The organism is Enterococcus sp. AZ167, assembly GCF_051714025.1.
Lineage (GTDB): Bacteria > Bacillota > Bacilli > Lactobacillales > Enterococcaceae > Enterococcus_D > Enterococcus_D casseliflavus.
In genome coordinates this window covers 1-40,669 of sequence record NZ_JBIORB010000004.1, presented here as the reverse complement: position 1 = coordinate 40,669, position 40,669 = coordinate 1, and the positions used below count along the sequence as shown (strand labels likewise).

Sequence of the window (40,669 nt, the reverse complement as noted above, 5' to 3'; positions counted from 1 at the left end):
GGAACCTTAGTAAAGATTATTATGAGTTAAAATCTCGACTTTTTACCTTAGATAGTATGGAATCACACGAAAATTCAAACAAAAATAAAGATTTTGCTAGGAAATCATCAGCGACCATCTCTAAAGAGGCACAACATCAACTATATATTAGTGAACGAACCAATAAGAATAAACAATCGATTGCATACTCGACTATCAGTTTAACCATTGCTTCAATTTTAAAGGGTGCCGGCCGCCCACTATCAAATAAAGAAATCTTCAAAATTTTAACTAATGATCATGGATTAAGCATTTCCTACGAAAACTTAACTCATAATATTCTTCCCAGAATAAACATTGATAGTAGCATCAATGTAGAAAGAGCTTATAGAGGTTATTGGCAGTATAGATTGCATTAGCTTCTTTCACGCTTTCTGTTCCTTCTCCTTTTAAATTTTATTGGAAGAAGTGAGTAGGATGTCAGAAAATGATGAACGCGTGAATGCCCAACTTATTCGTTTTTTTGAAAAGGTCATTGAGAATACTGCAAATTCCTATTTTAAAAAGCAGAAAAAAATAAGTGACCACGAACAATTCGATCAATTCCCTCAACATTTCTTTACTGAAAATAAAATCAAAATCAAGCAACCTGTTACCATTTTAAATGTAACTTTTCTAGTTGAAGATGCTCAATTAGCTGAGATTATTCCTTTATTAAAAGAAAAAGAACAGATATTTCTTGTTGAAAAATTTATTTTTGAGAAGACAGATAAAGAGATTGGAGAATCTTTAGGTATTACAAGACAAGGGACTACTAACCTAAAGCACCGTCTTTATAAAAAATTCCAAGAATTGCTTATTTAAAACTTACTCGATTTCACTTTTAATACGACCACCTCCCATAAATAATATTTAAATTTATGGAAAGGAAGATGGTCTATGAATACACTGAAAGAAGATTTTATTTTAGCAAAAGCTGGAAATGAAGAAGCCATTGAAGCCATTCTTAAAAGATTCAGCTCGTTGATGCACAAAAAATCGTGGAGAAACGGAAAATACGATCAAGATTGTTATCAAGAATGTATGATTGCAGTCTATCTAGCAATTTCAAAATTTGAAATCAAGGAATAAGCTCATTTTGGGGAGATGCATTTTGCTTCTCCCTTTCTTCTTATCTACCTCACCTTATCCATTAAATTTTTCAATTCAGTTACATTTGTTAACTCGATTATATTAGGAATTGGCTGCTTTATTAGATTATTCCTAGTGAGTTTTGTTAAATATCTACTAAGTGTTTCTGGAGTCATCCCTAAATAAGAAGCAAGTTCTTTTTTCGTAGTTTCCAATTTTATCTGCTCTGTATTTTGCTTTATATTTTCTTCTAACAAATACTGAATTAAGCGTGTTTCTGCTCTTTCAGTCATGATTCCTGCAGTTAATCGTTCTGTATTATCAAGACGTCTCGCCATTTCTGATAAAAGTTCTAGAGCTATTTGGGGATGCGATAGTAAAATCCGCTTAAAGTTGTCCTTTTGAATGGTACATACTTTAGTTGGTGATATTGCTTCTATAAAGCATCCATAATGTTGTTCTTCAAATAATGCCAGCTCGCCCACAAAATCACCCTGTTCTAAAATACGAATCACCTGTTCTTTACCTGAAGAACCTAAGCGATAAACTTTTACTTTTCCTTCTTGAATAAGATAAAGAGATTCAAGTATATCTTCTGCTTGATAGATAAACTGTCCTGCAGAAAAAGCTTGTTCTGTAATATCACTTTGGATAAATTGAATTTCAGTGAGGGACAATCCCTGAAATAAAGGCATTGTACTTATACAATGATCATATTTTGTGAAATCAATCATGTTCTTACTACTCCTCTTTTTGTGGTTAGTATAGCATAAAAAAACGTTCACTCATGTAATATCATCAGTGAACGATTTTCTATACTTATTTTTCTTTATCTGCATCATAAAGAACAGCGCGTACTGAAACTTCAATGGAATCCTTTACTGCTTTAGAATATGGACAAACTTTATGCGCTTCTTCAGCAATTTTTTGAACTTCTTCTAAATCTAAATCTTGAATTGCAACTTGAATCTCAGCACTTAATTTAAAGTCCACATCGTCTGGCTTTTTGTATAATTTTACTGTATGTGTAACTTGTGAAGATTGATGAATTTTACGTTGACCCTTAACAATTTCTAATGCCCCGTGAAAACAAGCACTGTATCCTAAAGCAAATAATTGTTCTGGGTTTACTCCACTCCCAGATCCTCCCATTTCTTTAGGTGTAGAAATCTTCACTTCAAATGATCCATCATTTAAATAGCTCACTCCATCACGGCCACCGGTATTAGTCGCTGTTGTTTCGTAAATTTTTTTGTAATCTGACATATTGAAGTCACTCCTTTTCACTTTTATGGTCCTATTTTAGGAAATAAAGTTGGTGTTGGCATTGATCTAAATCAAGAATCATAAAGTTAAGAATAACTTTATGAAAAAATATCGTTGGATGCAGTATATCTCTTTACTTGAACTTTATTAGCTATGTTTATTGGTCTTTTTGTTAAGGTAAATAAATATTAACAAAGCTATTATTGCGCCTCCAAAAGAACCACCTATCGCAATAAACACATCCACTGTTCCTTGAATTCGAATGATATTTGATTTAGTTATAAAATGGATGAACTATGATATAATTTTTTGCTTTAGGTTTCCTTCAGATTCCATCAGCTACAAAGTTGCTACCCGTGCAGGGTACATCAAAAAAGGAAATGCCAAAGCATTTCCTAAAGTGTGATTTGGTCAAAACAACACCATTTGACAAAGCACTGAAGAAACTAGAATGACTTTTCATCAATAAACCCTATTGTTCGTTCAGATTTTCCATTTACTCCAACACAAAGGAGTTTTTGAAAACAAATTCACTCCTCCCTCCTAAATCTTCTTAAAAACCATTATTCTCCGCCAATGTCTTAAACCATTCCCCAGATTTCTTAATCGTCTTAATCTGAGTGTGAATATCATTAGCGATTAAGCCGTAGCGGTTACGGTAGGCATTGCTCCAGGACCAGCAATCGATAGGAGTCCATAGATGGTAGCCAAAGCAGTTGGAACCTTCTTCAATCCCTTTATGCAACCATTGGAGATGCTCTTTGATAAATTCTATGCGGTAATCGTCTAGAATTTGCCCTTTTTCATCCATAAAGCGTTCTTCCCGAGAAACCCCCATGCCATTTTCAGAAACAAACCAAGGTAGATTGCCATAATTATCGCGAATATTGATGGCAATGTCATACACTGCTTTGGGATAGATTTCCCAACCTTTGTCAATATTCATGCGACGGCCAGGCATTTGATATGCATCATAATAACGATCAGGCATCCAGGCACCCACTGAATTTGGAGCAATGTCAGGTGTCTTGACCCGGTTTGGATGATAGAAATTCACTCCGATAAAATCAACAGTATTTTCCTTAATCAAAGCCAACTCATCAGCAGTTGACTGCCACAATACCCCATCCTTAGTCAGCAATTCTAGCAATTCCACAGGAAATTCCCCTTTGATGGCTGGGTCGAGAAACATTTTATTGTTCCACAGTTCGGCAATTCGGGCTGCCTCTTGATCTGCTTCAGCATCTGAAGCTGCGTAAGTTGGCGTCAAGTTTAACACGGTACCAATCCGGCCACCAGCTTGTGGTTGACCCATTTCGCGAAACTTCGCCATGACCTTAGCGGAAGCGAGATTTAAATTGTATGCCACTTGTACTGCTTTCTTGCCATCCACCAATTTTGGATAATGAAATTGGAACAAGTACTCCCCATCTACTACCACCATCGGCTCATTGTGGGTCACCCAGTCTTTCACACGGTCACCAAACAAAGCAAAACATTGTTCAGCAAATCCCACAAACAAATCGACAACTTTCTTCGATTCCCAACCGCCATATTTATGGTAAAGCTCCACTGGCAAATCAAAATGATGGAGGTTAAAAATCGGTCGGATACCTTGAGAGAGGAACTCATCAATCACATTATTGTAAAAAGCAACACCCACTGGATCCACTTCATTGGTTTCCAAATCCTTGATGAGACGGGTCCATTGAATCGAGGTGCGAAGGGAATTCAATCCCGTTTGCTTCATCAATGCGATATCTTCTCGGTAGCTATTGTAAAAGTTCGAAGCCATATCTGGCCCCACTCGGTCATAAAAAACTTCAGGTTCAATATCGTACCAATGATCAAACATATTGGCATGTTTCTTTTGAAAACGGCCTTCTGATTGGGGACCAGATGTGGCTGCACCCCACCAGAAATCTTTTGGAAATGTCAACATAGCATTCTACTCCTTTTCTCTCAAAACGTCGGCTAAACACTGCCGCATATGATCGCCAAATTTTGGCAAGTATTCATGGCCATACTCTGGATAAAATAGCATTTCTTTGTCAGCTGCGCTACTTAGCTGATTGTACACAGCAAACTGGGTTTTCGGTGGACAGACTGTATCTGCAAGGCCAATTGCCCAATGCACCTTCCCTTTGATCCAAGGAGCAAAGTATTGCAAATCAATGTAATCCAATGTTTCAAAGAAAGCTTCTTCTCGTTGGTGCAAGGGGTCTTTAAAGCGAAACCAATAAGCCAACTCTTCATAGGCGGAGTTTTCTACATCTAAGCGATAAGCTTCGCGATAATCACTTAGGAACGGATAACAAACAAAAGATTCCTTGATTTCCGGAGCAACAGCCGCACAAATCAACGCCAAAGCTCCTCCTTGTGACGCACCATAGGTATACAGTTGGCTGGTATCCACTTGGGGTTCTGCTACCATTAGCCGAGTCAACTGGTAAATATCGAGAAACACACTTCGATAAAATAAATCATTTGGTCCAGACTCCACTCCCCGGATTATATGCCCTTTCAGACTGGTTTTCGTGGTCAATCCCACATCTTCTGACAAACCACCTTGTCCTCTAACATCGAGTGCCACTACCCAAAAGCCTTCAGCAGCCATAGCGACCTTGTCTGACCAATCCCCAGCATCTGAGTGATACCCATGAAATTGAAGCAAGAGGGGAGACTTTTTTTGCAGACGTTTAGGCCGAATGAGTTGACAATGGACGGTGGCTCCTTGAACACCTGTAAAAGTTAAATCAAATGCTTCTGCTACTGAAGAATTCAAGGGATGAGGCTCTAAATGATAGTCTGTCCCCAAATCATCTACCTCTTGAAACCCTGCCTGCCAAAAAGCTTCAAAATCAGCAGGCTTTCGCTGACTCCCTTGATAGTTTTGCCACCTTTTTTTTGCATCTATTGCATACATTAAACTTGCTCCTTTCGTAAGTGATAGTTTGCCACTGCTCCTATCAGATTAGCATCTTGTTGAAACTGACAAATCTTCACAGTAATTCGTTGGTCCTCTGAATGATGATGTTGTTGTAACAAACATAATTGGGCTTTTACCGGAGCCAATAGATCTTTGCGCATTGATATGCCACCACCGATACAGACTACTTCAGGATCGATGACCAAGCAAACATTATAAATACCAATCGCCAAGGCTCGGAACAATTGTTGAACTTCTTGTTGAGCCAATTGATCTCCAGTGTCAGCAATATCAAATAGTTCTCGACCTGTAATACCTGATACCAAACCTTTCTGTTCGCAATAGCGCTTTGCAGCATGAACAGGGCTGGCTAACTCACTTAACGTTTGTCCATTTTCCGCCAACATGTAGCCAAATTCGCCTCCAAATAAGTTATGCCCCTTGACTAGTTTCCGCTCCAACACCACGGCTCCACCGATTCCCGATCCAATGATGAAAGAAACTGAACTTTTGGCATCTTTGGCAGCACCATAAAAGGCTTCTGCTAACCCTGCACAATTGGCATCATTTTCCACAAAGACAGGTTTTTCCAATAACTCCTCTAATTCTGCAACAAAATGAATTTTATGAATATAGGGGATCGCACTGTAGCCCCCGATAATCCCCTGATCACTGTCCACTGCTCCGGGTACACTGATCGACACCGCTTCAATCGGTGTCTGACTACAACTGGTTAAATTATGCAAAGTGGCTTTTAGGTCCATCTTCATTTGCTCCCAAGTCACGGGTGTCACAAAGGAACCTTTTTCGGTCAAGGCTTCTGCTGCCCACAGAGCATATTTGATACTCGTACCCCCAATATCAATTGCTAAAATACTCAAGAATTCCCCCTACTTTCTCAGTCTACTTACCTACACTAATTTTCATTGTAAGTAGTTATTTATTTTTAGGTATATACTTTTAAAATTTGAAAATCAAAATAAAAAGCGGAAAGAGGATTTTTCCGCTTACTTATTCTCTCGTTAAGACAAACTCCACCGAAAAACTATCATAACGATGAACTGAAATGGAGTACTCAAAAGCGATGCCTGTATCAAAATAAGCAATTTGCTCTGCCACTGCCACCGGATCTCCCGAATCCAATTCTAGATACTGTTGTTCGATTTCAGTCGCCTTTCGGACACTGACGCGTCGATGCCCACTTTGGATTTTCAAACCGAGATCTTCTTCAATATATTCATAAATGGACCCTTCAATATTGGCTTTTTTCAAACCAGGAATCAAATCGATAGGCATGTACATTTTTTCCATAACCAACGGCTTGCCATCAATGTGACGCACCCGATAAATATCATACACGAAAGTATCTTCCTGCATATTTAATTTATTTTTTACCAAGTTATCCGCTTCTATTACCTTAAACTCCAAAACTTTACTTTTAACTTCTTTTCCTGGATTGAGAGCAGTCGTCCCACGAAACTGATTAGCCACCGCAATTCGTTCTATTTCATCGGTCGCCAAATCCTTGACAAAAGTACCGGATCCACGACGTTTGATAATCAATCCCTCTGACACTAACATATCTAAGGCCTTTTTCACCGTCATCTTACTAGCGTCATATTCCACACAAAGATCTTTTTCGAAGGGAATTTGTTGATTTGCTTGATATACACCTTCCAGTATCTTCTTACGGATATCACTGGAAATAAGGATATATTTTTTCATCGTCATGTTACCTCCACTTATGGCTTATCCTAATATCTTATCCTATCTGCTACCGAATGGAAATAGCCAGCCACTGTCCTTTTGAAATTATTTATCTACTCGTCGTAAATGATACAGTTGAGACGCATAATCCCCCGGCAATTGACGGGACCAATAGTCTTTTGCTCGACCGACATAGTTACCACCCATAATCAAGCCAATGCTAGAAAGATCCTTACCGGAACGTAATTGTGGCAGTTGATTGATTTGATAATTAGCTTCCAAATCTAAACCGGCCAATAATAAACGACGATAAGCCGGATTCGGTTTACCCAACACTTGATAATCCGCCACCAAAGCTTCACTCAAATCTTTTGAAACTACCATCCAACTACACTGGGTATTATCAAAAGGACTATTGAGACGATAAAAACGCCCCTCGTGGATCAATTCTCGGTATTCTTTAAAGGTGGCAATCGCTGCTTTTACCTGTTGTAGCTCTACATCTGACATCCTCGTAATATCCAACTCCAAACCATAAGTACCAAACATCGCTACCTGATTACGAAAAGTCAGTCCTGGCGAACGCCCTACTTGATGATTGGGAATCTGTGACAAATGACTACCGATACTAGCTAATGGGTAAACCATCGAAGCCCCGTATTGAATTTTCAAGCGTTCGACCCCATCAGTATCATCACTGGCCCAAGTCTGGGGTGCATAGTAGAGTAACCCAGGATCAAAACGGCCACCGCCACCAGCGCAGGATTCAATCAACAAATCGGGGTATTTTGCTAAGATTTTTTCATACAGGTCATAAACACCTAAAATGTAGCGATGGAACAACTCTCCTTGATTACCATCGGCGAGGTAATTGGAAAATGGTTCTGAAATATAACGATTCATATCCCATTTCAGGTATGTAATTTTGCCACAAGCAAGAACGCAATCGATTTGCTGGAAAATTGTCTCCACCACTTCTGGGTTGCTAAAATCCAAGACAAACTGATTCCGTCCATGAGAGATTTGCTTCTCAGAATTACCAATTACCCACTCAGGGTGCATCTCATACAAGGGTGTATCCGTAGAAATCATTTCGGGTTCAAACCACAGCCCAAATTCCAAACCTAATTGATTGATTTTCGTCGCAAAGGCAGAGATCCCCTCTGGTATTTTGGCTAGCTGCACCTGCCAATTACCTAAAGAGCCGTTATCACTATTCCGAGTACCAAACCAGCCGTCATCCAACACAAACAGATCCACACCGATTGCTGCTGCTTTTTCAGCGATTTGTAATAATTTCTCACTGTCAAAATCAAAATAAGTGGCTTCCCAATTGTTGATTAAAACAGGTCGTTGCTTATGAGACCAGCGAGGTGATATCAAGTGCTCTTGGAAAAAATGATGGAAGCTTTGACTCATACCATTAAAACCGGCCTCACTATACACCAGTACTGCTTCCGGTGTCAAAAATGTGCTTTTTGGAGTTAATTGCCAAGCAAATTCAAAAGGATTGATACCCATTTGAATTCGCAAAATGTCATAAGTATCCAGCTGCAAACGTGCCACAAAATTGCCACTATAAATTAAGCTAAAGCCATAGACCTTTCCTTGTTCTTCCGTCGCATTGGACTCACAAACAGCCATAAAAGGATTGTGGACATGACTGCTGGCTCCACGAGTACTGGCGACTTCTTGCACACCATAAGCAATGGAATTTCTACTAATCTGGGTTTCTCTCGCCCAAGCTCCATCCAAGTGTAGCCAATCATAGTGCTGATTTGGAAGATCCAGATTAAAACTCAGACAGTCCAATAACTCAAAGGTCGTCTCACTAGGATTGATGATCTTCATTTGTCTGGTCACTACAGATTCTTCACCAAACAAGGTATAGTAAAGCTCGACTTGCAAAGGTGAATAACGATCTTGCAAGGTGATAATTAAAGTCTCCCCCGCTTCACCAAAACTGCCAGGCAAGCCAGAAAGTGCCTGTTTTCCTAATTCAATCCGATAGTGTTGATAGGTAAAGTGACTAATACGATCTCCTTTTGGATAGCGTACCCGTAGCATGGGATAGCGAAAATCAGTGGTACCATAGAGGCCCACTTCTTGTTTGATATGTTCCAACGAAGTAGTGTAGTTTTGCTTGATTTGGTTGTTAGCGGGACGTATTTCTCTTTCAATCAAAAAATCATATTGATCATAAATAGGAATACTACTTCCAAAATAGAGTTGTTCCAAGACGTCTAACTCTTCCATTACCCGAAAAATATAACTAATGTTCTGATTTTTTAGGTGAAACTCTCTTCTTTCAGGATTGACACTAATCATGATTTATTCCTTCCATTTCACGAAATTTTTGCGAGCCTTTTTTCAGTAAATAGGCCACTCCGCCAGGAGCCACCAAGAAAAACAGCAAGGGACTGACCAGCAATAATAGGATCCAAAAGGCATAGGTCCCCAAGATGAAGCCATTTAGCAAACTGGGTCGTAATGTCTGAAGTAATAGCTGATACCCAATAGCAACAGGAGCTTCCTTCATTTCGTCATACGTCGCTGTTCCCAAGACCCAGTGTGCATTATAGAGTAAGAAAAGAAGCAAAGATAATCCCCCAGTAACTTTAAAAAACAAGCCTAGTGAAGTGCTACCGAGCCACGCACCAGATAAAAAGATCGCCAAGGACAAAAATACGCCCACAGATAGCACTTTTTCGCACAGTTTCGTAGGTGGTAGCTTCTTGGTTAGTCGACAGAGCTTTTCTTGTAAGGCTTCTGGATGGTCGACACAAAAAACTAACTTTTTATGGCTACTAACCCAGCCATAAATAAAGCCACCAGTGACTAACCAGCCCCAAAAATGCAAGGAACACTTTACTAGGACATAGAGTAATTCCACTGCAACTACTAATTTACTGGACTTCTCGGTCACCAGTAACCCTCCTTTTCCGGTAAGCTTATTTCACAGAACCAGCAACACCATTGTAAATGTATTTTTGCAAAGCCAAGAAGACAACCAAAATCGGTAAAATAACAATAATTACCCCGGCTAAGATCACTGGCCAGTTGGTTCCATAAGGGCCTTTGAATGCAAAGAGTGCCGTGGAGATCACTTTTAGTTTACGATCGGGCATATACAAGAATGGATTATAGAAATCATTGTAAACACCCACACCGCTGATGATTAGCATAGTGACAATAGGTGCCTTTAAGTTCGGTAAAATAATCCGCCAAAAGATACCAAAATAGTTGGCCCCGTCCAAATAGGCCGATTCGTCTAGAGAGACTGGGATTTCATCTAAGTATTGCAAAAAAACATAGATGGAAATCACATCTGTTCCCAAATTTAGTAAAATAACTGACCAAATCGTGTTGAACAAGCCAATTCCTTCAATGATTTGGAACGTCGCTACTTGACTAGTAATGCCAGGAATCAACATTGCCATCATAAACAAAGCCATAATCGGCTTTTTCAGTTTAAAATCAAAACGGCTCATAACATAGGCAAACATCGAGCCTAACAAAAGCTTACCTACCATACTAATTGAAAAAATAAGCAACGTATTTTTAAAACCTGTCAACATCTGACCATTGATAAACGCAGTTTTGTAATTACTAAAGTCCAATGACTTTGGTAGCGACAAGACACTGGTAGACAAAAATTCATTATTGGATTTGAAAGAGCCAATAAAAACTACCAGGATTGGTAGTACGGCAACCACTGCCCCGATAATCAAAATCAAATATTGAAGTATACGTCCGATAGAAAATTGTCTTTTCATCTTCTATGCCTCCTTCTCGCTAATAAATTTCCGTTGAATCAACGTCACCACTAAGACAATCACGAGTAAAATAACTGCCATCGCTGAAGCTAAACCAACTTTATTATACTTAAAGGCAGTATCGATGGTTTGGATTACAAAGGTCATGGTGCCGTTGGATCCTCCAGTCATAATATATGGAATATCAAAGACACTCAAGGAGCCGCTTATGCCCAAAATCAGATTTAGGAAGATGATTTTGCGAATACTCGGTACGATGATATAACGAAACTCATCCCAACGATTAGCCCCATCTATTTCGGCTGCTTCATAAACTTCTGGATTGACCGACTGGATTGCTCCTAAAAAAATCAAAAAGTTAAAGCCGGTATAACGCCACAAGGAAGTAAAGGCCAAAGAAATATTATTGATGGAGCGATCTCCTAACCATAGCCGAATTTGACTCTCCAAACCTAGCGCCGATAGCACTGTATCCAAAGTTCCATCACCTTTAAAGAAGTACAAGAAAATAAATCCAATTGCTACCCCATTTAGTAAATAAGGGAAAAACAAAATCCCCTTCCAAAAATTAGCAAATTTGACCTTAAAGGACAAAATCGTTGCAAACAATAAAGCGACACCCAATTGCAAAAAAGTTGCAAAGAAGTAATACAAGCTGGTTTTAAAAACGGTAAAGTATTTTGGATTGGTTAAGACTGTCTTGTAGTTATCTAGTCCGACAAATTTACTGTCTGGGGAATAACCATTCCACTCTGTCAAACTGTACTGGAACATCTTCACTAAAGGATAATAAGATAACATTAATAATAAAAATACCGGAATAATGGTAAAAGTAAAGATCAAGATTCTTTTTTCAGTTTTTTGGCTAAAACGGGATTTTTTCACCGTCTTATTCATGGTAAACTCTCCCTGTTTATTCATGTTGGCTCCTCCTTATTCTAAAACCCCTCATATCGACCACGGTCCGCAATCGCTATGTACTCCTGCAAAAGAAGTTACTACCAAGATAAGTTTTCTTTACGACACTGTGCTTTTGCCTGGCACAAGTTGCCAGACAAAAGTTAGTGCCTACAATCAAAACTTTATTTGCTATCAATCAAAAGTCTTTTCCTAACTGCTAGGGTGACTTCTAAAAAAATTTTACTCTCCCACTTCTGCTATCGCATCTGACCAGCGTGTATTGAAGTCTTTCATAATAGCTTCGAAGCTTTCGTTAGAGTTACCAACTGCTGCATCGATGATTCGTTGCTTTTCAGCATCTGTCGTACCCAAACCTAGTTCAGATTGGTCATTGATTGAACTAAACAATGATTCTTTTCCGGCTGGTGCTGGATTTTCTTCAATTAACTCAACCCCAGCATCTTGTGCAGCCTTCAATGATTCTGGATAATCTGCTCCAATTTTTGCTGACAAGCCCCCGTTTTCTTCCGCGTAGTCTGATTCATTGACTAACCAGTCGATCAACTTGCGCGCCGCTTCTTTGTGCTTACTATGAACGTTGATCCCATAGTTATAATCTGCTCCAATTGGCAAATATTGTTTACCATCCTCGGCAGTCATTGGAAATGGTTGGAAGATAATGTCCTCAGCAGTATCAGCATTGATGTCTTTGATTTGTGGTACCGCCCAACTTCCCAAAACCATGATCCCAATCTTACCATTAGCCATATCTACTTTTGATTGTTCCCAATCAGATGTAGTTGGGTCAGCCTCAATCAACCCTTGATTGCTAACATCGTATAGGGTTTTATAAATCGTATTCATCACTTTACCCGCTGCAAATGGCTCTTTGTCTGAAGTCATCTTATTGGTAAAGTCTTTATCACCAGAAGCACCACTGCGAACAAAGTCCCAGTTTGATAATGTCCAACCAGCCGCATAGTTAGTATATAGCGGCATCACATCAGTATTTTTTTCTTTGATTGTTTTTAATGCTGCTACAAAATCTTCTGGTGTTTGTGGAAATTCGTCAATACCAGCATCTTTGAAGACCTTTTGATTGACCACCATCCCAGTGGCGTTCATCTGTGACGGTAAGCCATAACTCGTGCCATCATAGGACCGATCATTTAAACCCATATACTCTTTGCTGAGCTCTTCCTTTTTACCAAGTGGTTCAAAAAAGTTCCCATAATCTTCTGGCTTGATATCTCCTGGAATCATCAAAACATCCCCATATTCTTCACTATTCATCCGGGTTTTAATTTGGCCAGCATAGTCTGTAATCGTTTGAATTTCTACTTTGATATCCGGGTACTTCTCATTGAATTTTGTCATGTATTCATCCCATTTTCCATTGGTTTCCCAGTCGGTTTTGTGGTTGATGAAGGTAATGGTCTCAGTTTTCCCACCATCCTTGTCATTAGCTGAATCTTTGTTGTTTCCACATGCCCCTAGAACTAAACCTGCTACTCCCAAGACGATCATTGAACCTAGCATTTTTTTCTTCATGTTACTTCCTCCTATAAATTAATAAAGTGCTGTTACCAAAAACTGTTCATGGCCTGTTACGTCAGAAATGGAAAACGATTACATAAATATAATACTACATTCCCATTTCAAAGTATATACTTTTATATATATTGTTTTGTACTTTTGTAAAATTCTCGAATGATCGCCGCAGCCGGTTTACCGTAAACCCCGTAATCGTCGTCTTTGAGCGCCATCTCTCGCGAATATAACCGCGCCTTCCAGTCCCAAATACCAAAGCCTTGAATCCAGTTTCTCTTGTCACAAGCAGTAAACATCTTTTCAAACCATCGTGATTGCGCTATCATGCTAACTTCCCCTGAAAAACTCCAATCATTGGGTAGATATTGACTTCCTTCACGACTTGGACAACCCACTTCACAAAAGAAGAAAGGTTTTTGGTAGTGATTTACCACTTGTTCAATCCGATCCAATTCTTGTTCCCATTTGTCAATCGGATAATAGCCTGATGAAGAGATGACATCTACAGCATCCCACCAAGTTAGATTATTTTCTTGATACTTGTCACAATTATAAGTTAGTAGACCATTGTAATGCTGTCGAATCTGGGAAATAGTTTCCCGCCACTGAGCTTCCCGTCGATCACTATTAACCAATTCACAGCCGATTACCAACATGACACACCCTGTCTCTTCAGCGAGTTTTGCATAGTGATTCAGGTATTCACGATAGGAATCAAACCATTGGCTCCAAGTCGGCTCGCAGGGAACATCGTAATCAAAAAAATTGATGTGCGCTCGCCACGTACCATCTGCCACATTGACCATGGGTTTCAAGATTACTTTCAACCCGATTCCCTGAGCGTAAGCGATCATCCCTTTCACTTCTGCATCTATTAAAACGTTGTCACTTTGCCAATCGATTTTGGTAGACTGAGGATGAGCTTGTGTGACAGTAATTGGTAATATCACATGACTTGCAGCTAACTCTTCTTTCATCATGCGTAATGATTCTCGACTCATTGGATCTTGCCAGTCTCCCCGTTGGCTCATAAACCCAAAAGTTATCCCATTGATAGTTTCCATCTTTTCACTTCTCCACGTTTTATTTTGTAATCGATTTCAATTCTATATTATAAAGGACGAAGAAGAAAAAAACAACAAAAATATATACTTTTGATTATAATGATTTATACAATATGATATAGTAAATATAATAAAATTGGAGGTCTTTTTTGGATAAGAAAAAATTGTACACGCAGCTCACTCAAAAAATCATCCCCTTCTGGCAAGGTAAGATGGATCTAATTCATGATGGTTTTTACGGTCGTCGGGATAAGATCCCACTACTAATAAGAGCTGCTTGATGAACGCCCGGTATTTATGGAGTTTTAGTCATTGCTGCCGCATTTTGCAAGACAAATCCTTAACTGAGTCTTTTTTAGCTAGCCTAAAGACTGCTGCGAATCCTGCCTATGAATTTTTCCGGTAAGTCTGTTGGGACCAGGAAAACCCAGGGGATCTTCTGGGAGCTAACCGCAACTGAAATACTCTCTGATCCCAATAAAACCACTTATGCTAATAGTTTTGCCCTCTATGTTCTTAGCGAGTATTACTTAGACTTTCATGATCTGTCTGCATTAAAAATGGCAACCACGCTCTTTAGTTTTCTCGAAAAGAAGTCTTATGACCCTCTTACAAATGGTTATCAGGAGGATTTTTCCCACAACTGGTAGCCCGTTCCCTCCCAATCAATCGGACCCAGCGATTTGCCAGATCTAGACTTTACCACTAATACCCATTTGCACTTTTTAGAGGCATACATAAATTTCTACATGACGACGCCAACATTCGATGTAAAAACTACCTTGCAAAGATTACTCATTGTCTTTACAGATAAGATTGCGACCCCAGCAAACTGCCTCCAATTTTTCAATGCTGATTGGTGTCCTCTAAGCCAAGAAATCAGTTTTAGCCATGACATTGAAACCATTTGGGTATTGCAACGGACTTTGACTGTTACTGGTATCAAAGATGTGCAAGTCAGTCAATTTATTGAAAATCTTGGCACTCAAGTAGCTACCAAAGGCTTCGATAACAACAAAATCATTTGTGATCATTCAAATACCCTTCAAACCTCGACTCGAAAAACTTGGTGGACGCTAGCAGAAGCAATCATCGGCTTTTACAACCTGTATCAATTAACTAATAGTAAGGTCTATTATGAATTGGCTACTCACCACTTCGAAATGGTAGAATGAAACTTTGTGGATACTCGATCTAACAGTGAATGGTATGCCTACCTCATCAATGATGGACACCAGATTCTACAGAAGATATCGCCAACGCTTGGAAAGGCCCCTTACCATACCTGTCGTATGTACACAGAAACAATTGCACGCCTATCTAGGTAAGAAAAACAGGACGACCTGACTTCTAGAGAATCATTCGAATTGTAGTGACATCGCAAAAAGCCAACTAAAGAACAGTTGGCTTTTTGATAGTTTATTTTAGTAATTTCTGCTTAGATGCAAATATATGCGCAAATGGTTCTTTAGCTCTTGGTTATCCTTAATACTACAACCTAATTGATTCTCTCCAGCAACTCCACCCTATTTTTCATAATTTTTGAATTAAAATAAAGGTAATCCCTTTTAATTTTCTATCTTTATTTCAATATCAGAATTTATTATTTTAAATTTTTACATACCTGTTTATGAAAAACTAAATAATCTGTCAAAAAAATATGATTGTTCATTTCTAAATATGTTTTCCAATTTTAAAATCTTTTTTAGCATTTTTGTTTCCTTTTCATATGGTTTTTCGTTGTTAATAGTGACTAGGATGATATTCCTATTTTGACCATTGACAATTAAATATAATTTTTGAATAACGTTCCCTGCTATTCGAGCTAAGAATTCAAGTACGCCATGACCTATTTAGCGATAACTACTTAGAGATTTCTTTTTGTTTTGGGAAGACAAAATGCCATGACAATAGCAGTAGATAATGATACTTCCGTAAGGCTCGCCGTAAACTGGGGAGAGGTGAAATTCCTATGTGCTTACCCAAGGCAATTCAAAAATTTTAGTTCATTTATAAGGGGATGATTTTATTAAATCAATAGTCTATCTAAACAAAAAACAAACCTGTGAGTTTTTAGGAATTGATAACAATACTTTAGATAAATGGATTCGTATATATAATTTTCCCGTAATAAAAATAGACGGTATAATTCGCTTTGATGTAGAAGATATCAAAGGCTTTATGGATACGTTCAAAAAGATTTGAATTTTACTTTTGACTGCATATACTAAAAGTAGCGAAATATACTGCCTTACTTTTTTATTAAGGAGTGAGGAAGTTGCCTACGAAGCTTTCAAATGGAAAATATAAAACTAATTTGAGATATCCAAAAAAATTTAAAGAAATTACAGGTATCAGTTCAGAAAAATTCCAAAAAACATTTCCAACTAGGCAATTGGCTATTAAAGCCGAAAATGAAATGAAAAAGAAAATCGCAAAAGTCTTAAGAGAGGAGAATGCAAATTCATTAGAGCTCAAAGGTCAAATAAAATTCAAGGAGTTTTATAAATCTAAATGGCTTCCTAGATATGAGTTAGGGCAAACTACTAGATCCCATAAAGCTCCAAGCGATATAACCATCATTAATACAAAGAATTTATTTCGATTGCATATTCTGCCTATATTTGGTGAGTATGCCATGAGCTATCTTAATGCAAATACCGAAATAATATCAGATGAACTCACAAAAAAGTCGAAGGAATATGCAAACATAAAAATCATTAAATGCTATGTTCGTTCCATGTTTGATATTGCAGAGGTTCTAAATTATATTGAATTTAATCGTACAACAAAAATAATTCAAAGTATTACTGCACCTAAGAAAGTTGCTCTGGAAGAAAAAAGAATACGAGAAGGAAAACAAGCTTTATCTTCGAAAGAACTCACTGATTGGTTAGACGCTGTAAGAGATGATTTCAATGATCAATTACTTTCCTTTCACGATTACACTCTTTTTATGCTTACTTTATATCTTGGGGATAGAAAGAGTGAGACCTATGCTTTGCAATGGAAATACATTGATTTTGAAAACCAAACAGTCCGTCTTAAATATGCCTTGGATAAACACACAAAAAAGAAATTTACAAAAGGTCGAAAAGATACTATTATCCAAGTTCCGGAAATTGTAATGACACTATTGCAAGAATGGAAATCAGTGCAAGCTGAACAACTATTGAAGTTGAAAATTAAACAGACACCTGACCAATATCTTTTTAGTTACTCCAAACCTTCTGGTGAAGTAAATTGTCCAGTCCATACTGATTACTTAAATTATCGAATTAATTCTATAAAAAAAAGACATCCCCATTTGGTTCATTTAACTCCTCATAAACTTCGACATACTTACGCAACTTTAGCTAGACAAGGTGGGGCTGATATGAATCAAATTTCTAACGCTTTGACACATTCAGGTATTTCAACTACAAAAATTTATGTGAATACACCTGATTTAGTTGATAAAGCTGTGTTCGAAGCGTTTCAGCGAGGATTACAAAAATCTAATTAATGTGTTCTAGAATGTGTTCTAAATATAAAAAAAAGACACTTTCCAAATAATTGGAAAGCGTCTTGAACGTTGATATATAAAGGATATTAACGTTTTGAGAATTGAGATGCTTTACGAGCTTTCTTAAGACCTGGTTTTTTACGTTCAACCATACGTGCGTCACGAGTAAGTAAGCCAGCACGTTTAAGAGCTAAACGGAAATCAGGATCAACTTGTAACAATGCGCGTGCGATACCGTGACGGATTGCACCTGATTGTCCAGCGTATCCACCACCATTTACGTTTACAAAAACATCGTATGAACCTTTAGTTTCTGTAACGCCGAATGGTTGGTTGATTACTTCACGCAAGTCTGCGTGTGGGATGTATTCTTCAACATCTTTTTTGTTAACAGTAATTTTACCAGTACCTGGTACTAAACGTACGCGGGCTACTGCATTTTTACGACGGCCAGTGCCGATATATTGAGCTTGTGCCAATGAAATTCCCTCCTATTAGATTAAGTTTGTGATGTCCAATACTTCTGGTTGTTGTGCAGCATGTGGGTGTTCAGCGCCAGCATAAACATGAAGTTTCATTCCTTGTTTACGGCCTAAAGTGTTTTTAGGAAGCATGCCTTTTACAGAAGTTTCGATCAAACGACGAGAATTTTTAGCACGTAATTCTCCAGCAGAGACTGATTTCAATCCTCCTGGGAAGTTTGAGTGACGGTAATAAATTTTATCGCTTGCTTTGTTACCTGTTAATTTGATTTTTTCTGCATTAATGACGATTACGAAATCGCCTGTATCCACATGAGGTGTGAATGTTGGTTTATTTTTACCACGTAAGACAGATGCTACTACTGCTGAAAGACGACCCATAGGAACATCTGTTGCATCTACTACGTACCATTTACGTTCTACTTCGCCTGGTTTGGCCATATATGTTGTACGCACAATTTTTTCCTCCAATTCAATTTCACGAATGTTTGACATACACTTGAGTTTCCGGGGCTCTTGTGGGGCAAACAATACCATATAACATAATACCTTCTATAAAGCCTAATGTCAACGTAATTCCGCCTCTTTTTGAAAATTTTCTCCATTCGTTTTCTGCCATTTTCTCTGAAAAACGAAACTTGTTGTTGCAGGTTTCTAAAACTGAATACCATAATGAATATTATGTATAAACTTTCATTAACAAAGTGAGCATCCACTTCTTTTCCTTAACCATCGATAATAGTATAAAAACCTGATAATCACCACTTTTATGTATAAATATTTAATTTTACCCTTGATTTATTATTTTTATTCTGATAAGATAGCTTCAATCACTTGAAAACACGCGGAAAAGGAGTTAATAAGTATGAAAGAAAAAGTAATATTGGCCTATTCTGGAGGATTAGATACCTCCGTTTCAATTAAATGGTTAACGGACCAAGGATATGATGTGGTGGCTTGCTGCCTAGACATCGGTGAAGGTCGCGACACCCAATCCATTAAAGACAAAGCTTTGGCAGTTGGCGCGATTGAATCTTATGCCATCGATGCCCGCGAAGAATTCGCCCAAGATTTTGCTTTGATCGCTTTACAAGGCAATACTTTTTATGAAAATTCTTATCCTCTTGTTTCCGCTTTGTCTCGTCCATTGATTGCCAAGAAATTGGTGGAGTTGGCATTAGCGACTGGCGCAACGACCGTCGCCCACGGCTGTACTGGTAAAGGCAACGACCAAGTTCGGTTTGAAGTGGCGATCGCTGCTTTAGCGCCTCACTTGAAAGTCATCGCACCGGTTCGGGAATGGAAATGGTCCCGAGAAGAAGAAATTGCCTATGCAGCGGAAAAAGGAGTGCCGATTCCCGCTGACTTGGACAATCCATATTCCATCGACCAAAACTTGTGGGGACGTGCCTGTGAGTGCGGCGTCTTAGAAGATCCTTGGGCAACACCGCCAAAAGGAGCCTACGCCATCACGCAAGAATTAGAAGATACTCCTGACGTACCAACGATCGTTGAGATCACTTTTGATCAAGGGGTACCGACCGCCATTGATGGCGAAACGATGAATCTAGCAGAATTGATCATGAAACTAAACCGAATGGCTGGCGAGCATGGCGTTGGTCGGATCGACCATATCGAAAATCGTCTGGTGGGAATCAAATCACGGGAAGTTTATGAATGTCCAGGAGCGATCGCTTTGATGACGGCTCATAAAGAATTGGAAGATTTGGTCTTTGTACGGGAATTGGCGCATTTCAAACCAATCATCGAGCAGCAATTAGCCCAAGTCATCTATGATGGTCTTTGGTTCAATCCATTGACGGAAGCCTTGATTACCTTCCTGAAAAGCACGCAAGTCTACGTCAACGGGATCGTGCGTTTGAAATTGTTCAAAGGCAATGTCATTTGTGAAGGACGGAAATCTGAAAACAGCTTGTACGATGAAAACTTAGCAACGTATACTTCTGCAGATACCTTTGATCAGCATGCGGCCATCGGCTTCATCAAATTATGGGGACTGCCAAGCAAAGTGCACGCTGAGATCCAAGCACAACAGCAACTAACAGAAACATTGATTTAAGTATGCACGGCTGAAGCTGCCGCTTCAGCCGTAATCTTTTTTTGAGGTGAGAATATGGCAAAATTATGGGGCGGACGTTTCGATGGGAAAAATGAAGCATGGATCGATGCTTTTGGGGCTTCCATCACGTTTGATCAAAAGTTAGCAAAGCAAGACATTCTTGGCAGTTTGGCCCATGTCAAAATGCTGGTCCATACGGGCATCATCAGTCAAACCGATGGCGAAGCGATCATTGGCGGCTTGACCACGATTCAACAGCAATTAGCCGCTGGCGAATTGACCTTCACGATTGAAAATGAAGACATCCATTTAAACATCGAGACATTCTTGCATGAATTGATTGGACCAGTGGCAGGCAAATTGCATACTGCCCGTAGTCGTAATGACCAAGTGGCGACCGATATGCATTTGTATTTGAAAGAAGTCGTGCAAGAGGTGATCACTTTGATCGCTGAGTTGCGAGAAGCGCTGGTTTTACAAGCCGAAGCCAACATCTACACCATCATGCCCGGTTATACCCATCTGCAGCATGCACAGCCGATTTCTTTTGCCCATCACCTCTTAGCCTATTACAGTATGCTGACGCGTGACCAAGAGCGTTTCAGTGAGAGTTTGAGCCGCATCGATGTGATGCCTTTAGGCAGTGCTGCTTTGGCAGGAACTACCTTCCCTATCGATCGCGCCTTCACTGCTCAAGAGTTAGGGTTCAGCAATATTTACAGCAACAGCCTAGATGCGGTCAGCGATCGTGATTTTATCTTGGAATTTTTAAGCAACGCCTCTTTATTGATGATGCATCTGTCTCGTTTTTGTGAAGAGCTGATTCTTTGGTGCAGCCACGAGTACCAATTCGTGGAACTGACCGATACCTTCTCCACTGGCAGTTCCATCATGCCTCAAAAGAAAAACCCTGACATGGCGGAGCTGATCCGTGGAAAAACAGGACGTGTCTATGGGAACCTCTTTGGTCTTTTGACGGTCATGAAGGGCTTGCCGCTGGCGTACAACAAAGATTTCCAAGAAGACAAAGAAGGTATGTTTGACAGTGCCGAAACCATCACGAAAAGCTTGCAGATCATGACGGGCATGATCGCAACGATGAAGGTCAATCAAGCACGGATGCAAGAATCCACTGAAAAGGATTTTTCCAACGCAACAGAATTAGCGGATTACTTAGCTGGCAAAGGCGTGCCTTTCAGACAAGCACATGAGATTGTCGGCAAACTCGTCAGCGAGTGCTTGACCAAAGGCATCTATCTGCAAGATGTTTCCTTGGAAGACTACCAAGCGATCCATCCTGCCATCGACAGCGATATTTTTGAAAAACTTGACTCCTACACCGCCGTCAAAAATCGTCATTCCTATGGCGGCACCGGTTTTAATCAAGTGGCACAGCAAATTGAAGCCGCCAAAACGTTATTAACAAGCAAGTAAAAAAACCAGCGAAGAAAATTCTTCGCTGGTTTTTTTGTTGATTAATGACGTACGCGAGATTTCGCTGGATCGATCAATGGCGCTTCGCCTAAGTGCGCTTGGATCATCCAAATACGTTTTTCGATGGCTGTTTTGAAGCCGATGAAGATATCTTGGGTTGGATCGTCGCCTTCTTCACCAGATACTTCGATCCCTTTTTGGTATAAGTCCGCTAAGTAACGGTAGCCTTCCACCAATGTAGCTAAGCGTTCTGGAATCGTGCGGTCCCAGTTGCCGACTTCATCAGGGATTTGAGTGTGTTCTGCCATTTCACGCAAAGTTGAATATGGTGAACCGTCTAATGTAATCAAGCGTTCAGAAACTTCATCCAATTGCTCATTTAGATCATCCATGAATTCGTCCATCATTGGATGCAATGTCAAAAAGCCAGGTCCACGCATGTACCAGTGTGTTTGGTGAACGACCATAGCCATTTGGCTTAAATCAGCAACAAGTTGGTTTAATACTTCTTTTGTTTGTTCAAATTTCATAACGATTCCTCCTCTAAATTATCTATTTTAAGGATAATACGAAACAAATAAAAAGTACAACAAAATCATCTATTTGAGAAAATTTCTCACTCTCTTACGTATTTCTTTATGAGGGGGTACGAAAAATGACGATTTTCGTGTTTTTTTTAGGCGCTTTACTCGGCTTCTTTTGGCTTTTGCTCTTACAAACCCTGTTTTGGAATCTACCAAAAAGTGATTCTCGTTCTCACTACCAGAAAGTGAACAAAGTTTCGGATAACCATTGGTTTCTTCTCCTTCCTACAAGATGGCTTTCATCCCCGCTTTATTGGGTCTTCGCTTGCATATGCTATGGCGGACTTTGCGGGGTTGCCTTTCATGCTTCAGAAAGCTTCCTGGCTTTTGTCTGGCTGACCAGTGCCTTTTTACTCAGCTTGACCGACTTGATAGACTATAGCGTCTACCCGCAACTGCTGTACCCCGCCCACCTACTGCTAGCGCTGGCACAGCTTAGAAGCGGCGCTTCTTTTCAATGGCTGTCTTTAGGCTTGCTGGTTCCACTGGTCTTTTTTGTCTGGCAGGAAAAAATGGGCGGCGGCGATCTCTTAGTGCTGGCAGGCTGGGGCACTTGGCTAGCGCCAAAGACACTTTTGGCCCTCTTACTAGTAGCCAGCAGTCTCGGTCTCCTCGCTTTTTTTAGCTATCAAGGCATCTGGAAGAAACGATTGGCGCAGTTGCCCTTCGTCCCCTTCTTGAGTCTGGGTTTGCTGACTGTTCGCTTCCTAGCGTTTCATACTTTTGACGGTTTTTTTCTTTGAAGTGAAGAAAAACGGGACAGGAAAAAGCGGGACAAGTTGGCCTCATCCCGCTTTCTCTTTCTGCTCTGTTGCTTCCCCTGCCTATGATAACGGCGTCCGTTTTTTGCGATCAAGGTAGATGCCTACTGCGATTACTACTAATAACAGTCCCAAGACGACCCAACCAGCGGTCGTGGTGTCATTGGTTTTCGGTAAGTTGTCAGTTCCCGGCTTCGGTGTTTTGCCTTCTTTGACACGATTGTTGAATACCATCTCTGCCGTTTGCTCCGCTTCAGCCACCAATTTTCCTGCTTGATCTTTGACGGTGACCGTTACTTGATAGGTGGTTTCATCATAGATGATCGTGGCGTCGTTGCCAGCTTTTTCACGAATCGTGTAACGATGTTCCCCAGCATCGTCATACGTCAATGCATCAAAGGTAATCGTTCCATTTGCGTCATTGTGTTTGGTTTGCAGAACCTTTCCAGCTTCATCCACTAATTCAAATGCGAATTCGTTGGCTTGCAAGTCTCTACCCGTCAAGACTTTCTTCGCACTTAGTACGACACTGCCTGCTTGTGGTTGGTAGCTGTTTTCGAAGACTTGATCGCCTTCGTATTCGGCAACTGCCGTGAGCTGTCCAGCTTCATCCGTCACGGTCACAACTACCGCCAGCTCTTTTGTATCGTAGGTGATGGTGCCATCGCTGTCTATTTTCTCACGGATGGTGTAGTGGTATTCGCCTGCTTCATCATATGCGAGAGCATCGAAGTAGATCTTGCCGGTTGCGTCATTGGCTTTTGTTTGAAGTACGTTGCCTTCTTCATTGACTAGTTCAAAGGCGAATTCATTTGCTTGTAGTGTACGACCAGTTAAGACTTTCTCGGCACTTAGTACGACACTGCCAGCTTGTGGTTGATAGCTGTTTTCAAAGACTTGATTGCCTTCGTATTCCGCAACTGCCGTGAGCTGTCCGTCTTCATCCGTTACAGTGACAACTACCGCCAGTTCTTTCCTATCGTACGTAATCGTGCCATCGATTCCTGCTTTCTCACGGATGGTATAGTGGTACTCACCTGTTTCCTCGTAAGGGAGCGCGTCAAAGTAGATCTTGCCCGTGGCATCGTTGGCTTTTGTTTGAAGAACAGTTCCGTCTTCATCCACCAGTTCAAAATCGAATTCATTTGCTTGCAAGGTACGGCCCATCAATACTTTCTCAGCACTTAGTACGACGCTGCCTGCTTGTGGTTGATAGCTGTTTTCAAAGACTTGGTTGCCTTCGTATTCGGCAACTGCCGTGAGCTGTCCATCTTCATCCGTTACGGTCACAACTACCGCAAGTTCTTTTGCATCATACGTGATCGTACTATTGTTGCCAGCTTGTTCACGGATAGTATAGCGGTATTCGCCCGCTTCGACATATGCAAGAGCATCGAAGTAGATCTTGCCAGTGGCGTCGTTGGCTTTTGTTTGAAGAACGTTCCCTTCTTCATCCACTAGTTCAAATGCGAACTCATCTGCTTGTAAGGTACGACCTATCAAGACTTTCTCGGCACTTAGTACGACACTGCCTGCTTGTGGCGTATAGTCGTTTCAAAGACTTGATTGCCCTCATACGTTGCTGTTGCCACCAGTTGCCCGTCTTCATCGGTGACTCTCACAACAACACCAATTTCTTTCGTATCATAGGTAACGGTACTATCTGCACCAGCTTTTTCCCGAATCGTATAGCGGTATTCGCCGATTTCGTCATATGTCAATTCATCGAAATAGATTTGACCAATTGCGTCACTGCTTTTCGTCTGTACTACATCACCTGCTTCATCGACTAGTTCAAAGGCAAACTCGTTGGCTTCTAACGCGCGTCCCGTCAACACTTTCTCTACATTCAAGACCACACCGCCAGCTTTTGGCGTATAGTCATTTTCAAAGACTTGATTGCCTTCGTATTCGGTAACTGCCGTGAGCTGTCCGTCTTCATCAGTGACGGTCACAAATACCGCAAGTTCTTTTGCATCGTAAGTGATGGTGCCGTCAGTTCCTGCTTTCTCACGAATGGTGTAGTGATACTCACCTGTTTCCTCGTAAGGGAGCGCGTCAAAGTAGATCTTGCCAGTGGCATCATTGGCTTTTGTCTGAAGTACGTTGCCTGCTTCATCGACTAGTTCAAAATCGAATTCATTTGCTTGTAAGGTACGACCAGTTAAGACTTTCTCGGCACTTAGTACGACACTACCAGCTTTTGGTTGATAGCTGTTTTCGAAGACTTGATTGCCTTCATATTCCGCTACTGCAGTCAACTGCCCGTCTTCATCCGTGACGGTCACAACTACCGCAAGTTCTTTTGCATCGTAGGTGATGGTGTCGTCAGTTCCGGCTTTCTCACGGATGGTGTAGCGGTATTCACCTGCTTTATCGTAAGGAATAGCGTCAAAGTAGATCTTGCCCATGGCATCATTGGCTTTTGTCTGAAGCACAGTTCCTGCTTCATCAACTAGTTCAAAGTCAAATTCTTCTGCCTGCAAGCTTCGACCCGTCAAAATTTTCTCAGCATTCAAAACGACACTGCCAGCTTTTGGTGTATAGTCATTTTCAAAGACTTGATTGCCTTCATAGACTGCTGTCGCAATCAACTGACTGTCTTCTTCTGTCACCGTCACAGTTACCTTTAGTTCTTTGTCAGTATAGGTGATGGTTGGATCATCGCCGGCTTTTTCCCGAATCGTGTAATGGTAATCGCCAGGCTCGTTGTAAGTGATGTCGTCAAAAGTGACTTGACCGTTACCGTCATTGGTTTGGGTTAGAATCACAGAGCCAGTTTCATCCACCAGGTAGAAAGTAAATTCGCCGTCTTTCAGCTCGCGTCCATGAAGCAGCTTCTGGACATTCAAAGCATGGGTCGTTTCTTTGATTTCTCGCTTGTTGGCTAGCTCAAAGACATAATTGACTTCTTTATCAGAGATAGTGAAGGTGTACTGAGTCGCATCTCGTTCGTATCCTTCTGGTGCGGTGATTTCTTGGATCATATAATCACCGTAACGCAGATTGTCGATCCGATCAATGGCGTTGCCGTTTTCCATGATCTGATTGTTTTTGACCACCAGATTCGACAAGATGACTTCATAGGTATTTTGCGCATTTTTGCGGCTTAATTGGAAAACTGCTTCTTCATCGATCCCTCGTTCTTTGGTGCCATCTGCATCGTATTTCACGATCGTCAAGGAGCCGTTCGTACCAGAAGAGGTTCCGCTGCCGTCTGTCGATTTGATGGTGATTTCTTTGGTCACTGTGTGAATCTCGATCTCACTACCCGTTAAATTGACACTATTGGCCACCCGTTCATTGTTCAAAATCCCAGGATCAAGCTGTGTTTGATAAACGATAAAGTACGGTTTATCAATCATTTCTTCAAAAGCGATCACTAACGATTGCGTCCCTGCTACCACATCCGAGGTGATTTTCGGATTGTCCTCGTTGGTGAAGGTGACTTTTTCTCCTTTTTCCCAAGTGCCATTGTTTAAGACCGCTTCATACACCTCTACGATCACGGCATCGTTGGCATCGCGTAAAAAGGTGTGCTGATTGTAGTTGATGGTATCGGTGACTACCGCATTGTGGATTTTGCGACTGTCAGCGTTGATCATGATTTCCCAATCAATCAATCGATTGTTGTCGGCATTCTGGCTGCCGTTTTTCATCAACCAGTCCGTTTTTGCGGACTTGTCGACTTGGCCATCGGCAGTCAAGGTTGTGTCATTGTCCGTCAATGTGATGGTATTTTTGTAGGTAAATACCTCTTCAGCTGCTTCGGTTGCCAAGAAGACCGCCAGTGTTTCAGACGTTTCTTTCAGCAAGGTGATCGTAACTTTCTTCGTATCAGGATCATAGGTGTAGATGTAATCCTCGTTCTCCACCAATTGTTCTTTCAGCGCTCTGACTTGCGTCGTATACCCAGTTACTGTGACCGTGTAAAGCGCCAAGTCTTTCAAGGTTTGGCCTTCTTGCAGCTGGTCAGTGATGACTGCATCTTTGTTGATTTTTTCTTTGTACGTATTGAATAGCCCCATCCAATAGACTTGATCGCTCGAAGCGGTCTGCTCATCAAAAATAGTTCCTAGATTCCGACCTAATACGGCGGTAATCGCTTTAGCGACATCTTCCCCTTCACCAATAAATAGGCCGTATTTCAAGGCATTTTTTAACCAACTGGTGTCCATCCATGTATTGGTTTCAGAAGCTTCCGTGAACGTATTGCCAGCTTCGTCTTTATAATGGACAAACGCTGCATTACTAAACCGGCTGCTAGAACTTCCTAATGCGATCTGCTGTGAAACATCGAAGCTGGTTTTAAAATTAACAGTGATCGTTGCCGAGGTCGTTTGGTACACCCCTTGCAACTTGATGCGAAAACCCGTCTCAAGTTCCTTCGTTGTGCCGTCCGTCAGTGTTTTCGTTTCTTTGATCAGCTCCAGCGTATAGTCGGTATCAAGAACCAAAGGCTCGGTCACGCCGCTCGCCGTCACTACCAGCGTATCCGCCAACAAGGCCAGTGCGCTGCTGTTTGCGCCAGAAATCAATTGATAGCGGTCTTCGATGATCAGGTCGCTAACTGTTTGCTGATTCGTATTGGCATCAATCTTCCATACGACAGTCTTTGTCTCATAATCTTTGGTGCCAGCTGTTTTCACGACACCGATCGTTTTGGTTGGCGTCACGATCCCACTGCCCGTCAACGAGGTATTTTGATTGTCGCGGACCGAAGCGTAGTTGTAAATACGGGTATCGGCTAAAACCGATTCATACAGCTGGGTATCGTATTGAATCTTGTAGTAACCAGCTTTGGCAAACGTAATACCAAAGCGTACGATTTCCCCCTCTTTGTCCAGCTGGTACGTCCCATCAAAGGACCAATCTTCTGCTGGAATCGAGTTGCCATCTTTGTCTGTGATCACCAAAGTTTCTGGCACAAAAAAGTGCAGGGCTTTTTCAGGATCCGTTCCTGAATAGGTCTGATCCAAAACTTTGGCTTGGTCTTTGTCCAATGTGACGGAAATTTCCCATGACGCACGTTTCGTTTCTTGATCATACCCTTTAAACCGTTTGTATTCTGATTGTTCATCATAGGTCACCGTTGCTTCTGCGGTTTTTTCTGTAAAATCGCTACCGTTGATTGTTGCCGTGTTTTTGAAAGAAGAAGCCGTTGGATCGGTGACTGCACTATTGATGACGATGCGGACCGGTTGATTGACGGTTTGATTGAAGGTAAACGTGTTGTTGACGCTGTTAAAGGTATATAAGCCATCGGTACGAACCCACTCCTTGGTAGCTTCATCGTACAAGTAGCCCGTCGAGGTACTATAAGATAAGCCTTGGGGCATCTTATCGGTGATCACCACATCGTGCAATTCACGACTGGTTTGGTTAAAAATAATTTCCCAGACCACTGAACCGCTGGAAGTCACATTACCAGTCTTAATGATATCGACTTCATAAATCGGCAATGTAATGATGATCTCATGACCATCTTCATCGTAGATCCCAGTATGAATCGTCACTTCTTCAGTAACAGTACTCACACTTAATTCCGTGATCAGATCAATGGTTCCCGAACGATTGGATAATGTCTGTGCGGCCTCATTAAACGTGACAGTCAATGTACCATCATGATCCAAGGTAAAGGTTCCGATCGATTGTCCGCCAGAACGAGTCAATTCGCCGCTAACGGTATTATGAATGGCAAAATAGTCTGGCAATTGATACGTATAATAATCGCCTGCGCGAATTTCTTCCGTGTCTGCTAACGACCAGTCAAAATGGATTTTGATGTTGCCGTTATACATCGGTGGATTTTCGGCAGTGAAGGGTTGATCGTTTAAGTCAGTGATCCGAACATTATCAAATAGCTGCACGCCCCGTTCATTTAGGTTGGCACTAAGATTCTCCGCGGTAGCCGAAGCTTCCGTTTCCGCCTCAGCATCTGGTGCTCGCGGTTGAATACTGTTTTGATTCAATGTCGAAGATGCTTGGGTTTCTTGACTCTCGCTAGGGACGGTAGTTGGTGCTTCTGTAGATTGAGTAGTCGTAGGTTGTGTTTCCTCTGTCCCAGATGAGTCCGTCGGTGCTTTTTCCGAATCGATCGTTTCGCTCTCTGCTTCGCTACTTGCTAGCGTTTCTGTCGTCCGTTGCGTGCTATCGGTTGCGTTAAGTGCTTCTGCTAATATGATCGTTGGTTCACAAATAATTGAACCAAGCAACACCAGCAAACATATATAGATAGAAAATGGCTTTTTCATGATTATTCATTCCTTTTGTATAAAGTTTTTTTATTCAATTGATTTCGGAAGTGCTCCACGAATAAAATTGTTCAACAGTGAGCAAGATATCCCAACAAACAACTGCTTTTTTCCCCCTCCCCATGATTCTACGATTTAGGTCTTTGCTACTTGCATCAAACGTGTTACTACTATCCCACACTTCTATTTTCCCAAATTATCACGTGGTGATGTATTCAAAAAAAATTCAACAGGTAATTTTTTTGAATACATGTAAAAACGTGATACTATTTAGTCAAAAGGAGGCTTGGAGGAAAATATGTTACGGAAATTGTTATCATCCACTTCACAAAAGAAACTACAGCTGATTGAGTATTTATTGGACGATCAAGGGACCAGTCTTCACGATTTAGCACTGAAATTTTCTATCTCCATGTCCTCAGCAAAAACCTATATCGCAGAAATTGACAATGAATTTTCGTTTCTGGACTTACAATTTGATGATTTTTCAGCGGTTCGCTTGCACTTACATCCCTTTGCTACTCGTTTGGATATTTACAGCCACTTTTTGAACCGTTCTTCTGCGTTTCAATTACTGGAATTATTGTTTTCTTCCAGTTTTACCAGTTATGATATGCTGGCGCTGGAATTAAATTTAAGCAAATCATCGATTATTCGTTTAATTAAGAGGATCAACTTGATCCTAGCTCCTTTTGATTTCTTTATCGCAACCAAACCTATCCAGTTAAAAGGCAATGAAAAGAATATTCGCCAATTTTTTCTGATTTTCTTCTTGGAGAAATACCAATATGAATTTATCGACGCCAACATCAATCAAGAACAGGAATTTTGAAAATCGCCCATATTATGGCAGCAGCGACGCCCTTAAATCTCTATTTTTCCGATATCAAAAAGATCGCTTTTGTCATCTATATCAATACGAAGCGTGACCGTTTTGCTGCCTCTGAAACCAATGCGAATCATATCGAGTATTTTTTAGAAAAAATCGACTTGAGTGAATTTACTGGCTATACCCGTGCCTATGTAGAAAAAATGGTTGGCTATGTCACGACGCACATTGGGCAAGACCCCGCTGTCTTTCGCAAAACCAAACAAGAATTTTATCATTTGACGAAGCAATTGTTTCGAAAATACAACTACCGCGAAAGCAATTTTGAAGAAAAGCTGGATGCCGTCGTCTTTTCCTATTTTCTTGGGATCAATCTGCAGGTTCTTTACTGCATTTTGGATGATCGCTTCGCCCGCTTTGTTGCTAATTGTGATTTTGTTCAGCAAGCAGTCAACCAAGACATCGTTCAGCTTTTGACCCATTCGAGTTTACCGATCATTCGACCAAGTACGATCAATTACCTGATTTATATTTTTCATACTTCTTTTCCCAATTTTGCCAAAGAAATCATCGACGCCAATGCTGGCTTTCGCTTAGCCTTGTTTTATGATACGAATAGTTATCATACGGAATTTATCCAAACAAAGATCCAGCAGTTTATTCCCTATCAGCTAACGATCACGATCTTAAATCCCCTCGATTCGTTTTCTCTGACTATGCTGGATGAGACCTATGATCTGATCATCGGCAATCTGACACCTTCCAGTAGAAAAAATCTGTTTCATTATGCGGATATCAATCTGACTTCAAATGACTTGGCTTTTATTGCGCAGCAGATTCAGGAAAAAGGGATCGCCAATTTACAAAAACGGTAGGAAGACCGATGAAAAACAAAAAAGCCCCTCAAAAGGAGCTATTGAAGTGCTATCCCTTCAGAAGTTAGAGCAACTTCTGAGGATACAAGCTTCGTTTCACTTTTGGCGGGGCTTTTTAGTATGCCAAGAGCGTTCAACATTTGATCCTATATAACTACAAAAAAAGCTTGCCATTCCGAAGAATGACAAGCTTTTCCGTCACACTGAGTCAATCAGGTGCTGGGCATTGATTAGTTTTGGCTGTTCAATGCGTCTTCAGCAGCCATTTGTGCTTCGATGTCTGAGATGCTGTAGACATTTTCGCTGGCAACTGTTACTTCTTTTGGTTCCATTTCACGGTAACGAGGCATACCAGTACCAGCTGGGATGATCTTACCGATGATTACATTTTCTTTCAATCCAAGAAGAGGATCTTTCTTGCCGCGGATCGCTGCATCGGTCAACACACGAGTGGTTTCTTGGAAGGACGCAGCAGACAAGAAGCTGTTGGTTTCCAAGGATGCTTTCGTGATCCCTAATAGGACTGGACGGCTAGTTGCAGGAACGCCGCCGGCTACCAATGTGTCGTAGTTGCGGTCTTTAAAGTCGGCGATATCCAACAATGTTCCTGGCAAGATGCCTGAATCACCTGGATCCATGACGCGGACTTTACGCAGCATTTGACGAACCATTACTTCGATATGTTTGTCGCCGATTTCTACCCCTTGCATCCGGTAAACGCGTTGAACTTCCCGTAATAGGTAGTTTTCAACAGACAAGACATCGCGAACTTGTAACAGTTGTTTTGGATCGATCGATCCTTCCGTCAATGGCGCACCACGATGGATAAAGTCGCCTTCTGCTACTTTCATCCGAGCAGTATAAGGAACGGTATACGTACGCGTATCGGTTTCCCCTTTGATGGTCACTTCTTTGGTCCGAGTTGAAGGGTCTTCTGAGATATCGATGACTTCTCCGGTAACTTCGGTAATGACCGCTTGTCCTTTCGGATTACGGGCTTCAAAGATTTCTTGGACACGAGGGAGACCTTGCGTGATATCGTCTCCGGCAACCCCGCCGGTATGGAAGGTACGCATGGTCAACTGAGTACCAGGTTCACCGATTGATTGGGCAGCGATGGTACCGACTGCTTCCCCAACTTCAACTTCAGAACCAGTGGCTAAGTTGCGGCCATAACAATGTTTACATACACCATGTTTGGTGTTACATGTGAAGACAGAGCGAATGGATACTGTTTCGATGCCAGCGTCCACGATGGCTTTAGCTAAATCTTCAGTGATCAATTCATTGACCCCTAGAAGGACTTCGCCAGTTTCAGGATGGATCACTGATTTACGTGTGTAACGTCCAATCAAACGTTCTTCTAAGGATTCGATGATTTCGTTTCCTTCGCGAATTGCTTGAATGTCTAAACCACGGTCAGTACCACAATCGTCTTCACGGATGATGACATCTTGGGCAACGTCAACTAAACGACGTGTCAAGTAACCGGAATCGGCTGTTTTCAAGGCGGTATCGGTCATCCCTTTACGGGCACCATGGGTCGAGATAAACATTTCCAAGACAGATAGACCTTCACGGAAGTTTGAGATGATCGGCAATTCCATGATTCGTCCGTTAGGCGCGGCCATCAATCCACGCATCCCAGCAAGCTGAGTAAAGTTGGAGATGTTACCACGGGCACCGGAATCAGACATCATGAAGATTGGGTTTTTCGCTTCTAATGATTCCATCAGTTTTAACTGGATTTCATCTTTGGCTGCATTCCAAACACCAATAACTCGTTCATAACGCTCGTCATCGGTAATCAACCCACGACGGAATTGTTTCGTGATCGTTTCTACTTGTTTGTGGGCATTGTCGATGATGTCATGTTTTTCGTGCAAGTTCATGATATCAGCGATACCAACGGTGATACCTGCCATTGTTGAATGGCTGTATCCTAAGTCTTTCATGCGGTCAAGCATGCGTGACGTTTCAGTGATGCGGAAACGTTTGAAGACTTCTGAAATGATGTTTCCTAAGTTTTTCTTCTTGAATGGGCCAACAAGCTCTTGTTCTTTGATGAAGGCAGGCACATCTGTACCAGCTTCAATAAAGTACTTGTCTGGTGTTTGAACCGTCAAGTTGTAGTCAGTCGGTTCGTTCAAGAATGGGAATTCTGGCGGCATGATCGAGTTGAAGATCACTTTACCTACCGTTGTTACCATCAAGCGTTGTTTTTGTTCAGACGTGAATGGTTTGTCCCCTAAAGTGTTTGGATTGATGGCGATCCGTGTGTGTAAATGCACGTAGCCATTGCGCCATGCCGTAACTGCTTCGTCCATGTCACGGAAGATCATGCCTTCCCCTTCACGGCCTTCTTCTTCCATCGTCAAGTAGTAGTTCCCTAGGACCATATCCTGAGATGGTGTTACAACTGGTTTTCCGTCTTTTGGATTCAAAATGTTTTGGGCTGCTAACATCAGCATACGTGCTTCTGCTTGCGCTTCTTCGTTCAATGGTACGTGAACGGCCATTTGGTCTCCATCGAAATCGGCATTGTAGGCTTCACAAACAAGTGGGTGCAAACGAATGGCACGACCTTCAACTAAGACTGGTTCAAATGCTTGGATACCTAATCTGTGAAGCGTAGGTGCCCGGTTCAATAGCACTGGATGTTCTTTGATGACATCTTCTAAGACATCCCAAACTTCGTCTTCTTGACGTTCGATTTTGCGTTTGGCATTTTTGATGTTTGACGCGATTTCACGAGAAACAAGCTCCCGCATCACGAATGGTTTGAACAATTCGATCGCCATTTCTTTTGGCAGACCACATTGGTACATTTTAAGGAATGGACCAACGACGATAACTGAACGACCTGAGTAGTCGACCCGTTTTCCTAGCAAGTTTTGACGGAAACGACCTTGTTTCCCTTTCAACATGTGAGAAAGAGATTTCAATGGGCGGTTCCCTGGTCCTGCAACTGGACGGCCGCGACGACCGTTATCGATCAAGGCATCGACTGCTTCTTGCAACATCCGTTTTTCATTTTGAACGATGATGTTTGGTGCATTCAAGTCTAACAAGCGTTTCAAACGGTTGTTACGGTTGATTACACGACGATACAAGTCGTTCAAGTCACTTGTGGCAAAACGTCCACCTTCTAATTGCACCATTGGGCGCAAATCAGGCGGGATAACTGGGATAACGTCCATGACCATCCAGCTTGGTTTGTTTCCTGAAGCACGGAATGCTTCTAAGATATCCAAACGGCGGATCGCACGGGTCCGTTTTTGACCAGTTGCGTTTTTCAATTCTTCTTTCAATTCAGCAACTTCGCCTTCAAGATCAACGCCATCTAATAATTGTTTGATGGCTTCGGCACCCATCGCTGCTGAAAATTCTTGACCGTATTGGTCACGTTTTTCACGGTATTCCCGTTCAGTCAATAGTTGTTTTTTCTCAAGGCTGGTGTTTCCTGGTTCAATCACTACGTAAGAAGCAAAGTAGATGATTTCTTCCAATGCACGTGGGCTCATGTCTAAAACAAGACCCATCCGTGAAGGAATGCCTTTGAAGTACCAAATGTGTGATACTGGTGCTGCTAATTCAATGTGTCCCATGCGTTCACGACGCACTTTTGAACGTGTTACTTCCACGCCGCAACGGTCACAAACGATGCCTTTATAGCGGATCCGTTTGTATTTGCCGCAAGCACATTCCCAGTCTTTGGTTGGACCGAAAATACGCTCGTCAAACAACCCTTCGCGTTCAGGTTTTAACGTACGGTAGTTAATGGTTTCTGGTTTTTTTACTTCACCATAAGACCAGCTTCTGATTTTTTCAGGAGAAGCCAAACCGATTTGCATACTTTCGAATTTATTTACATCGATCAAAAAAGGTTCCCTCCATTTCATTTCATGGACATATCCGATAGAACGGGGGCTATTTCCGCTGGTGGCGGAAATAGCGAGGGCCGTCTATTATTGCAAGCGATCTTCTGCTGTCTCGATTTGTTGGTTCAACGCGTCGGCGGCATTTTTAGCTTCTGTTTGTGCTTTTTGTTCTAATTCGCGGGCTGTTTGTTGCTCCGCAAATTTTGTTAAGGCATCAACGGTGATCAAATCATCATCGTCATCATCCATATCACGTAGTTCGATCTCTGCATCATCGATATCTAGTACACGCATGTCTAGACCCAGTGATTGCAATTCTTTTACTAATACGCGGAATGATTCTGGTACACCTGGTTTTGGAATTGGTTCCCCTTTGACGATTGCTTCGTATGTTTTCACACGACCAACCACGTCATCTGATTTGTAGGTCAAGATTTCTTGCAAGGTGTAAGCAGCACCGTATGCTTCCAGTGCCCAAACTTCCATCTCTCCGAAACGTTGTCCACCAAATTGGGCTTTTCCTCCCAATGGTTGTTGAGTAACCAATGAGTAAGGTCCAATGGAACGGGCATGCAATTTATCATCGACCATGTGGGCCAATTTGATCATGTACATGACACCAACGGAGATGCGGCCATCAAATGGTTCGCCGGTACGTCCATCGTAAAGCACTGTTTTGGCATCGCTGGCCATTCCTGCTTCAGCAACGGTTGCCCAAACATCTTCATCGCTGGCTCCATCAAAGACTGGTGTTGCCACGTGAATGCCTAATTGACGCGCAGCCATTCCTAAGTGTAACTCTAATACTTGTCCAATGTTCATCCGAGAAGGTACCCCTAATGGGTTCAGCATGATATCGACTGGTGTGCCATCTGGTAAGAAAGGCATGTCTTCTTCTGGCATAATGCGAGAAACGACCCCTTTGTTTCCGTGACGTCCGGCCATTTTATCCCCTTCATGGATTTTCCGTTTTTGAACGATATAAACGCGAACCAGCATGTTCACACCTGGTGACAATTCATCGCCAGCTTCGCGGGTAAAGATTTTGACATCGTGGACGATTCCGCCGCCGCCGTGAGGCACACGTAGAGAAGTGTCACGCACTTCGCGGGCTTTTTCACCAAAGATTGCGTGCAATAAACGCTCTTCTGCTGAAAGTTCCGTTACCCCTTTTGGCGTAACTTTCCCAACAAGCAGATCGCCATCTTTGACTTCCGCACCAATGCGGATAATCCCCATTTCGTCTAGGTCTTTCAATGCGTCTTCCCCAACGTTCGGGATTTCGCGAGTGATTTCTTCAGGTCCTAATTTTGTGTCGCGGGCTTCTGATTCATATTCTTCAATATGGACAGAAGTGTAAACATCATCTTTCACCAAACGACGGCTCATGATGATGGCATCTTCATAGTTGTACCCTTCCCAAGTCATGAATGCGACTAAGACGTTTTGTCCTAGTGCCATTTCGCCTTGTTCCATAGATGGGCCATCTGCTAAGATGTCGCCTTTTTCCACTTTTTCACCAAGTGCTACTAATGGACGTTGGTTGTAGCTGGTTCCTGAGTTTGAACGACGGAATTTGGTAACAGAATAAACGTCCAATGCGCCATTGTCACGACGAACGCGCACTTCGGCTGCATCCACGTATTCTACGATCCCATCATGTTTACATAACAAAGCAGCTCCTGAGTCATGTGCTGATTTGTATTCCATACCAGTACCAACCCAAGGTGCTTTCGGATTGATCAATGGTACAGCTTGCCGCTGCATGTTGGCACCCATCAAGGCACGGTTGGAGTCATCGTTTTCCAAGAAAGGAATACATGCGGTTGCGACTGCGACTACTTGTTTTGGTGATACGTCCATGTAGTCGACTTTATCGATCGAAACTTCCAAGTTTTCAGAAGTAGCACGCGCCATAACAACGTCGTTTACGAAAGAGCCGTCTTCATTTAACAAGCTGTTTGCTTGGGCCACAACGTAGTGGTCTTCGGTATCGGCAGTCAAGTAATCGATCTTGTCAGTAACACGGCCTGTTTCGCGGTCAACTCGACGGTATGGTGTTTCAATGAAGCCATACTTGTTGACTTTGGCATAAGAGGCCAAGCTGTTGATCAACCCGATGTTTGGTCCCTCAGGCGTTTCGATCGGACACATACGGCCATAGTGGGAATAGTGAACGTCTCGGACTTCATAGCCGGCACGGTCACGGGTCAAACCACCAGGTCCTAAGGCAGATAGACGACGTTTATGGGTCAACTCACCCAGTGGGTTTGTTTGGTCCATGAACTGTGACAACTGAGAAGAACCAAAGAATTCTTTGATACTTGCGACAACCGGACGAATGTTGATCAATTGTTGCGGTGTCAAGGTTTCGGTGTCTTGGATCGACATCCGTTCACGCACGACACGCTCCATCCGAGCAAGCCCGATCCGGAATTGGTTTTGCAATAATTCACCAACAGAACGAATCCGACGGTTTCCTAAGTGGTCGATGTCATCGACATTGCCAATGCCTTCCATCAAGTTGAAGAAGTAGCTCATTGAAGCAATGATATCCGCTGGACGAACCGTACGTGTAGCAGTATCTGGATAGCCATTACCGATCACGTTGACTTCTTGTTCTGGATCTTTTGGTGAAAAGACTTTGATGACTTGGACGGTCATTGGTTCGGTAACGACCCCATCTTCTGATGGGTAGTACGTTACACTGTTTAGGCCATTATCGATAAATGCGCCTAGTGTTTCCATGACTTGGTGAGTCAAAACAGTGCCTTTTTCAACAATGATTTCGCCTGTTTCAGGGTCAACCAAGGTTTCTGCTAAGGTCAAGTTCAATAGACGTGTTTTCAAGTCTAATTTTTTGTTTACTTTGTAACGACCAACATTTGCTAAGTCGTAACGTTTTGGATCGAAGAAACGTGCGTTCAGCAAGCTGCGTGAGCTGTCTGCTGTTTTTGGCTCGCCTGGACGAAGACGTTCGTAAACATCTTTCAATCCTTCTTCGGTACGAGAATCGCTTGCGTTTTTATGCAAGTCTTTTTCGATCGTGTTGCGCAATGATTCACTGTCGCCGAAAATTTCAAAGATCGTGTCATCAGAACCAAACCCTAGGGCACGGACTAAGACCGTCAAAGGAATTTTACGGGTACGGTCAATCCGTACGTAAGAGATATCTTTGGCATCAGTTTCCATTTCTAACCACGCACCGCGGTTAGGGATAACAGTTGAACCAAAGCCTTCTTTGCCGTTTTTATCGACTTTGCCATGGAAATATACACCTGGAGAGCGGACCAACTGAGAAACGATAACCCGTTCTGCCCCGTTGATGATAAAGGTTCCTTGTTCAGTCATTAATGGGAAATCACCAAAGAATACTTCTTGGGATTTGATTTCCCCAGTTTCACGGTTCGTCAAACGCAAAGTAACATGTAATGGTGCCGAATAGTTTGCATCATGGGCACGGGCTTCTTCTACTGTATACTTTGGTTCTTTCAATTCATAATCCACAAATTCTAGGGACAAGTTACCGTTGAATCCTTCGATTGGCAAAATATCTTCAAACATTTCTCTTAGGCCCTCATCTAGGAACCATTGGTAAGAGTCGGTTTGAATTTCAATCAAATTCGGTAATTCTAATACTTCACTGATCCGTGCGAAACTTCTACGTTCGCGATGCTTTCCGTATTTTACTACGTGTCCAGCCAAGCTCTTCACCTCTTCATAAAGTCTTTCAAAAAGGCTATCCGATTATTTACAAAACTGTAACAAATATTAAATATAGGTTACAGAAAGCATTTTTTGCGGCTTTTAGGCAAAAAAAAACCAAAAATAGAACGGATGCATTGGGCATTTTCTACTTTTGTTTCCTTATTCCTAAGCCGAAACGGACAATATTTCGTTTCTGCTTTTTTCGTTCAGATAGTTTTTGCAACTCCTTATTATACAGACGAAGCACTTTTCTGTCAAGCTTTCATTGGAAGTTACAATGCTTTTCTGACGCACCCATTTCCTAAGATTTTCTAAAGAAAAAAACGAACCGAGTGCGGACTGTTTTTCGTAAGAAACTACTTTGCTTTTTGCCGATTTCTTGCTATGCTAACGAAAACGTTACACGTGAAACATTAGGAAGGATATCCTTATGACGACAAAAGAAAAAATACTGACCTTATTACAAAAAGAAGATACTGTACTGTCCGGAGAAAAACTAGCCCAAGCCTTGTCGATCTCTCGTACAGCAGTCTGGAAAGCCATTAAAGAACTTGAGAAAGAAGGCTATCATTTCGAACACTTGGCCAACGGCTATCGCTTTGTCTCCGCTGACCGCTACGATCAAGCAGCACTTGCAGCCGCCTTGCCGATGATCCCCACGATTCAAATCAAGGATGCTGTTGAGTCCACCATGAAAGAAGCCAAGATCGCCGCTTTGGACAGTGGACTGGCAACCCCCGCCCTTTTTTTGACCGAAACACAAACAGGCGGCCATGGCCGCTTCGAACGACCGTTTTTCTCACCGAAAAAACAAGGAATCTACATGAGCTTGCTCTTAAAACCAAACCAAGCGTTTCAAGAATTGCCGCAATATACCGTTTTGGCTGCGGTGGCAGTCGCAGAAGCCATCGATGCCCTTCTAATGAAGGAAACGGCCCTTAAGTGGGTCAACGATCTGTACTTAGATGGAAAAAAAATCTGCGGTATTTTGTCTGAAGCAACCAGTGACTTTGAAACAGGCCGCATTACCTCGGTTGTTATCGGTATCGGCATCAGTTTTTCGATTCCGCAACAGCAGTTTCCAGCAGAGATTCGGGAAAAAGCGACCTCACTCTTTCCTGGTGAAGAGTATCCAACCTTTTCTCGAGCCGCGTTGATTCAAGAAATTTGGCGTCGGTTCTTCCAATTATTGGCGCAGCTGCCTGACATGGATTATATGGCCCGCTATCGGCAGAAATCCTTCGTTTTGGGCCGCACCGTTCAGTTTACACAACAAGGTGTGACCTATGAAGGAATCGCCAAAGACATTACTAACACCGGTGAATTAGTGGTGGAAACAGCAACGGAGCGCAAGGTGCTTTCTTCTGGAGAAATCAGTTTGGAACGGTATTGATGCTGCAAAAAGTCGCAAATCCGCTTGCTGATTCGCTGCTTTCGTAAGGAATCAGTCAAGCATAAATGCTCCATAAACAGACCTGCTTATTCCGAGGGGTCATACAAAAGAACAACCTAGGCAGCTCCCCTTTCTATCGGGTTTAGCCACTGTCACCAAAACTTTACTGTTGCAATCAGGATCGCTGAGAAAGCGAGCCTCATCTTTTCATACTAAGTAGGATGCTTGTTCTTTTATCATGTCTTTTCTACAGTTTTTATGCGCTCTTTCATTCCCTACATAAAAAAGGGGGCGTGACATAAGTTAACTAGTTACGCTCTCCAAAATATAAGGAGCACTCGAAAATCATGTGATTTTTCGAATGCTCCTTGTTTTTTTTATTCATTTTGGGTAGTTCAAGTACCAATTTTTGTCAATTTCATCATATTGATTGCCGTAATGAGTAAACCCGTCTGTTTTCTGACTTTTTCTAAGCCCCGAACCGTGTATCGAGTGAAACCCAAACAAGCCTTCATAAATCCGAAGACTGTTTCCACGTCGATCTTTCTCCGACCATATATTTTTTGAATTTCAGGCGTTA

The 40,669-nt window shown here is 41.7% G+C and carries 30 protein-coding genes and 1 pseudogene; 12 read left to right on the top strand and 19 right to left on the bottom strand.

Annotated elements, in window-relative coordinates; genetic code table 11:
- The 3 genes from IGJ05_RS15885 to IGJ05_RS15875 form a co-directional block, all read left to right on the top strand.
- The coding region (locus IGJ05_RS15885) for a hypothetical protein (protein WP_438725357.1) at positions 1–398 on the top strand (398 nt) is incomplete at its 5' end.
- A gap of 58 nt (positions 399–456) precedes the next feature.
- Entirely contained in the window at positions 457–843 is a 387-nt protein-coding gene (locus tag IGJ05_RS15880) for a sigma-70 family RNA polymerase sigma factor (RefSeq protein ID WP_033623896.1), read from the top strand.
- Positions 844–918: 75 nt separating this feature from the next.
- Positions 919–1,110, top strand: coding sequence for a helix-turn-helix domain-containing protein (locus IGJ05_RS15875; RefSeq protein ID WP_002372651.1), 192 nt, complete (start codon positions 919–921; stop codon positions 1,108–1,110).
- A gap of 44 nt (positions 1,111–1,154) precedes the next feature.
- Here the strand turns inward: IGJ05_RS15875 and IGJ05_RS15870 are convergent, their stop codons facing one another.
- From IGJ05_RS15870 to IGJ05_RS15815, 12 genes are all read right to left on the bottom strand, one after another.
- Positions 1,155–1,844 (bottom strand): Crp/Fnr family transcriptional regulator, encoded by a 690-nt coding sequence (locus tag IGJ05_RS15870; RefSeq protein WP_266166591.1) that lies wholly within the window; start codon positions 1,842–1,844, stop codon positions 1,155–1,157.
- A gap of 85 nt (positions 1,845–1,929) precedes the next feature.
- Complete coding sequence (locus IGJ05_RS15865; RefSeq protein ID WP_002372647.1) at positions 1,930–2,376, bottom strand: organic hydroperoxide resistance protein; 447 nt, start codon at positions 2,374–2,376, stop codon at positions 1,930–1,932.
- Positions 2,377–2,929: 553 nt separating this feature from the next.
- Positions 2,930–4,318: a glycoside hydrolase family 1 protein gene (locus tag IGJ05_RS15860; RefSeq protein WP_002372645.1), complete on the bottom strand. Its 1,389-nt coding sequence runs from the start codon at positions 4,316–4,318 to the stop codon at positions 2,930–2,932.
- A gap of 6 nt (positions 4,319–4,324) precedes the next feature.
- Positions 4,325–5,302 (bottom strand): acetylxylan esterase, encoded by a 978-nt coding sequence (locus tag IGJ05_RS15855; protein WP_002372643.1) that lies wholly within the window; start codon positions 5,300–5,302, stop codon positions 4,325–4,327.
- On the bottom strand, positions 5,302–6,186 hold the full coding sequence (locus tag IGJ05_RS15850; protein WP_002372641.1) for an ROK family protein: 885 nt from the start codon (positions 6,184–6,186) through the stop codon (positions 5,302–5,304). Before IGJ05_RS15850 ends, IGJ05_RS15855 begins: the two co-directional genes overlap by 1 nt.
- A 130-nt stretch (positions 6,187–6,316) precedes the next feature.
- The gene (locus IGJ05_RS15845) at positions 6,317–7,030 is read right to left on the bottom strand and encodes a GntR family transcriptional regulator (protein WP_003128923.1); all 714 of its coding nucleotides are present in this window, start codon (positions 7,028–7,030) and stop codon (positions 6,317–6,319) included.
- A gap of 87 nt (positions 7,031–7,117) precedes the next feature.
- Positions 7,118–9,340 carry an alpha-galactosidase gene (locus IGJ05_RS15840; protein ID WP_002372637.1) on the bottom strand — a complete coding sequence of 741 codons (2,223 nt, stop codon included), beginning with the start codon at positions 9,338–9,340 and terminating at the stop codon, positions 7,118–7,120.
- A complete protein-coding gene (locus IGJ05_RS15835) occupies positions 9,333–9,938 on the bottom strand; it encodes a hypothetical protein (RefSeq protein WP_002320611.1) in 606 nt (201 codons plus the stop codon). Before IGJ05_RS15835 ends, IGJ05_RS15840 begins: the two co-directional genes overlap by 8 nt.
- 25 nt (positions 9,939–9,963) lie before the next feature.
- Positions 9,964–10,788, bottom strand: a complete 825-nt coding sequence (locus IGJ05_RS15830; protein WP_002320610.1) for a carbohydrate ABC transporter permease — start codon at positions 10,786–10,788, stop codon at positions 9,964–9,966.
- Between the two features lie 3 nt (positions 10,789–10,791).
- Entirely contained in the window at positions 10,792–11,709 is a 918-nt protein-coding gene (locus IGJ05_RS15825; RefSeq protein WP_002320609.1) for a carbohydrate ABC transporter permease, read from the bottom strand.
- Positions 11,710–11,928: 219 nt separating this feature from the next.
- A complete protein-coding gene (locus IGJ05_RS15820) occupies positions 11,929–13,239 on the bottom strand; it encodes an ABC transporter substrate-binding protein (protein WP_003128918.1) in 1,311 nt (436 codons plus the stop codon).
- 122 nt (positions 13,240–13,361) lie between these two features.
- Complete coding sequence (locus tag IGJ05_RS15815) at positions 13,362–14,303, bottom strand: glycoside hydrolase family 113 (protein WP_002372634.1); 942 nt, start codon at positions 14,301–14,303, stop codon at positions 13,362–13,364.
- A 149-nt stretch (positions 14,304–14,452) separates the two neighbouring features.
- Here IGJ05_RS15815 and IGJ05_RS15810 point away from each other — a divergent pair, with 149 nt between their 5' ends.
- The 3 genes from IGJ05_RS15810 to IGJ05_RS15800 all read left to right on the top strand — a co-directional run bounded on the left by IGJ05_RS15810 (position 14,453) and on the right by IGJ05_RS15800 (position 17,808).
- Positions 14,453–14,584, top strand: coding sequence for a hypothetical protein (locus IGJ05_RS15810; protein WP_021150757.1), 132 nt, complete (start codon positions 14,453–14,455; stop codon positions 14,582–14,584).
- A 402-nt stretch (positions 14,585–14,986) separates the two neighbouring features.
- Complete coding sequence (locus IGJ05_RS15805; protein WP_079997653.1) at positions 14,987–15,478, top strand: AGE family epimerase/isomerase; 492 nt, start codon at positions 14,987–14,989, stop codon at positions 15,476–15,478.
- 1,103 nt (positions 15,479–16,581) lie between these two features.
- A complete protein-coding gene (locus IGJ05_RS15800; RefSeq protein WP_010729769.1) occupies positions 16,582–17,808 on the top strand; it encodes a tyrosine-type recombinase/integrase in 1,227 nt (408 codons plus the stop codon).
- An 86-nt stretch (positions 17,809–17,894) separates the two neighbouring features.
- On the opposite strand, the gene rpsI is transcribed toward IGJ05_RS15800, so the two are convergent.
- Both rpsI and rplM read right to left on the bottom strand, forming a co-directional pair.
- Entirely contained in the window at positions 17,895–18,287 is a 393-nt protein-coding gene (rpsI, locus tag IGJ05_RS15795; RefSeq protein ID WP_003128901.1) for a 30S ribosomal protein S9, read from the bottom strand.
- Positions 18,288–18,302: 15 nt separating this feature from the next.
- Positions 18,303–18,749 (bottom strand): 50S ribosomal protein L13, encoded by a 447-nt coding sequence (rplM, locus tag IGJ05_RS15790; RefSeq protein WP_301280258.1) that lies wholly within the window; start codon positions 18,747–18,749, stop codon positions 18,303–18,305.
- Positions 18,750–19,155: 406 nt separating this feature from the next.
- On the opposite strand from rplM, the gene IGJ05_RS15785 reads away from it, so the two are divergent.
- Complete coding sequence (locus IGJ05_RS15785) at positions 19,156–20,370, top strand: argininosuccinate synthase (RefSeq protein ID WP_005233014.1); 1,215 nt, start codon at positions 19,156–19,158, stop codon at positions 20,368–20,370.
- A 54-nt stretch (positions 20,371–20,424) separates the two neighbouring features.
- Entirely contained in the window at positions 20,425–21,804 is a 1,380-nt protein-coding gene (gene argH, locus IGJ05_RS15780; protein ID WP_081117231.1) for an argininosuccinate lyase, read from the top strand.
- Between the two features lie 41 nt (positions 21,805–21,845).
- Here argH and IGJ05_RS15775 read toward each other — a convergent pair whose 3' ends face one another.
- Positions 21,846–22,334 (bottom strand): Dps family protein, encoded by a 489-nt coding sequence (locus IGJ05_RS15775; protein ID WP_005230382.1) that lies wholly within the window; start codon positions 22,332–22,334, stop codon positions 21,846–21,848.
- 125 nt (positions 22,335–22,459) lie between these two features.
- Here IGJ05_RS15775 and IGJ05_RS15770 point away from each other — a divergent pair, with 125 nt between their 5' ends.
- Positions 22,460–23,131 carry a prepilin peptidase gene (locus tag IGJ05_RS15770; protein ID WP_081117230.1) on the top strand — a complete coding sequence of 224 codons (672 nt, stop codon included), beginning with the start codon at positions 22,460–22,462 and terminating at the stop codon, positions 23,129–23,131.
- 81 nt (positions 23,132–23,212) lie between these two features.
- On the opposite strand, the pseudogene IGJ05_RS15765 reads toward IGJ05_RS15770, so the two are convergent.
- Positions 23,213–29,403, bottom strand: a pseudogene (locus tag IGJ05_RS15765) (Spy0128 family protein).
- Between the two features lie 298 nt (positions 29,404–29,701).
- On the opposite strand from IGJ05_RS15765, the gene IGJ05_RS15760 reads away from it, so the two are divergent.
- Complete coding sequence (locus IGJ05_RS15760) at positions 29,702–30,235, top strand: helix-turn-helix domain-containing protein (protein WP_266166597.1); 534 nt, start codon at positions 29,702–29,704, stop codon at positions 30,233–30,235.
- Positions 30,232–31,107, top strand: a complete 876-nt coding sequence (locus tag IGJ05_RS15755; RefSeq protein WP_266166598.1) for a hypothetical protein — start codon at positions 30,232–30,234, stop codon at positions 31,105–31,107. Before IGJ05_RS15760 ends, IGJ05_RS15755 begins: the two co-directional genes overlap by 4 nt.
- A gap of 230 nt (positions 31,108–31,337) precedes the next feature.
- Here the strand turns inward: IGJ05_RS15755 and rpoC are convergent, their stop codons facing one another.
- The gene (gene rpoC / locus IGJ05_RS15750; protein ID WP_015510610.1) at positions 31,338–34,988 is read right to left on the bottom strand and encodes a DNA-directed RNA polymerase subunit beta'; all 3,651 of its coding nucleotides are present in this window, start codon (positions 34,986–34,988) and stop codon (positions 31,338–31,340) included.
- 87 nt (positions 34,989–35,075) lie between these two features.
- Positions 35,076–38,693 carry a DNA-directed RNA polymerase subunit beta gene (gene rpoB, locus IGJ05_RS15745; protein WP_008381746.1) on the bottom strand — a complete coding sequence of 1,206 codons (3,618 nt, stop codon included), beginning with the start codon at positions 38,691–38,693 and terminating at the stop codon, positions 35,076–35,078.
- Positions 38,694–39,126: 433 nt separating this feature from the next.
- On the opposite strand from rpoB, the gene IGJ05_RS15740 reads away from it, so the two are divergent.
- Positions 39,127–40,089, top strand: a complete 963-nt coding sequence (locus IGJ05_RS15740) for a biotin--[acetyl-CoA-carboxylase] ligase (protein ID WP_081117227.1) — start codon at positions 39,127–39,129, stop codon at positions 40,087–40,089.
- Between the two features lie 395 nt (positions 40,090–40,484).
- Here the strand turns inward: IGJ05_RS15740 and IGJ05_RS15735 are convergent.
- Positions 40,485–40,669: transposase (locus tag IGJ05_RS15735; RefSeq protein WP_438725355.1), on the bottom strand; the 185-nt coding region annotated here is incomplete at its 5' end.

Bases quoted from the DNA above. Each gene is read 5' to 3' on its own strand.
- IGJ05_RS15880 (WP_033623896.1), top strand. From the start codon at position 457: ATGTCAGAAAATGATGAACGCGTGAATGCCCAACTTATTCGTTTTTTT.
- IGJ05_RS15875 (WP_002372651.1), top strand. From the start codon at position 919: ATGAATACACTGAAAGAAGATTTTATTTTAGCAAAAGCTGGAAATGAA.
- IGJ05_RS15870 (WP_266166591.1), bottom strand. From the start codon at position 1,844: ATGATTGATTTCACAAAATATGATCATTGTATAAGTACAATGCCTTTA.
- IGJ05_RS15865 (WP_002372647.1), bottom strand. From the start codon at position 2,376: ATGTCAGATTACAAAAAAATTTACGAAACAACAGCGACTAATACCGGT.
- IGJ05_RS15860 (WP_002372645.1), bottom strand. From the start codon at position 4,318: ATGTTGACATTTCCAAAAGATTTCTGGTGGGGTGCAGCCACATCTGGT.
- IGJ05_RS15855 (WP_002372643.1), bottom strand. From the start codon at position 5,302: ATGTATGCAATAGATGCAAAAAAAAGGTGGCAAAACTATCAAGGGAGT.
- IGJ05_RS15845 (WP_003128923.1), bottom strand. From the start codon at position 7,030: ATGAAAAAATATATCCTTATTTCCAGTGATATCCGTAAGAAGATACTG.
- IGJ05_RS15840 (WP_002372637.1), bottom strand. From the start codon at position 9,340: ATGATTAGTGTCAATCCTGAAAGAAGAGAGTTTCACCTAAAAAATCAG.
- IGJ05_RS15830 (WP_002320610.1), bottom strand. From the start codon at position 10,788: ATGAAAAGACAATTTTCTATCGGACGTATACTTCAATATTTGATTTTG.
- IGJ05_RS15825 (WP_002320609.1), bottom strand. From the start codon at position 11,709: ATGAATAAACAGGGAGAGTTTACCATGAATAAGACGGTGAAAAAATCC.
- IGJ05_RS15820 (WP_003128918.1), bottom strand. From the start codon at position 13,239: ATGAAGAAAAAAATGCTAGGTTCAATGATCGTCTTGGGAGTAGCAGGT.
- IGJ05_RS15815 (WP_002372634.1), bottom strand. From the start codon at position 14,303: ATGGAAACTATCAATGGGATAACTTTTGGGTTTATGAGCCAACGGGGA.
- IGJ05_RS15785 (WP_005233014.1), top strand. From the start codon at position 19,156: ATGAAAGAAAAAGTAATATTGGCCTATTCTGGAGGATTAGATACCTCC.
- argH (WP_081117231.1), top strand. From the start codon at position 20,425: ATGGCAAAATTATGGGGCGGACGTTTCGATGGGAAAAATGAAGCATGG.
- IGJ05_RS15775 (WP_005230382.1), bottom strand. From the start codon at position 22,334: ATGAAATTTGAACAAACAAAAGAAGTATTAAACCAACTTGTTGCTGAT.
- IGJ05_RS15770 (WP_081117230.1), top strand. From the start codon at position 22,460: ATGACGATTTTCGTGTTTTTTTTAGGCGCTTTACTCGGCTTCTTTTGG.
- IGJ05_RS15760 (WP_266166597.1), top strand. From the start codon at position 29,702: ATGTTACGGAAATTGTTATCATCCACTTCACAAAAGAAACTACAGCTG.
- IGJ05_RS15740 (WP_081117227.1), top strand. From the start codon at position 39,127: ATGACGACAAAAGAAAAAATACTGACCTTATTACAAAAAGAAGATACT.